The organism is Streptomyces sp. NPDC001093, from assembly GCF_040298985.1.
GTDB lineage: Bacteria > Actinomycetota > Actinomycetes > Streptomycetales > Streptomycetaceae > Streptomyces.
Genome location: NZ_JBEPBF010000084.1, coordinates 1 through 45,235, shown reverse-complemented (window position 1 = coordinate 45,235; position 45,235 = coordinate 1). Strand labels below are relative to the sequence as shown.

Annotated in this window: 34 protein-coding genes and 2 pseudogenes; 15 read left to right on the top strand and 21 right to left on the bottom strand. The window is 70.5% G+C overall.

The features are described 5' to 3' along the window. Positions 1-343: 343 nt before the first annotated feature. On the bottom strand, positions 344-1,597 hold the full coding sequence (locus ABT288_RS32505) for an alkyl sulfatase dimerization domain-containing protein (protein WP_351615392.1): 1,254 nt from the start codon (positions 1,595-1,597) through the stop codon (positions 344-346). A gap of 75 nt (positions 1,598-1,672) precedes the next feature. Here ABT288_RS32505 and ABT288_RS32500 point away from each other — a divergent pair, with 75 nt between their 5' ends. Then, the gene (locus ABT288_RS32500) at positions 1,673-2,833 is read left to right on the top strand and encodes a PucR family transcriptional regulator (RefSeq protein ID WP_351615390.1); all 1,161 of its coding nucleotides are present in this window, start codon (positions 1,673-1,675) and stop codon (positions 2,831-2,833) included. Positions 2,834-2,960: 127 nt separating this feature from the next. Here the strand turns inward: ABT288_RS32500 and ABT288_RS32495 are convergent, their stop codons facing one another. The 8 genes and pseudogenes from ABT288_RS32495 to ABT288_RS32465 all read right to left on the bottom strand — a co-directional run bounded on the left by ABT288_RS32495 (position 2,961) and on the right by ABT288_RS32465 (position 14,941). Further along, positions 2,961-4,085 carry an alpha/beta hydrolase gene (locus ABT288_RS32495; protein ID WP_351615387.1) on the bottom strand — a complete coding sequence of 375 codons (1,125 nt, stop codon included), beginning with the start codon at positions 4,083-4,085 and terminating at the stop codon, positions 2,961-2,963. Between the two features lie 263 nt (positions 4,086-4,348). Beyond that, positions 4,349-5,224, bottom strand: a complete 876-nt coding sequence (locus ABT288_RS32490) for a polysaccharide deacetylase family protein (RefSeq protein ID WP_351615384.1) — start codon at positions 5,222-5,224, stop codon at positions 4,349-4,351. Between the two features lie 183 nt (positions 5,225-5,407). Then, positions 5,408-5,606, bottom strand: a pseudogene (locus ABT288_RS50335) (hypothetical protein); the annotation flags it as partial. Then, positions 5,607-6,446 carry an alpha/beta hydrolase family protein gene (locus tag ABT288_RS32485; protein WP_351615381.1) on the bottom strand — a complete coding sequence of 280 codons (840 nt, stop codon included), beginning with the start codon at positions 6,444-6,446 and terminating at the stop codon, positions 5,607-5,609. A 69-nt stretch (positions 6,447-6,515) separates the two neighbouring features. After that, entirely contained in the window at positions 6,516-8,060 is a 1,545-nt protein-coding gene (locus ABT288_RS32480; RefSeq protein ID WP_351615379.1) for an FMN-binding glutamate synthase family protein, read from the bottom strand. 491 nt (positions 8,061-8,551) lie between these two features. Then, positions 8,552-9,976, bottom strand: a complete 1,425-nt coding sequence (locus ABT288_RS32475) for a M1 family metallopeptidase (RefSeq protein ID WP_351615376.1) — start codon at positions 9,974-9,976, stop codon at positions 8,552-8,554. Next, on the bottom strand, positions 9,973-13,929 hold the full coding sequence (locus tag ABT288_RS32470) for a Pls/PosA family non-ribosomal peptide synthetase (RefSeq protein ID WP_351615373.1): 3,957 nt from the start codon (positions 13,927-13,929) through the stop codon (positions 9,973-9,975). The genes ABT288_RS32475 and ABT288_RS32470 overlap by 4 nt, the downstream gene beginning before the upstream one ends. A gap of 190 nt (positions 13,930-14,119) precedes the next feature. Next, a complete protein-coding gene (locus ABT288_RS32465) occupies positions 14,120-14,941 on the bottom strand; it encodes a polysaccharide deacetylase family protein (RefSeq protein ID WP_351615370.1) in 822 nt (273 codons plus the stop codon). Positions 14,942-15,469: 528 nt separating this feature from the next. On the opposite strand from ABT288_RS32465, the gene ABT288_RS32460 reads away from it, so the two are divergent. Further along, positions 15,470-16,444, top strand: a complete 975-nt coding sequence (locus tag ABT288_RS32460) for a magnesium transporter CorA family protein (RefSeq protein ID WP_351615367.1) — start codon at positions 15,470-15,472, stop codon at positions 16,442-16,444. A 251-nt stretch (positions 16,445-16,695) separates the two neighbouring features. Here ABT288_RS32460 and ABT288_RS32455 read toward each other — a convergent pair whose 3' ends face one another. Together ABT288_RS32455 and ABT288_RS32450 are read right to left on the bottom strand one after the other, a co-directional pair. Then, positions 16,696-17,199 (bottom strand): NUDIX hydrolase, encoded by a 504-nt coding sequence (locus ABT288_RS32455; RefSeq protein ID WP_351615365.1) that lies wholly within the window; start codon positions 17,197-17,199, stop codon positions 16,696-16,698. Between the two features lie 312 nt (positions 17,200-17,511). Then, positions 17,512-17,931, bottom strand: coding sequence for a ribonuclease domain-containing protein (locus tag ABT288_RS32450; RefSeq protein WP_351615362.1), 420 nt, complete (start codon positions 17,929-17,931; stop codon positions 17,512-17,514). A gap of 158 nt (positions 17,932-18,089) precedes the next feature. Between ABT288_RS32450 and ABT288_RS32445 the strand changes: the two genes are divergently transcribed. Beyond that, positions 18,090-18,761, top strand: a complete 672-nt coding sequence (locus ABT288_RS32445) for a Gfo/Idh/MocA family protein (RefSeq protein ID WP_351615358.1) — start codon at positions 18,090-18,092, stop codon at positions 18,759-18,761. Between the two features lie 171 nt (positions 18,762-18,932). Here the strand turns inward: ABT288_RS32445 and ABT288_RS32440 are convergent. Together ABT288_RS32440 and ABT288_RS32435 are read right to left on the bottom strand one after the other, a co-directional pair. Further along, positions 18,933-19,757: pseudogene (locus ABT288_RS32440) on the bottom strand (RNA repair domain-containing protein); the annotation flags it as partial. Positions 19,758-19,932: 175 nt separating this feature from the next. Further along, complete coding sequence (locus ABT288_RS32435; protein ID WP_351615355.1) at positions 19,933-20,820, bottom strand: squalene/phytoene synthase family protein; 888 nt, start codon at positions 20,818-20,820, stop codon at positions 19,933-19,935. Positions 20,821-21,823: 1,003 nt separating this feature from the next. On the opposite strand from ABT288_RS32435, the gene ABT288_RS32430 reads away from it, so the two are divergent. Next, positions 21,824-22,480: a pyridoxamine 5'-phosphate oxidase family protein gene (locus ABT288_RS32430; RefSeq protein ID WP_502972880.1), complete on the top strand. Its 657-nt coding sequence runs from the start codon at positions 21,824-21,826 to the stop codon at positions 22,478-22,480. A gap of 189 nt (positions 22,481-22,669) precedes the next feature. Here the strand turns inward: ABT288_RS32430 and ABT288_RS32425 are convergent, their stop codons facing one another. Next, positions 22,670-23,869, bottom strand: a complete 1,200-nt coding sequence (locus ABT288_RS32425; protein ID WP_351615349.1) for a cytochrome P450 family protein — start codon at positions 23,867-23,869, stop codon at positions 22,670-22,672. Positions 23,870-24,241: 372 nt separating this feature from the next. Here ABT288_RS32425 and ABT288_RS32420 point away from each other — a divergent pair, with 372 nt between their 5' ends. Further along, a complete protein-coding gene (locus ABT288_RS32420; protein ID WP_351615346.1) occupies positions 24,242-25,042 on the top strand; it encodes an SDR family NAD(P)-dependent oxidoreductase in 801 nt (266 codons plus the stop codon). Here the strand turns inward: ABT288_RS32420 and ABT288_RS32415 are convergent. Further along, positions 25,011-25,181, bottom strand: coding sequence for a DUF5825 family protein (locus ABT288_RS32415; RefSeq protein WP_351615343.1), 171 nt, complete (start codon positions 25,179-25,181; stop codon positions 25,011-25,013). The genes ABT288_RS32420 and ABT288_RS32415 overlap by 32 nt on opposite strands. A 362-nt stretch (positions 25,182-25,543) precedes the next feature. Here ABT288_RS32415 and ABT288_RS32410 point away from each other — a divergent pair, with 362 nt between their 5' ends. Next, the gene (locus ABT288_RS32410) at positions 25,544-25,945 is read left to right on the top strand and encodes a hypothetical protein (RefSeq protein WP_351615340.1); all 402 of its coding nucleotides are present in this window, start codon (positions 25,544-25,546) and stop codon (positions 25,943-25,945) included. 78 nt (positions 25,946-26,023) lie between these two features. Here ABT288_RS32410 and ABT288_RS32405 read toward each other — a convergent pair whose 3' ends face one another. Beyond that, positions 26,024-26,878, bottom strand: a complete 855-nt coding sequence (locus ABT288_RS32405; protein WP_351615337.1) for a DUF2127 domain-containing protein — start codon at positions 26,876-26,878, stop codon at positions 26,024-26,026. Between the two features lie 340 nt (positions 26,879-27,218). On the opposite strand from ABT288_RS32405, the gene ABT288_RS32400 reads away from it, so the two are divergent. The 4 genes from ABT288_RS32400 (at position 27,219) to ABT288_RS32385 (ending at position 30,734) form a co-directional block, all read left to right on the top strand. Further along, the gene (locus ABT288_RS32400) at positions 27,219-28,097 is read left to right on the top strand and encodes a YihY/virulence factor BrkB family protein (RefSeq protein WP_351615334.1); all 879 of its coding nucleotides are present in this window, start codon (positions 27,219-27,221) and stop codon (positions 28,095-28,097) included. A gap of 256 nt (positions 28,098-28,353) precedes the next feature. Beyond that, on the top strand, positions 28,354-28,785 hold the full coding sequence (locus tag ABT288_RS32395; RefSeq protein ID WP_351615333.1) for an SHOCT domain-containing protein: 432 nt from the start codon (positions 28,354-28,356) through the stop codon (positions 28,783-28,785). A 67-nt stretch (positions 28,786-28,852) separates the two neighbouring features. After that, positions 28,853-29,281 carry a DUF7144 family membrane protein gene (locus tag ABT288_RS32390; RefSeq protein WP_351615331.1) on the top strand — a complete coding sequence of 143 codons (429 nt, stop codon included), beginning with the start codon at positions 28,853-28,855 and terminating at the stop codon, positions 29,279-29,281. A gap of 124 nt (positions 29,282-29,405) precedes the next feature. Then, positions 29,406-30,734 (top strand): diacylglycerol/lipid kinase family protein, encoded by a 1,329-nt coding sequence (locus ABT288_RS32385; RefSeq protein WP_502972877.1) that lies wholly within the window; start codon positions 29,406-29,408, stop codon positions 30,732-30,734. 34 nt (positions 30,735-30,768) lie between these two features. Here the strand turns inward: ABT288_RS32385 and ABT288_RS32380 are convergent, their stop codons facing one another. The 4 genes from ABT288_RS32380 to ABT288_RS32365 form a co-directional block, all read right to left on the bottom strand. Beyond that, on the bottom strand, positions 30,769-32,529 hold the full coding sequence (locus ABT288_RS32380; protein WP_351615329.1) for a SulP family inorganic anion transporter: 1,761 nt from the start codon (positions 32,527-32,529) through the stop codon (positions 30,769-30,771). Positions 32,530-32,570: 41 nt separating this feature from the next. Continuing rightward, positions 32,571-32,825, bottom strand: a complete 255-nt coding sequence (locus ABT288_RS32375; RefSeq protein WP_351615394.1) for a cation-transporting P-type ATPase — start codon at positions 32,823-32,825, stop codon at positions 32,571-32,573. Positions 32,826-32,844: 19 nt separating this feature from the next. Beyond that, on the bottom strand, positions 32,845-33,675 hold the full coding sequence (locus tag ABT288_RS32370) for a class II glutamine amidotransferase (protein ID WP_351615326.1): 831 nt from the start codon (positions 33,673-33,675) through the stop codon (positions 32,845-32,847). 298 nt (positions 33,676-33,973) lie between these two features. Continuing rightward, on the bottom strand, positions 33,974-34,804 hold the full coding sequence (locus ABT288_RS32365; protein ID WP_351615323.1) for a YhjD/YihY/BrkB family envelope integrity protein: 831 nt from the start codon (positions 34,802-34,804) through the stop codon (positions 33,974-33,976). Between the two features lie 233 nt (positions 34,805-35,037). Between ABT288_RS32365 and ABT288_RS32360 the strand changes: the two genes are divergently transcribed. Both ABT288_RS32360 and ABT288_RS32355 read left to right on the top strand, forming a co-directional pair. Continuing rightward, positions 35,038-36,294: a cytochrome P450 family protein gene (locus tag ABT288_RS32360; RefSeq protein WP_351615320.1), complete on the top strand. Its 1,257-nt coding sequence runs from the start codon at positions 35,038-35,040 to the stop codon at positions 36,292-36,294. A gap of 230 nt (positions 36,295-36,524) precedes the next feature. Then, a complete protein-coding gene (locus tag ABT288_RS32355; RefSeq protein WP_351615317.1) occupies positions 36,525-38,756 on the top strand; it encodes a bifunctional glycosyltransferase/CDP-glycerol:glycerophosphate glycerophosphotransferase in 2,232 nt (743 codons plus the stop codon). 12 nt (positions 38,757-38,768) lie between these two features. Here the strand turns inward: ABT288_RS32355 and ABT288_RS32350 are convergent, their stop codons facing one another. Next, positions 38,769-40,382, bottom strand: coding sequence for a glycosyltransferase (locus ABT288_RS32350; RefSeq protein ID WP_351615314.1), 1,614 nt, complete (start codon positions 40,380-40,382; stop codon positions 38,769-38,771). 237 nt (positions 40,383-40,619) lie between these two features. On the opposite strand from ABT288_RS32350, the gene ABT288_RS32345 reads away from it, so the two are divergent. From ABT288_RS32345 to pntB, 3 genes are all read left to right on the top strand, one after another. After that, entirely contained in the window at positions 40,620-41,873 is a 1,254-nt protein-coding gene (locus tag ABT288_RS32345) for a protein kinase domain-containing protein (protein WP_351615311.1), read from the top strand. A gap of 202 nt (positions 41,874-42,075) precedes the next feature. Then, positions 42,076-43,644: a Re/Si-specific NAD(P)(+) transhydrogenase subunit alpha gene (locus ABT288_RS32340; RefSeq protein WP_351615308.1), complete on the top strand. Its 1,569-nt coding sequence runs from the start codon at positions 42,076-42,078 to the stop codon at positions 43,642-43,644. 6 nt (positions 43,645-43,650) lie between these two features. Next, positions 43,651-45,117 carry a Re/Si-specific NAD(P)(+) transhydrogenase subunit beta gene (gene pntB / locus ABT288_RS32335; RefSeq protein WP_351615305.1) on the top strand — a complete coding sequence of 489 codons (1,467 nt, stop codon included), beginning with the start codon at positions 43,651-43,653 and terminating at the stop codon, positions 45,115-45,117. Positions 45,118-45,235: the final 118 nt, after the last annotated feature.

The window sequence follows — 45,235 nt, the reverse complement described above, 5'->3', positions numbered from 1 at the left end:
CGCCCGAGAGCTACCTCGCCGGCCTCCACCTCCGTGCCTCGATGATCTGGATCAACGACCTCCTGAAGGCAACTACCTGATCACAACATCACACAGGCCCTAACACTGTCGAAGGCCGATGTGTCTGCCGCCGTCTTGACCATGGTGGCGTGACCGGGAGTTGCGGCGGCCCGCGGCGAAGCCAGGCCAAGAAGCGCGGTGGCGGCCAGAGCACAGGCCCTGCGGCGCCATGGACGAGCTTGCCCTCGTGCGGAGGGCATCGGAGCTCCTCAGGTCCGGGGGAGTCGTGCGCGGTGCGATCCGGCACGGAGGTGAGATCGCCTTGCCGTCGGCCGTGCGCCGGTCAGGGCTTGGCACACCGTTCTCGTGACTCCGCGGCGGCCCAGGTGAAGATGCCCTGGGCCATCAGGGAGGCCTCGGACTCCGCACGAGCCTGGTTGACGTCGGCGCGTGCGGCGTGCGCGGTGGCGTCGTCGGGGGCGGCCTGTACGGCGAACTCCGCGAGGTGGCCGGCGATCCTCAGCTCGCCCGCGTCGGCGTAGCGTCGGGCCGCATCCGACAGCACGGCCGCGCCGCCTGCGAGGTCCGCCAAGGCGGTGGCGAGTTGGCCGTCAGGAGCCGGTTTGAGGTGTGCGGGGTTGCCGTCGTACCAGCCGGCATAGCGCCGCCACAGGTTGCGCACGATGAACTCGGGTTCGTCGTACTTGGCTTGCAGGTAGACCCGGTCGGCGAGATGGGCGGGCGGGCGTACGGTGTGGACGAGGTCGTCCAGCCGGGCCCCGGAGTTGAGCCCGTCCAGTGTCTGCTGGACCAGGCTCTCCAGCCATTCCGCGGTCTCGGTGAGCGCCAGGTGGATCCGGTCGGCGCCGAAGACCGGTGCTCCGTGCGAGGGCAGCATGATCTCCGCGCCCAGGGCCGCCATGCGGCGCAGTGCGAGCGCCCACTCGCGCGGGTAGCGCTGCACCTTCTGGGGGTTGCCGCAGTTGGGAGTCACCCAGATGAACATGTCACCGGGGCACAGGAGGCGGTGTTCGGGAATCCAGGCGACGGTCGCGTCGTCGGTCTCGCCCCTTACGTGCAAGAGCTCGAAGGTCAGGTCGCCGCGCTTCAGGGTGAGTGCGTCCCGGTATGTCAGGTCGGGCCTGCGGTACTGAGTCGGCCAGGTCAGATCCGGTGCCTGGAACTGCCGTTGGTTGACGACAGCGTTGTAGCCTCCCGTCAGCAGGTAGCGGTCGAACCTTTCCCCGACATTCTCGTGGGCGAGCACGGTCGGGCGTGGGGCATCCTCCGCATCGAAGGGACCCATCCCGAAGACATGGTCGATGTGCCCGTGGGAGAAGACGGCGGTGGTCACCGGGTTTCGGCTCCAGGCACGAACGGCTCGGTGGAGCCCGCCGGCGGCCAGCGGGTTGCCGGTGTCGAACAGGATGACCTCGCCGTTCGTGCGGAAGGTGATGACATTGCCGAAGCCGGGGTACCAGCCAACGCCGTCGACCACCTCGATGACGCCGGATCCCGCCTGCCCGGCACGGACGATGCTGTCGTCGACGGCGCCCTGCCAGACCTGGTCTGCGTAGTCCGTGAGGGAGAAGCTCATGGTGCCCATGCCACCGTGGACGAGTGCACGCGGCAATCGGCCGCGAGCCCACTGACGGCTGCCTACGGTTGTGACATGTCACAACCAGACGCTGCGCCGGACGGCGCGATTGAGCTGGCCGCACGTCTCGCACCGCGGGTCAACCAGCTGGCCAGGGCCATCGTGGAACGTCAGCGAGCCGAGGTGCCCGGCTTCGATCTCCTGCCCGGAGAGCTGCGGGATGTGGAGATCGCGGCGACGGCCCGCCACGCGATACGTGGGTTCCTCCGTCATGTGCAGGGCCTGCCGGACATCGACATCGGGGTGTTCCGGGAACGCGCCGCCGAGCGCGCCGAGGAAGGGCTTCCTCTGGTGCAGTTGCTCAAGGGGTACCACGTCGGTGCCGAGGTACTGCTGGACGCACTCAGCGAGTTGGCCCGGCCGGGCGAGGAGGCGGCGCTGCAGTCCCTGACCCGGATGGAGCTGAGGGCGCTCCAGGCCACCGTCGAGAACGTCACGGAGGCGTACCTTGCCGGCCTCGCCGACCAGCAGGCGGCGGCACGGGAGCTGGCCCGGGCACTCATCCGTGGTGAGGAGCCCGAGGAGGTGGCCGCCCGTTTCGGGCTGTCCCTGGAATCCGGCTATCTCGTACTCGGCGTGCGGGCCTTCGGGCCCCAGGCGTCTGTGGCGGTACGCAGGCTGCTGCGTCGGGTGCTCGCCCGGCTCGCCCCGCTGGCGGAGGGCCGCGTTCTCAGCCTTCCGGACGAATGCGGTGGCTGGGTCCTGTTGCCCGCGTCGACTGAGCTCGACGCCGTCGCCGACCGACTCTCCTCCTGTCCTCCGACAGCGTCGACCGTGGGCGCGGCGACCGCGGGCACCGCAGAGGAGGTCCCTGCCGCGGCCGTGCGGGCACGCCGGATCGCAGCCGTCGCGGACAGACCAGGCTTGTACCGGCTGCGGGATGTGCTGCTCGAATACCACCTCTCGGGAGCCCCGGACAGCGCACCCGAACTGGGCGCCCTGCTGGAGGCGCTGGACCGGCAACCCGGCCTGACCGCGACCGTGGCCGCCTTCCTCGACTGTGACTTCGACCGGCGCCGTACGGCCCACGCACTCGACGTGCACCCCAACACGGTTGACAACCGCCTGGGCCGTGTCGCGGAGTTGACCGGCGTCGACCCGCACACCGCCCGTGGCGTCCAGCTCTTGGGTGCCGCGCTGACCCTGCGCCGGATCGCAGGACAGGAACACCTGTAGCGTCTCCCACGCTCATGCACGCCTGACCGGGCACGCGACACGCGGGACAGGCGGCCGCCGAGGACCCAGGGCCTCGTAAGGCTGCGCACCGGTACCACGGCGTGCCCGGGGCGTCGGCACCGATGGCTCAGTGTGCGACCAGCCGCGTGCTGATCCACTGCAGCATCGGTGGGATCTCCCGCTTCCAGGTGTTGAAGTTGTGTCCGCCGCTCGGAAGGATGATCGACGAAATCCTGGTCACGTTGGTGTCCTGCACGCTCTTGATGAACTTGAGCGTGTCCTTGTAGTTGTGCTCACCGACCTTGCTCGAGGTGACGAGCAGCGAGGTCTCGGGCGCGGGCAGGTGCTTGAGCGCCCAGAAGAGGTCGGCGCGATTGTGCAGGTTCTTGTTGCCGTGGAAGAGGTCACCGGTGGTGGGGTCGATCGGCGCCCTGTAGTACGGCGAGAGGCCCGCGGCGGCCGCGTACGCCTTCGGGTAGTGCATGGCGATCTTCAGCGCGCAGTAGCCGCCGGTCGAGTCGCCGACGATGCCCCAGCTGGCGGGCGTCTTGTCCACCCGGTAGCGGGCCATCACCGCATCGCGCAGATCCTTGGCGAAGAACGTCTCGGTCTGCGGGCCGCCGGGAACGTCCACGCACTCGGTGTCCCGCGGCGGCGCCACGGTCGGCCGCAGCATCACGAGAATCATCGGCTGCATCTTCCCCGCCTTGGCCAGCTGCTGCGCCGTGCTCGGGTAGTGCAGTTTGTCCACCAGCGCCTGAGCCGTACCGGGGTAACCCGTGAGGACGACGGACACCGGGAACTTGCGCGCATGGTTCTGCGGCTGGAAGTACTCCGGGGGCAGGTACACGAACGCCGGCGTGGTGAGGTGGGTCGTACGGCCGATGATGTCGACCTTCTGGACCTGCCCGGACACCTGCGGCAGCGGGCTGCTCGCACCGAGGACGTGGGACGTGGAGACCACTTGGACGGGGCTGATACCGCCCCCCGCTATGTGGTCGACGACGACGCCCTGGTCGGTCTCCTGGCCGAACAGGTCGGCCCAGCTGGCGTAGAAGCCGAAGGCCTGGTTGGCGGCGAGGCCCATCGAGGCGACGAGCGCCAGCTGGGTACCGAGCAGCAGACCGACCCGCCCGCTGACGGCCCGCCAGTTCTGCCGGGCCATACGCGGCCACAGCCATACCGTGCCGACGAACAGTACGGCGGCGATGACGATCGCCAGCACCAGCACTTTGTTGCTCGTGAGACCCATGGGCTGTTACCTGCCTGCGCTTTCCGCCCGGTCTCTGCCCACGCTTCGTTCGAGGGCGTGCCCGGGGCTTTCCTTGGCCTTGACCCGTCGGGTTCAAGGTCTCTCGCAGAACTACGAGATACGATCTTTGTCAGATAGATGAGCAGATGTCGGGCGAGGTTCCGACCCGACCCGATCCAGTCGGCTCCGGCGCATACCGCGCGGCCCGCACCTCGAGGCCGAAAGAGTGCAACGGCTGCGAAGCGCACTGGTTTCTGCTCGGTTCAGTGTCCGGCCGGTGGCTGGATGTAGTCCTCCAGACGGGCCACCGCGAAGCCCTGTTCCCGGATGCGCTTGAGCAGATTCGCGAACATCTCCGTCATGGTGGCGCCCTTGAGCTCCGCGGGGCCGCGGAAGTGGGCGAGGATGATGTCGCCGGGACGCAGCTTCTTGTCTGGATCTTGGTACTGCATATTGCGTACCTGCATGGACTCGCGCCACCAGACGATCGCGCGCGGCCCGCACTCTCCCACCGCGATCTTGGTGTTGTTGTTGTACGCCCCGTAGGGCGGCCGGAAGAGGAACGGGGCGGTGCCGAACTGCTGGGTGAGGACCTTCTGGTCGCCGCACACCTCTTGCTTCTGGCGGGCCAGCGGGATGGTGTTCATCGCGGGATGGTGCAGGGTGTGGTTCTGGATGTGGTTGCCCATCGCCTGCAGCGGCTTGAAGTACCCGTAGTCCGACTTGATGGCGTCGTTCATCAGGAACATCGTGATCGGGATCTTCAGGTCCCGCATCATCTCGATGAACCTGGGGTCCTTTTCCAGTCCGTCGTCCACGGTGATGAAGACGACCTTCTGGGATGTCGGTACGTGGGCGAAGACCGGGACCGGGCCGGTCGCGGACAGCTTGATGGGTTTGTCCGCCGGGGGCTCGGGAGCCGGGGGCAGCGGTGTCAGGCCCCACTTGTGCCAGGCGGCAGGCTCAGCCGAGGCGTGCGATGCGGTCCCGGGCGTGCCGCCGACGGTGGCGGACGCCGACGAGGTGGCCGCCGGACCAGTCGCGCTGCCACCGCTCGTGCTGCAGCCGCCTACGGACAGGGCCAGGAGCACGCCGGCCAGCGGGGCGTAGAACCTGCCGGCTGTGTTGCGTCGCTTCACTGCACCGGTCTCCTGACTGCAAAGCTGACCTTGACTCTGCTGGAAAGGTAACCGCGGCATGAAAGGCGAAGTTCAGCGGCATGAAAGGCGAAGTTCAGCGAATGGTGAGAATATGACCAAGACCGACACCGCCCCGGCGCATTCAGGCCATCACAGCCGATGCGCGGCAGGAGGCGGCCGGGTCTTGTCCCCGTCCTGCCGCCCCGTGTAGCGGAGCGATGCCCGGATCAGGTGGACGACACGGGTCTGGGTGACCGCCTGGGGCCGGACCGCGGTTCTTGATCTCGGTCAGGACCTGGGGCCGGTATTTCACGTCTTCGCCACCTGCGCCTGTGGCGCACCTCACATGCACATAGTCGATCAAGATCACCGGACGGACCGGTCAACCGGGCCGACGCCGGTCGGCGCGATCTTGGACCGTGCTCCTTCCATGATCGGGAGTTGCACCGCGCGATTTACCGTCCCTGTCGTGGATGTACTGGTCGGCCCAGGCGCTGATGATGTGAGCGGCTCGCTGCGCTTGTCCTCGTGCGGTCAGGAGATGGTCTGCTCCTTCGAGCGAGATGAAGCTTCGCGGGTGTCGTGCCTCGCGGAAGATCTCCCCTGCGTTGGCGATGTCGACGGTGTTGTCGGTGGGCGAATGCATGACGAGCAGCGGCAGGTGCAACCCGCGAATCCGGTCGCGCAGGCGAGCCTGGTGGACGTCGTCGACGAAGGCACGCTTGAGGACCAAGGTCCTCCCGCCGACGAACCACTCGTGCGATCCTTCACTGAGTACGCGTTCCATGACCGCGTCGTACTGTCTCTCGACGTGGCTGGGGTCGGCAGGCGCCCCGATGGTGGCGACCGCGCGTACGCCGGTCGCCTCGGCCGCTGCGGCGATGGCGGCGGCGCCTCCCCACGAGTGCCCCACCAGCAGGTCTGCTGGAGTTCCCCGCTCTGCCATCAAGGTTGCTGCACGGACGGTGTCCTGGACCTTGATGGTGAAGGAGCCGTCCCCCCAGTCGCCGTCGGAGTCTCCGATCCCGAGGTTGTCGTAGCGCAGCATCCCGATTCCCTCGCGTGCCAGTTGCTTGCTGACACGCGAGGCGGCCGGCGAGTTCCTGCCGAGTGTGAATCCGTGGACGAAGATTCCCCAGCCCCGGACCTCGCCTTCCGGCAGGTCGATCGACCCGGCCAGTTCGGGGCCGACGACGCTCTTGAATCTCACTTCTTCCGTCATGTTGTCATCGCCTCGGCACGGACTGGTCGTGGAGTAGGGGCAGTTGGGTGGGTGAGGGCTGTCGGCGCGTCAGACGGTCGGCTTGTGGACGGCGGTCGGCTTGGTGGTGAGCAGTGCCGTGATCTCATCGGCGAGGTGCGGGCCGAGCTCGCCCCAGCCGTCCTTGTAGCCGTAGACGCCGGCCAGAGTGCGGGCCTCGTAGTCGCCGTTCATGATCTCGATGTCGTTGGCGGTGATGAGTCCCGGGTGGGCGACGCCGACGGCCGCCGAGACCTTCATCAGCTCCTTGCGCAGGGTGCGCAGGTAGACAGCGGCCCGGGTGGCCTTCGAGGTCGGGTCGAGGCCGCGGGCCAACCACGGGTTCTGGGTGGCGATGCCGGTGGGACACGTGTCGGTGTGGCACTTCTGCGACTGGATGCAGCCGATGGACAGCATCGCCTCACGGGCTACGTTGATCATGTCGGCACCCAGGGCGAAGGCGACCGCGGCGTTCTCGGGCAGGCCGAGCTTGCCGGAGCCGATGAAGGTCAGGTCGTCGGTCAGCCCCAGCTCGGCGAAGGTGCCGTAGACCCGGGAGAAGCCCATCCGGAACGGCAGCGACACCGAGTCGGCGAAGATCCGCGGCGCCGCCCCGGTGCCGCCCTCACCCCCGTCGATGGTCACGAAGTCGACACCACGGTCACCACGCGCCATCAGCGTGGCCAGCTCCTGCCAGAAGCCCATCTCTCCGACCGCGCTCTTGACCCCGACCGGCAGACCGGTCTCGGTGGCGAGCAACTCCACGAAGTCGAGCATCGAGTCGACGTCGCTGAACGCCGTGTGCCGCGACGGGGAAGCGCAGTCCTTGCCGACCGGGATGCCGCGGATCCCGGCGATCTCCGGGGTCACCTTCGCGCCCGGCAGCATCCCGCCCAGCCCCGGCTTGGCGCCCTGGGAGAGCTTGATCTCTATCGCCTTGACCGGGGCGCCGGCGACCACGTCCTTGAGCTTGTCGAGGTTGAAGCTGCCGTCCTCGTTGCGACAGCCGAAGTACGCCGTACCGATCTGAAGGACCAGGTCACCGCCGTTGCGGTGGTACGGCGAGAGGCCGCCCTCGCCCGTGTTGTGCATCGTGCCCGCCAGCGCCGCCCCCTTGTTGAGCGCCGTGACCGCCGCGCCGGAGAGCGACCCGAAGCTCATCGCCGAGATGTTCACCACGCTCGCCGGCCGGAACGCCTTGGCGCGCCCGCGCGGCCCGCCCAGCACCTTGGCCGAGGGCAGGGGGGCCTGCGGGTCGTGCGCGTCGGGCACAGCGCCGGCGAACGTGCGCTGCTTCAGGTAGGCGTGCCCCTGCACGTGCTCGACGTCGACTTCGGTTCCGAACCCGAAGTAGTTGTTCTCCTCCTTCGCCGACGCGTAGATCCAGGTGCGCTGGTCCCGGCTGAACGGGCGCTCCTCCTCGTTGGACGTCACGATGTACTGCCGCAGCTCCGGCCCGATCGTCTCCAACAGGTACCGGGCGTGCCCGATCACCGGGAAGTTTCGGAGCAGTGCGTGCCTCTTCTGGATGAGGTCGCGGGCAGCCAGAAGCGCCACTGCCGTTGCGGCGGCCGCGCCGATCCTCCGGGCGTGCATGTACGTTCCTCCTCGATGCACGACTCCATCACCGTGCGGGGGAGTCGTTGTGTCGCGTTGGGCGTTGGGCGTTGGACGGCGATACGGACAACGGGCATCAGCGTCCGTCGAAGAACGCGAAATGATATTAGGAGGCCGCTCGCACAGGCCTGTCGTCAGGGGGCCGGTCCGGGCTCGGCCTCGCGCCGACGGGAGGGGAACGGGACAGGGAAGCGTGCTGGGACCCCCGTCCCCTCGTGGCGGCAACAGCCGGCCTTGGCATCACAAGCATGGCGGCCACCCTGCCCTCCGGCTCTGGCGTCTTTCGGCGGTGGCATCGCCACCCGGACAGCGGCATGGGCTGGTGTCGCTCGCCCTGTGTCTGCCACGCCGCGGCACCGCGGGGTGACCTTCGACGGCCGCCGGTGAAGTGGCGCGGCCCCCGACTGCGGCTGGAGCGCCGCCCGCCGGAGGCGCCCTGACGGCCGGGGCGGCCCTCGCTCCGGCGGGTTTCAGCTCCGCCCGTCTCCCGGATCCGGCGGGGGGAGGGGCGGCAGGCGGGTGTCGTAGAGCCAGGCACGCAGCAGGGGTTCCACCGCCCTCGGCATGGTCCGGCCGGCGTGGGCGACGAAGGCCGCGGTGTCGGCGCTTTCGCCGCGGTGGGCGTGGTGCCAGCCGCGCAGCATGGCGAAGAAGCGGTCGTCGCCCATCGTCAGTCGCAGCGCGTGCAGCGTGCACGCCCCCCGGTTGTACACCCGGTCGTCGAAGATGCGGTCGGGGCCGGGGTCGGCGATCCGCAGCCCCTTGCCCTGCCGGGCGAGGGTGTGCCAGGCCGCGCGGGCGATGGTGTCGGCGGAGTCCTCGCCGAGGTGTTCCGACCACAGCCATTCCCCATAGGTGGCGAAACCCTCGTTGAGCCAGATGTCCCGCCAGTCGCGCAGGCTGACGCTGTTGCCGTACCACTGGTGGACGAGTTCGTGGGCGACCAGCGTCTCCCAGGTGCGCTCGCCGTCGATGTGGTTGCGGCCGAAGACGGACGCCGTCTGGTTCTCCACCGGCTGGTCCAGGTCGGCGTCCACGACGACGGCGCCGTACGTCTCGAAGGGGTACGGCCCGAACCAGGTGGTGAACGCCTCGAACATCTCGGGCTGGCGGCCCAGATCATGCCGGGCCCGGCCGGACAGGTGGACGGGGTAGACGTTGCGGCCGGTGATCGGGCGGCCGGTCGCACTGTCCGTGGCCTTCCACGTCTCGTGCGCGAAGCGGCCGGTGTACAGCGCGGCGAGGTAGGGGGCCATGGGACCCCGATGGTGGTACGTCCAGCACTCCGTGGTGTCCGAGTTGCGCCGCTCCAGCAGGGCTCCGTTGGCGAGCGCCTGGTGACCGCGGGGCACGGTCACCCGGAAGGTGAACTCGGCCTTGTCGTCCGGGCGGTCGTTGCACGGGAACCATGACGGGGCGCCCAGCGGCTGGGCGGCCACCAGGGTGCCGCCGTGTGCGTCGCCCGTGCGGTCCCAGCCGATCTGCCCGAACGGCGTGCGTACCGGGCCGGGCCGGCCGCCGTAGCCGATCTCCAGGGTGAAGGGCGTGCCCGCCGGGATCGGGCGCGGCGCGGGCAGCAGCAGTTTGTGCCCCTTCCGGCCGGGCCGTACGGCGGCCCCGTCGACCAGCGCCTCGTGCACGGAGAGCCTCGCCAGGTCGAGGCGGACCTGACGCAGCGACCGCTCGGCCACCGCGCGGATGTGCGCCCGGCCCTCCAGCCTGCCCGCGGCCGGGTCGTAGGCCAGGTGGAGGTCGTAGGCGAGCGTGCGGTGGTCGTAGCTGCCATGGCCGGCGAAGTAGCGTTCGGCCGGCTTCGGGAGGGCGTCCGCGGCCATCGCCGCCAGCGGGGCGAGCGCCGCGCCCCGGACCAGCGCGCGCCGGCTGCACCAGGTCATGCCGTCTCCTCTTCGGGGAGCCGGGCGGCGGGGCCGGCCGCGGGGACGCCGGCGATGGGGTTGCCGGCCCAACGGGTCCCGTCGGGCACCGTCTCCCCGCGCATCACGAGAGAGGCCGCGGCGATGGACGCGCCGGTGCCGATCCTGGTGCCGGGCAGGGCGATGCTGTGCGGGCCCAAGGAGGCGCCGGCGGCCAGGCACACGGTGTCCATCCGCATGATCCGGTCGTGGAAGAGGTGGGTCTGCAGCACGCAGCCACGGTTGACGGTGGCGCCGTCGCCGATGCTGACCAGATCCGTCTCCGGCAGCCAGTACGTGTCGCACCACACCCCGCGTCCGATGCGCGCACCGAGGCTGCGCAGCCACCAGTTCACCACGGGGGTACCCAGGTGCGCGCCGATACCCCAGGGCACTGCCAACACCTCCACGAACGTGTCGAACAACTCGTTGCGCCACACGAACGACGACCACAGGGGCCGCTCGACCGGCCGGAACCGGCCCACGAGCAGCCACTTGGCGGCGGTCGTGGTCAGGCAGGCCGCCAGGGACGCGGCAAGGAGCAGCGGGACGCCCGCGAGGGCCGCCAGGGTCAGGCCGCCCAGGTCCAGGGCCTCCTGCTGGGCCAGCAGCAGCCCCTCGGCCAGCAGCGTGCCGAGGATCACCGGCAGCACGCGGCACGCCTCGACGGCCGCGCGGGCCGCCACCAGCCGCCGGGGCGGGGCGAACGTCCGCGTCGCGTCGCCGGTCTCGGCCACGCGGGGCAGCGGCATCGACGGCCGTCCGATCCAGGACGTCCCGGGTTCCCCCTGCGCCGGTGCGTCGGACAGCACACCCACCAGGGTGTGGTCGGCGACCTCACGGCCGGGGCCGACGATGCCGGAGTTGCCGATGAAGGCCCGCTTGCCGATCCGCACGGTTCCCAACCGCATCCAGCCGCCGCGCAGTTCGAACGGCGCCATGAGCGTGTCGTCGGCGAGGAACGCCCCGTCCTCGACCTCGAGCAGCGACGGCAGCGGCAGCACGGTCGAGATCTCGGCGCCGCGGCCGACCCGGGCGCCGAGGAGGCGCAGCCAGGCCGGTGTGGCGAGGCTCGCGTAGAGCGGGAACAGGGTGCCGCGAGCGCCGTCGAGCAGCCGCGTCACCAGCCACGCCCGCCAGGCCACGCCCCCGTCGGCGCGGTGCAGGCCGGGCGTGATCCCGCGGCCCAGCAGGCGCACGGTGAGCGCGGTGAGGAGCATGCCGCACACGGTGGTCAGCACGGCGAACAGGGGTGCGGCGGCGAGCAGCCGCCAGGCCGCCCCGGACAGCGTGGCCGTACCGCGCACCAGCAGCCAGGTGACGGCCAGCGCCGGGGCGGCGGCCAGCAGCGACAGCAGCGGCATCAGGGTGAGGGACAGCGCGTAGGCGAGATGCCAGCGGCGCCGGCGGTCCGTCGGCGGGGCGGGCCGGCCCGGGTCCGCGAGGTGTTCGGTGGCTGCGGCCGGCCGGGCGGGGGAGCCGGTCCACACCTGGCCGTCGGGGATCCGGCCGTCCAGGCAGCCACCGGCGGCGAGTTCCGCACCGTGCCCGAGGACCGCGCCCGGCAGCAGGGTGCTGCGGTGTCCCACCCGGGCGTCCGCGCCGACGACGACCCTGCCGACCCGCAGCGTGTCGCCGTCGAGCCACCAGCCCGCGATGTCCGCCTCCGGTTCGACGCTGCATCCGTCGCCCAGCTCGGCCAGGCCCGTCACCGGGGGCATGGCGTGCAGCCGTATGTCCCGCCCGGTGCGGCAGCCGAGGATCCGGGCGTACAGCGCGGCCCACGGGGTGCCGAGCAGGGACGGCACGCCGAACGCCGCGACCGCACGTTCCGCGCTCCACAGGCGCAGGTGAACGGCGCCGCCACGCGGGTGGGTGCCCGGAGTGATCGAGCCGGCCAGCGCGCGGGCGAGGGCCGCCCCGAGCAGGCAGCGTACGGGCGCGCTGAACAGCAGCACCCACCCGGCCAGGACCAGCCACCACGAGGTGTGCGGCGCCCACTGGTGCGGGGCGACCCAGCCGAGGACGTCGTCCGCCGCGGCCAGCCCGATCAGGCCCCGCAGCCCGGTGACGCCGTAACCGGCCAGGGAGACGAGGAACTGCACCACGGCGGTCCGCCGGGGCACCGGCCGGACGGGGCGCACCGGCTCGGCGGCGCCGGCCAGGGAGTCGAGATGGTCGGCCATGCTCTGCAGCACCGGGTGCCGGTAGAGGTCGGCGACCGACAGGCCCGGATGGTCCGGGCGCAGCATCGAGGCCATCCGGGCGGCGGTCAGACTGGTGCCGCCCAGCTGGACGAAGTCGCTGTCCGGGCCGGGCCGCAGGCCCAGCAACTCCTCCCAGACGTCCGCCAGCCGGGCGGCGGTGCCCTGCAGCCGGTGGGCCGCCTCGCCGCTCGGTCCGCCGCCGGCCAGCGGCACCGGCCAGGGCAGCGCCTTGCGGTCCACCTTCCCGGACACCCGCGTGGGCAGGTCCGCCACCTCGGCCAGCACCGGAACCAGCGGTGCGGGCAGCCGCTCGCCCAGCAGGGCCCTGGCCTTGTCGGCGTCGAAGGCCGAGCAGCCGTCGACGGTCTCCTGCGCGACGATGTAGCCGACCAGCACCTGGGCGCCGGCCGCGGTGGACTGCACGGCCGCCGCCGCGCCGCGCACCCCGGGCAGGGCGAGCAGGGCCGTGTCGATCTCGCCGAGTTCGACACGGCGTCCGCCGAGCTTGACCTGGTCGTCGGCGCGACCGAGGAACACCAGTCCCTCGGCGTCGGCGCGCACCAGGTCGCCCGAGCGGTAGGCGCGCGGGGAGTTCAGCGCCGGGCACGGCCGGAAGCGTTCGGCGTCCTTGACGGGGTCGAGGTAGCGGGCGGTTCCGGCGCCGGCGATGACCAGTTCGCCCTGCTCGCCGTACGCGACCGGCTCACCGGCCTCGTCCACCACCGCCAACTCCCAGCCGGCGAGCGGCAGTCCGATGCGCACCGGCTGTCCGGGCTCCAACAGGGCGGCGCAGGCCACGACGGTGGTCTCCGTGGGGCCGTAGGTGTTCCACATCTCCCGGCCGGGGCGGGCGAACCGTTCGACGAGGCCGGGCGGGCAGGCCTCGCCGCCCAGGATCAGCAGCCGTACCCGCCGCAGCGCCTCCTCCGGCCACATCGCCAGCAGGGTGGGCACGGTGGAGACGGCGGTGATGCCGCGGGCGTCCAGCCACGGGCCGAGTTCGTGCCCGGCGCGCACCAGGGCCCGTTCGGCCGGCACCAGGCAGGCGCCGGAGCGCCAGGCCAGCCACATCTCCTCGCAGGAGGCGTCGAAGGCGACCGACAGGCCCGCCAGGACGCGGTCGCCGGGGCCGAGCGGTCGGTCGGCGAGGAACAGCGCGGCCTCGGCGTCGACGAAGGCCGCGGCGGAGCGGTGGGTGACGGCCACGCCCTTGGGCGCACCGGTCGAGCCGGAGGTGAAGATGATCCAGGCGTCGTCGGCGGGGGCGGGCGCGGTGCCCGCGGCCCCGGACGCCGGTACCAGGTCGGCGGGTTGCGGATGCGGCCCGAGAACGTGGCAGACGCCCGCCTCGCGGAAGACGGTCGCGGCACGTTCCTCGGGGTCGTCGGCGTCGACCGGGACGTACGCCGCGCCGCAGTGCAGGACCGCGAGGATCGACAGGTACAGCTCCGCGGTGCCCGACGGCACCCGTACGCCCACCCGGTCGCCGGGGCCGATGCCCCGCTCGGTGAGCCGCAGCGCGCGGGTGCGGGCCTCGGCGCACAGCTCCCGGTAGGACAGCACCTCGCCGCCCGTGTCCAGGGCGGGTGCGTCCGGGTGCCGGGCGGCGGTCGCCGCCAGGACGTCGACGAGGGTGCGGGGCGGCGCGGCCGCCGCGGAGCGGAAGAGGGCCCCGTTTTCCGGGGTTCCGGGGGAGGGGGGTGACGTATCGAGTGCGGTCGAGGTCAAGGTCAAGGTCGTGCCTCTGAGCTTCCCATGTGCGACGGGCCGGTAGGCCCTTTACGGCCTGTCAGACATCCTTCGCCGCATGGCGCGTTCACCAACTCGGTGCAATTGATTCACAACCTGCCCATGGGGGGAAATTGGCGAATCAAATACCAGAATTCACCCTGCCGTACTCCGGCGTGGTCCGGCCGCCTCACCGCACCGGGAAGCCGAAGACGTAGCCCTGCTCCTTCAGCCGGGGCAGGAGCGCGGCGAGCGCGGCCACGGTCTGCGACCGGTCCCCGCCGCCGTCGTGGAAGAGGATCGTCGGGCCGTTGCGCAGTTCCCGTTCCACGGTGCTGAGGATCGTCCGCACCCCGGGCCGCCGGTAGTCCTCCGTATCTATGTTCCAGCCGAGCGGGCGCATCCCCAGTGATGCGGCGATCTGGCGGCTGTACGGGGTGAAGGCGCCACCGGGCGCGCGGTAGTACAACGGCTTCACCCCGCCGGACGCGTGCTCGATCATGCGCTCCGCGTCGACGACTTCGCCGTGCTGGTAGGAGGCCGGCTTGCGGTCCATCGCCGTGTCGTGGTGGACGCTGTGGTCGCACAGCCGGTGCCCGTCGGCGACGATCTGCCGCACCACGTCGGGATGCATGGCCGCGTTCGGCCCGATCATGCAGAAGACCGCCTTGACGCCGTTGTCGCGGAGCACCTTCAGCACACGCGGTGTCCATACCGGATCGGGGCCGTCGTCGATGGTGATGTTGACGGCGTGCGCCCCCCGGTCCGAGGCGTGGGCGATGTCCATGCTCACCACCGGGGCGGGCAGGTGCGGATCGGGCACGGACTTCTGGTCCGCCGGCGGCTGCTCGGAGGTGTAGAGCGGCGGCGACGGCGAGACGGTCGCCCGCCCCCGGCCGTCCGGCCGGTCGTCCGCCGTACTGCCCGTGTGACCGCCCCATATCGGGCCCAGTACCGCGGCGACGACCACCGTGGTGGCCGCCACGAGCACCGCCCGGGTTCCTTCCCGCACCTCGTGCCGCCCCCTGTTCGTGTCCTGAGTGTTCCTGCGTTCCTGTCCCCCCGGCACCGGATGGGAGGGCGGGATCCATTGCGGCCCGCTCGGCTCGGTGCGGCGCTCATCCGGCAGGGACCTGTCGTCAGTTCACGGACGAGCATAGCTTGCCAGGTTGCGCAACTATGCAACCAGGGGGGGGCACAGAACCTCGGCAGTGCCTGTGGCGGACTGGGCATCAACTTACCGCCCGATCGGGAGGAGCAGCCCTCGGTGCCGGGCGGGTCGCTGGGCGTGGCGTGCGGGACACGACGGAGGGTGAAGCGGAATGGCCCGCTTGCGCACGGAGGGTTTTGGCCACTTCGCGCCCGGCGATCCCGCCGCCGTCCTGTTACCGCATTGATGTCGCGGATCCGGCGGGGCGACCGGCAGGTGAAGTCTCACTGACGGCTCCGTCACCTGGGTATCCCGACGCCGCGGGATCACCCGTGGGCGGAAAGAGGCGCAGACGGGGCTTCTTACCGAGGTGGCTTACGGTGCGTCGCCATGACTCGTACACGGCTCTACCGCAACGGCTCCCTGATCCTGGAGGACTTTCCGACCGCTGACATCTCGGAATACGTGAACGATCCGGACGTGGCGGTCTGGCTCGACCTGTGCGATCCGTGCTCCGCCGACTTCGCGATGATCAGCGAGGAGTTCGGTCTGCACGAACTCGCGGTGGAGGACGCGCGTCACGAGCATCAGCGGCCAAAGCTGGACCGCTACCGCACCCATGCCTTCCTCAGCGCCTACGCCATCAGCACGGACGAGACCGGCGGGCAGCTCACCGTAAGTGAACTGTCGGTATTCATAACGCCCACAGCATTGATCACCATCCGCCCCGACCACCGGTTCGACATCGAGAAGGTCGTCGAACGCTGGGACAACAACGGCGATCTCGCCAAGTACGGAGTGGGATTCCTGCTGCACGGACTGCTGGACCACATCGTCGACGGGCATTTCGCCGCCGTACAGGACCTCGACGAACGTATCGAAGCGGTGGAGGATCTGCTCTTCGACGAGGGGCGCCAGCAGATGGACTCCGTCCAGCGGGACTCCTACGCGCTGCGCAAGAACCTCACCAGGCTGCGCCGCGTGGTGTTGCCGATGCGGGAGGTCGTCAATAGCCTCCTCCGGCGTGACCTGCACATCGTCGCCGAGCCCTTGCTTCCCTATTACCAGGACGTGTACGACCACGTCCTCAGGGCCACCGAGTGGACCGAGTCACTGCGGGACATGATCACGTCCATCATGGAGACCAATCTGACCGTTCAGGGCAATCGCATGAACCTGATCATGAAGAAGGTCACCAGCTGGGCGTCGATAGTGGCCGTGCCCACAGCCGTCACCGGTTTCTACGGACAGAACGTTCCGTATCCGGGCGTCAACACCCACGTCGGCTTCCTCACTTCCACCGGTGTCATAGTCGTCGCGTCCGTGCTGCTCTACTGGGTCTTCAAACGTAAAGACTGGATATGACCCCGTGCCTGTCCGGCGTGAACTGCACGCGCGCGCGGCAGGAGCGCGGCCGAGGCCCTGCTCGACGGCCGGATGGCACGTGGTCGACCTGCGCTCGCCGCCCGGTGCGGGCCATGGCGGGGACGCTGCGAGGGGCGCGGTGCCGTTGACGCGTGCGTCGTAGGCGGGCGCCGTCGCCGGCGCGCTGAAGTCTCGCTCGCCGGTGGTCCAGTTGTAGATCGTGTCCTTCATGGAGTGGCCACTGTCTGGCCTCACCACCGGGCGACGAGTGTCTCCTCCTTGCCCCGGTTGCGGTACAGCCAGGTGGTCCCCGGCGCGATGGTCCCGGTCAGATAGCCGACGATCGGCTCCCGCTGCGTCGCGCTGTCCAGCTCGCCGAGCAGCCTCATGGCGTCGGGCAAGGGGAAGAAGGCGGCCTGTTCGATGTCGTCATCCTGCGGCGCGAGGTCCCCTGACCACTCGTCGATCTCGAAGGCAGCGGCCAACGCCGAAGGGTGCCGCTCGGAGTCGATGTGCATGAGGAATGCGGTCCGCACCGGGTCGCCCACCAGCAGTCCGGTCTCCTCCTGCAGCTCGCGCCGGAGAGCTTCGTGCATGAGCTCGCCGTCCTTGACCCCGCCACCGGGGAGGGACCAGAGCATGTCGCCGGCGGTGCCGAGACTCTCTCGCACGAGCAGGATCTCGTTGCCTCTGCGGATGATGCCGATGACCAACTGCATCCGGGGTGCTGGGGCTTTCGAATCCTCCGCCGTCATGCCGCAGATCGTACGTGCACCACCATTGATCATCGTGAGGTGGGTGGACGGGCGTTGCGCTTCGGGCGATCGCCGGCGTCCGTTTCGCCACGGTCGGGTAAGCCAGTCGCAGGAGCACGATGGGCCACCGTGCCGGGTTGATCGCCAGGTGTGCGCGTACCGATTCGAGCGTCCGTGCTCGAGGTCCTGTCAGGGGGACGCCTGCCCATGAGCGAGGGGCGGCCCCAGGAGGGACCGCCCCTGATGGAACCTCAGCTCACCACACTCGCCCGCACATTCGGGCAGGCCGGTGGTTGACGTCCTGTGGCAGTGTCAGAGCTGGTAGAAGTCGGTGTAGTGGTTGGGCGAGTACCAGACCACGCCGGTGTTGGAGTCGACGACGATCCGGTAGGCGTCCCGATGGGCGCCGCAGGCGCGGGGGTAGACGTCGTACTCGTAGAAGGTGTCCCCGGAAGGCAACTGCCCGTCGTTGTTGTAGAACTCGCCGCCCGCGTAGCTGCACTCGCCGTCCGGCCAGTCGTACCAGCCCCGAGCGGTCGGGTAGCCGAGGTCGGACCAGGTCGAGTTCGCCGAGGCTGCGTCGGAGCATCCGCCGATGCTGCAGGAACTGTAGACCGCCGCGTTCGCGGCAGGGCTGTTGACGGCGGACACACTGAGCACGGACGCGATGGCGGCGATCAGCACCGCGAACCGCTTGGCCCAGGACAGCTGGGGACGTCGCAGAGTCAGCAAGGAACCCTCCAAGTGAAAGCATGCATGGACATGACACTCTGGGGGCCTTGTGTGACGACCGGGTGTATCGCCGGTTGCGGGGGAGAGGCAATTGCCTTTGAAGCGGGCGACCGCCATCGGGTGGACCGCATTGCGCGTCGTCGCTGATCCTGGGCCTGGTGAGCAGCCCGGCATGGGTGTCGACCACCGCCGAATCAAGTGGTGCTCGGCCAGTCGATTTCACGGGGTGCGGCCGCGCCGCCGCCGACACGAGCCGGCCGTACGGCTGCCGGCCGGTCAGCGGCTACGCCGAACTGCTCGCTCTGGCCGAGGTGGACGCGGTCTGCATAGTGCTGCCCGCCGCGCTGCATGCCGAGTGGGTGGCCGCGGCGTTGCGCGCGGGGGAGCGTGTGCCGGCCGAGAAGCCGCTCACCACCGAGGCCGGCCGGACCCGGGAGCTGGTCGAGTCGGCCGAGCGGCGCGGCCCGGTGCTGACGGAGAACGTGACGTTCGTCCATCATCCCCGGCACGAGTCGGTCCGGCGGCTGGTGGCCGACGGTGCCATCGGCGAACCGCGCTCCTTCCGCGCGGTGTTCACCATCGCGGCACTGCCGGCCGGCGACATCCGGCACCGTCCCGAACTCCGCGGCGGTGCGCTGTCGGATGTCGGTGTCCACCCGCTGCGGGCGGCCCTGCACTTTCTGGGGGACCGGCTTCGGGTGGTGGGGGCCGCCCTGGAGACCGTTGTCGGGCCGGCAGGTGGAGACCGGGGGCGCGGTGCTGCTGTGCACACCCGAAGGCGCCGTCGCACAGCTCGAGTTCGGCATGGAACACGCCTACCGGTCCCGTGATGAGCTGGTCGGCAGCACCGGCCGGATCAGCGTGGAACGCGCTTCACCCTGGCCCTGATGGTGTCCCGCCCCTTGCGCCCCATCGTTATGGCCTCACCTGTCGCTGATCGCGGAGAGCCATGCCCTGTCCTCCGGGCCAGGTGCTTCGAGGCCGAGTGCGGTCAGCCGGCGGACCTCGCCCGTGCGCAGGGCGACCGTGGCCCGTGGCCGCATCGGCCCGTGACCCCTGCGTGAGAGCAGGACGAGTTCCCAGACCGTCGCCGTCATGGCCTCGAGCCGGGCGGCGCAATCGGCGCTGACTCGCCGCGGATCCCGGGTCCGGCCCAGGGGCATATGGGGGGTGAAGTTCTCGGCGAGCCCATGACAGCGCGGGAACCGCTGCCGCAGTTCGCGGTGCAGGTCCGCCCACGGCGCCTCCCCGGCCGCCGCCGGGTCGAGCCACACGGTGCAGTACGCCCCCTGCTGGAAGGTCCGCACCCCGTCCAGCCGGGCGGTGAAGACCGGCGTCCGGGCCGTCGCCGCGGCGAGCAGCGGGACGGCCCGCTCGAAGTCGGACTCCGGCACGAAGCCGAAGAGGACATCGACGTGCGGCGGCCAGCGCTGGAACTGCGGATCGTAATCCCGGCGGATGTCCTGGATCGCCGGCCACAGCTCCGCCGGCGGGATCCAGGCCACCGCCGTACGGGCCGTCGGGGACAAGCCGAGGACGCCGACGCGTTCTCCCCTGCCGAAGCGCGGGTCCGCTTGCGGGTTCCGCACCCGGCCGGCACCCGACGCGTCGATACGGTCCACCCCCGTGGCCCGGTCCCAGACCACCTCACCGTCCGCCTCGATGAACATCACCCGGTGCCACGGGATGTCGCCCCCGGGTACGAAGGAAGGCAGCGCGAGGCGTTTGCAGGCACCCCCGCGCTGGCTGATCCCCAGCACGAACCGGGCCGGGTCGAACCGCCGGTCCCAGCGGACCCGGTGATAGATCTCGTCGCTGGTGCGCATCACGCCTCCTCTCCCTCCGTCACAACCCCCTCCTCCAGGGTGCGCCCACCCTGTCCTCAACGATGACTCCTCGCTTACCGCGACCTGTCGGGTACGGACTGTGAGCGAGCAGGCGTGTGCCGAGGCGGGTCGTCTCGTCGAGGTCGGCCCGGCACGTTCACCGGGGCCGATCCGGTCAGTACGGGCGCGCGAGAACGCGTAGCGTCCTGCCCAGCGGCGGGTTCGCGGAACCGCGCAGTACCCCGGCGCCGCGTGCGAGCACGGCTTCCGCGGTGAGCAGTTCGATCTCCACCAGCGCTCCTGCGAGCCTTCGGGCGTCCGGCGCGGTCACCGCCGGGAGCTCCCGTGCGGTCAGCAAGGCGGCGCGTGCGGTGGTGACCTGATCGGCTATCAGCTCGTCCAGGGCCGAACCGCCGGCACCGGCGGCCATGCCGTCCAGGGTGACCCCGAACCGTTCCATCGTGTCGACCGGAATGCCCACGCGTCCTTCCCGCGCGTCCTCGGCGAGGTCGTTGACGAAGTCGAGCCGCTGACTGCCCTCGATGAAAGTCCGGCATGCGGTCCGGTACCGCAGATCGTCGCCTTCCGGCGCGAGCAGTCCCGCGACGAGCATGAAGGCGGGGTACGAGTAGGCGTCCACATATGCCTGGTAGTCGGCCTCGGTGGCGAAGCCCGAGAAATACAGTTCGGCCGTGGCGGTGTCCAGGTACGTCTCCACGATCTCGCGCAGCTGCGGATGGGCGGCCACGGTGTGCACGAGTGCACGGAGCAGCGGGTTGTCACCGGTCCCCGTCCGCAACGCCTCACGCACCTGCCGCTCCCAGGCCGCCCACGCCGTCTCGCGCTGCGGCAGGGGCCCGGTGTCCAGGAGGTTGTCCCCGTGGTGCATCACGGCGGTTGCCGCCACCACATGCGGCAGCAACGGCGGTGGCAGCAGCAGCCTGGCCGCCAGGTACGCGGCGCGCCGGAAGCGTCGTACCAGCTGCCGCTGACGGTTGTAGTCCACACGCAACCCCGGCTCCCGGACACCGGCCGCGTCCAGGCTCTTCGTCCACCCTCGCATGGGCCGATCGTAGGGCGTGTACGCGTCACCTCGGCACCGTCCGAAGACCGCCTCGGAGAAGGTTGCCGGGCGGGTCGTAGCTCGCTGCGCAGAGGACCAGGTTCACGGCGTTGGCGCGGGCGGGGTCGAGTGCACGGTGTCGTGGGGGCGCGGACCCGGCGGCACCCGAGCAGTCCGCCCCGACCTCCGGTACGGCGATTACGGCGATTCGTGACCGACCGCAGGGAACCGTGATCTTCCCGGCTGCGGACAGTGCCGTATGAATCGGGGGTTTGCGGATGCGCCGGGGGCGGCCCCTTGTGCATCCATCGCCGCCGGGTATGGTCTGAGACCGGCTCGGCCAGGCGGTCGCGCGCTGTTGAACCGTGAGGATGTGTCAGCCCGGGGCGGAAACTCGGCCCGTGTGGCTCGGACTTCCGGCTGTCTGTCCGCGGAGGTGGCATGGAGCGACAGGCTGCTCACCGGGTGAACCGGGGCCTCCGCTTCCATACCGGCCGACGCCGGCGGCTACGGCGGAGTCGGGGCCTGATCCACAGCGGGGTCGGCAGCCTTGCGCGGGTAGGCATCCCTCCCTGCGGTCACGGCACGACTCCGTCGTAGGACTGGCCGCGGTCACGCCCGGCCACGGCACCAGCGCCCGAAGGAGACACAGAGGAACGTGGACGGTCACCTGAACCTGGACGGGCACCCCGGCCGGGACCGGAACGAAGACCCGGGCCGAGAGCCTGTCCCGGACCCTGCCCCGGAGCGGCGTGGTGGGACGGCGTCGGACCCCGAAGGGAGGGCTGCGGCGCGCCCCGGAGTGGACACCGGGCCGGCGCAGGCCGGGCGGGACGGCGAAGGGGCGGCCGCGTCCGGGGCCGAAGGCGGCGGCTCGGTCCGTGACGGTGACGGCGCTCCGATCCAGCACCAGCGGGTCCACGTACCGGAGGCTCGCCGCGTCCGGCCCTCCTCCCACCGCGACCGCCCGGGCAGTGACGGTGAGCACGGGCTCCAGGAGCGCATGGGCACCACGGACCGTGCCGCCAAGTTCTACGACGAGCAGGTGCTCGACCGGCTCAACCCCCGGATGCGGGAGTTCGTGGCGCGGCAGGAGATGTTCTTCCTCGCCACCTCCGACCGCCACGGGGAGTGCGACAACACCTTCCGGGCCGGCCCTGCCGGCTTCGTCCAGGTCTTCGACGACAGGACGCTGGCCTACCCCGAGTACCGCGGCAACGGCGTCCTCGCCAGCCTCGGCAACATCCAGGAGAATCCGCACGTCGGCATTCTCATGATCGACTTCCTTCGGGACCGGATCGGCCTCCACGTCAACGGCCGGGCCCGTGTCCTCTCCGACGAAGAGATGCGCCGCGAACGCCCGGACCTGCCGGTCGACCCCGCGCCCGGCCGCCGGGCCCGGCTGTGGGTGGAGGTCACGGTGGAGGAGGCGTACATCCACTGCGCCAAGCACATCCCGCACCTTCGGAAGGTGCCGGCACGCGGGGACCGCGCGTGGGGCACGGACGACTCCAAGCGCAAGGGCGGTGACTTCTTCGGCGCGGCGGCCGAGGCAGCCGACCGCGCTCCGGACGAGCGCCCGCGCCGTGAGGCCGGCGACCCCCCGTCAGGGGCATCGGCCCCGCCGCACGTCGCCCGGCCGGCCGGAAGGGCCTGGTGACCGGAGTCGCCCGTGCGCGATCACGACCGTGTCGTCGGATCCCCTCGGACACGGGGTTGCCCCACGGCGCCCCGCTTCTCAGGCGTTGGGGGGTGCGGCCGGGTTCGGGGTGGGCGGCGCTGGTGTGGCCGCCGCGGCTCCGTCAGCCGGACGGTGGCAGGTTCTCCTGGCGGGTACGCACGTGCGAGGTCAGGGCTTCCACCGCACCGGCAGCTGACGCGGGCCCCGGATGAGCATGCCGTGGCGCCAGGTCAGGGCGGCCGGGTGGGCGTCGAGCGCGAGGTCGGGGCAGCGCTCCAGCAGGGCACGGATCGCGATGCGAGCCTCCAGGCGGGCGAGCGGCGCGCCGAGGCAGTAGTGGATGCCGTGACCGAAGGCGACATGGCCACCCGCGGGCCGCCGGATGTCGAAGCGGCCGGGGTCGGGGAAGCGCGCCGGGTCATGGTTTGCGTCGGCCAGGGCCACGAGGACCAGCTCACCACCGCCGGGGATGACCGTGGTGCCGATCTCGAGCGGTTCGGTGGTGAACCTGAACGTCGGCGTCTCCACCGGCCCGTCGTAGCGCAGCATCTCCTCCACCGCGTTGTCGATGAGCGTCATGTCCTCGCGCAGTGCGGCGAGTTGGTCCGGATGGGTCAGCAGGGCCAATACGCCGTTGGAGATCAGGTTGACCGTGGTCTCATGCCCCGCGACCAGCAGAAGCCAGGCGGTACCGCGCAGTTCGTCCACGGACAGCCGGTCGCCGTCCTCGTCCGTGGTGCGGATCAGGGCGCTCATCAGGTCCTGGCCCGGGGCCCGGCGCTTGCGCTCCAACAAGTCGACGAGATACGCGGCCGCCGCATTCGTCGCCGCCAGCCGCGCCCCCGGGTCGGGGTCGGTGAGGATCGTGCAGGTCCAGGCGCGGAACGCGGCCCGGTCGAGCATCGGCACACCGAGCAGCTCGCAGATCACCGAGATCGGAAGCGGGAACGAGAGTGCCTCGACGAGATCGCCCCGCCCTTCCGGAAGCGTCACCATCTCGTCGAGCAACTCGTCGGTGATCTGCCGTACCCGCGGCGAGAGCTGCTCGATCCGGCGCGGAGTGAACTCGCGGACGACCAGCTTGCGGAGCCGCTCATGGTCAGGCGGATCGGAGTTGAGCATGTGGGGGCCCGCAGATGGACTGGGGATCGGAAAGGAGGGCGAGGCGTTCTCCCACCGCTTGGACAAGCGCGGATCCACCAGCGCGGCCCGGCCGGCCTCGTACCCGACTACGAGCCAGGCCTCCGTACCCTCCGGAATCCGCACCTTGTGCACGGGGCCGCGCTCCCGCAGCGCTGCGTACACCGGATATGGGTCGCGGACGAAGTCCTCGCCCATCGCGACCAGATCGATCACCTCGGCTGCCATCGCCTGCCCCCGTCCGCCGGTTCGCCCGACGCTAGCAGCGGGCGGTGCCTCGGCGAAGGGTGCATTCAGCCGAATCGGGCGGCGCCCTGGTGAGCGAACACGCCGAACCGCGACGGCACATGCGCCATCAGCCCCACCATCAGCCGAAGACGGGCACATGGCGGATGCCCCGTTCGAGGCGGCCGGTGAGACCCGTCGGAGGAATGTGCGGAGGCGGTCCTGGACTACGTGGTGCAAGCTTCGAAGAGCGGGCGGCACCTCACAGGTGGGCTGTGGTGTGAGGTCCGCGGCGCCTCAGCCTGCCCTGGGCGGGATGACCTGTGAAGGGTGATCATGAGTGTGAGGGATCCGGACGCCGGGCACGCGGAAGCCGTGGATCAGGACGTTACGGCGGCAGGCGTCGGCGTCGCCGACGGCGACGGCGATGCGCCATTGGCGGGATGTGCGGCGCTGGTGACGGGCGCGTCCAGCGGCATCGGTGCGGCCACCGCCTTGTCGCTTGCGCGGCAGGGCGCCGCTGTGGCCGTGGTCGCCCGCCGTACGGGGCGGCTGGAGGACCTGGCCACGGTGATCCGTGATCGGGGCGGCGCGTGCAGCGTTCTCACCGCCGACCTCGGCGACGCGGCGCAGGCGCGTCGGGCCGTCGAGGACGCCGTGGAGTGCTTCACGCGGTTGGACGTGCTCGTGAACAACGCCGGTTACGTGGCCATGGGCACCATCGGGGAGGGCGACCCCGCAGAGTGGGAGCGGATGGTCGATCTCAACTTCAAGGCTGTCCTGCACCTGTCGCAGGCAGCGTTGCCCCATCTGCTCCGCGCGGCGGCGAACGGCCCGCGCGGGGTCGCTGATCTCGTGAACGTCAGCTCGGTCGGGGGCCGGGTGGTGCGAAGGAACAACGGTGTCTATTCGGCGACCAAGCACGCGGTGGGCGCGTTCAGCGAAGCCCTGCGTCAGGAGGTGACGGGACGGGGCGTCCGGGTGGGTCTGATCGAGCCGGGCATGACGGTGACGGAGATGGCGACCGGCCCCGGGGCCGCCGCCGCCCGTGGCATGCCGCAGAACGTGTGGCTGGAAGCCGAAGACATCGCCCGTGCCATCACCTTCATGACCACTCAGCCCCCGCATGTCGCAGTCAACGAGATCATGGTCCGCCCCACGGCCCAGGAACACTGACCGTCGGCCCACTGGGGACGCCCCACGACGATGTGTCGCCCCAGCGCCGGTCGCGGATCTGCCGGAAACCCGGCCCCTGGAGCCAGAGCAGTTCGTGCAGGTCGTGCTCGCAGCGCGGTTGAGGCTGGTGGGGGTACATCGGGGCACGCGCGCCAGGTCTGCAGGTACGACCGTCACGCTCGGTCTGGACCAGGCAGTCCACGCCCCGACCATCGTGGCGGTGACGACACCTCCGCCTTCGAGATCGCGCTGTCCGCCCGCGCGCCTCGACCGGGTTCCACGGCTCGACCAGCAGGGTGATGAGGCGTCAAGCTTTGCGGCTGCCTTCGCCTGGCGGGCGATAATTCTGGATGGGGCAGGTATGTCGTAAATCCGCAACAGCGTCGGCTGGGCGCAACCTGGCGGTCGGCCGGCTCATCTGGCTGAGCAGCGAGGCGCACCCGGCGCCTTGGGTGGAGACCCACGGGAGGGAAGCCCATGACCAGGACGAGAGGGACCGGGATGAAGAGGCGTGGCGGCCGCCTGGCCCTGGCCGGTGCGCTGGGGGCGGCGTCGTTGGCTCTGGCCGCCGTTCCTGCGTACGCCAAGGGCGAAGTGGATGTCACGGCGCCGCACACGGCGCATGTCGGCAAGACCTTCACGGTCACGGCGCACGGGGACGACGATGCCGTCCGCTACTTGCGGATATGCCTGCAACAGCGCAGCGGCGGGCACACATGGCGCCAGGTGGCCTGCGGTGCCGTAGTCGCCAGTGGCACGGAGGCGCGGGCCGCCGCGCACGTGAAGGATGCGGGGCGCGGTCCGGTGGATTTCCGCGCGGTGATGTACGGCCTGACCGGCCCGCGTGATCACCACCCGGTGCGCCAGCGTACGTCTGACCCGGTGACGGTGCACGTTCGCTGAGCCGTCGGCGCGGCCGCGGACAGTCGGCACCACGCGTCCGCGGCCGCCTCGTCGGCTCGGGCCAGGAAGGCCGTGCGGTCACCGTGACGGTCCCGGCAGAACCCGCTCCAGGGCTTCCCAACTGGTGTCGCGGGCCTTTTGTGCCGCTTCGGCTCTTCCACCGCCACGCAGGCCGAACAGGCGTTTGGCGATGAGGAGATAGACACTGATCGCCACATTGATGGCCAGGGTGAGAATCTTGGCCGGCGTGATGCGCCCTTCGGCCAGCTCGTAGATCTCTGGAACGAGCAGTACGGTCGTGGCCACGAACGTCAGGTACTCCGCCCAGCGCTTGGTCAGCCACAGTCCGATCGCCTCGATGCCTTCGAGTACCGCGTAGGCGCCGAGGACGAGCCCCACTGCCCACAAGGTCGACGAACGGGCGGCGAAAGCCTTGTCGAGCTCGCCCAGCAGCCCTCGCCCGGACCTTCCGGTGGGCCCGCCGACGCCGTTCTGCAGCACGTCCATCGTCCGGTAGAACGCCCCGCTGAGCCGTCGGCGTTCGTGGGCGAAGCCCAGTACGGCGGTCGAGAGCACGCCGAGTACCAGAAAGTGAACCACACGGTCGAGCGCGATCAGCCGCAGCACGTAACGGTCACGCAGAGGCCTGCCACGCAGCGGAATCTCCACCTCCGCACGCCCGGGTGGAAACTCCCGGTCCGGGTGATCCGCCGGCCGTACCGGGAGCCAGGCGTCACAGCGCAGACACCGGTGCCAGTGAAGTCCGTCCCCGAAGTCCCTGACCAGGACTCCGTCCTCGGGACGCACCTGGGCCGCGTTCGTGCCCTCCAGGTGATGGCCGCGCCGCGCGCACCCAAGAAGCTCGTACCAGAACAGCCGGCGTCGCTTGGAGCCGATGCCCGGGGGCGGATCCATACCGATGTCTTCGGTCATGGTCCGTATCGTCATGCCGCCGGAGGCGTCTGCGCAGCCCACGTGGCCGTGACCCACCCTCCTTTTTTCGACAGCACGGCCAACCGCTCGGCTGCGAGTGGGCACGGCACATCACTCCATGCAGGGCGGGTAAACGGGCTGAGGGCGCGTCAATCACGGATATGGAAGGACGGGCCCACGAATATGTCGGACAGGACCGCCGACGCGGATTGACTCCCCCGAGCGGCATCCGGACGAAGGCAGGCGGCAGGGAGCCGGACATCCGGCCGCCGTTCTGCGGACCCCGGCCATCAACTGGTGGAGGGCGGCGTGGACAGTGGGTAGCGAGAGCATCCGCGCCATGCGCGAGACCGGCAGCCGGATGGGCCGGTGGTGGGTTGCGCTGCGCCGGACACCCGTGGCGATCTGGAACGACGACGTGACGGACTGGGCCGCCGCTTTGACCTACTACGCGGTCCTGGCCCTGTTCCCCGTGCTGCTGGTGCTTCTCTCGGTGCTGGGGCTCACCATGCCCACGGCGAAACCGGAGGTGATCGACCGGCTCACCCGCGTGGCGCCCGCCGCGTCCCGCAGCTTGCTGCGCAGCGCCCTGGAGCAGATGGCCGGCCAGTCCTCGGCGGCCTGGCTGCTGGTCTTCTTCGGCGCGGCCGGGGCCCTGTGGTCGAGCTCCAGCTATCTGAGTGTCTTTCGCCGGGCCCTGCACGCCATGTATCACGTCAGCTCGCACCGGCCGGTGTGGCGGACGGCCCCACGCATCATCGTCACGGCCGTCGTGCTGATCGCCCTCCTCCTGACCACGACGCTCGCTCTGCTGCTGAGCGGCAGCCTGGTACGTCGGCTGGGCCGAGCACTGGAGATGGGCAGCCTTCCCCAGACCGCATGGGACACCCTGCGCTGGCCCGTTCTGGCAGTGGTGGCCATCGCCCTGGTCCTGGTGCTCTACCGCTCCGGTCCCGCACCGTCGCGTCCGCTGCGAAAGATGGCGCCGGGTGGCGGCCTGGCGATACTGCTCCTGCTGTCGACCTCCCTCGGTTTCACCGTCTATGCCTCTCATGTGAGCACATACCACCGCCTGTACGGCTCCCTGGCCGGTGTCGTGGTCTTCCTCGTCTGGCTGTGGCTGTCCAACCTGGCACTCCTGGCAGGTGCCCAGTTCAACGTCGAGCTCGCGCGGCAGGCCGCCGACGCTCATGCGCGCGGACATCGACAACCCCGATAGCCGGTGCAGGCTGCGCCCGGCGCCGTACGTGGCTGCCCGGCTGTGCCGCGACACAGCTTTCACCGCCCCCCGATGGGTGAAATGACATCCACCGCGCCGCCGAAACCCAGGAGGGTGGCTGATCGCACTGGGTTGTCCCCCGAGTCTGCCGACCCCATGCCACCTCACCCGCTCCGGGTGAGGTGGCATGGCCCTTGACGTGCGCAAGCTGAACGTGGCGGATCCGATGTCAAAGGACCGTAGAGGTGAAACGACCATGAACACGCACATGTACCTGGCGTACGACTACCCGCTGCTGAGTGCCTTCTGGACGGTCTTCTGGATCGGCCTGTGGGTCTTGTGGTTCTTCGTGCTGTTCAGGATCGTCCTCGACATCTTCCGCGATGACGGTCTGGGGGGCTGGGGGAAGGCCGGCTGGCTCACCTTCGTGATCGTGCTGCCGTTCCTGGGCGTCTTCGTCTATGCCCTCGCTCGTGGCAAGGGCATGGGTCAACGCGAGGTGGCGTACGCGCAGGCGCGGCAGAAGGAGTTCGACACCTACGTCCGCGAGACGGCGGGCGGTGCCCGGTCCAGCAGCGCCGACGAACTGGCGAAGCTGTCCCAGATGCGGGCACACGGTGACATCACGGAGGAGGAGTTCGTCCGAGCGAAGGAGCTTGTCCTGAGCGGTGGCCGTGGTGGTGTCTGACCGCGACACGGTCCCTTTGACACCGTCGGGTCGCGATGGTCCGGCGAACCACACAAGGAGGCAGGTCATGAGTGCGACACATGCAGCCCGCCCGGAATCGGCGAAACAGCAGTGGGCCGGCGGTCTGATGGTGTTCGGCGCCGTCATGCTGATGATCTGCGGAGTACTCGACATCTTCCGCGGCATCATGGGCATCGCCCAGGACAACGTGTTCATCACCACGCACGGATACGTCTTCCAGTACGACCTCACCGGCTGGGGCTGGATCCACGTCGTTCTCGGGGCGGTCGCCGTCGTGGTCAGCCTGGGCCTGTTCCAGTCAGCGACGTGGGCTCGGGTCACCGGCGTGGTCATCGCCGGATTCCTCATCCTCGCCAACTTTCTCTCCCTGCCGTACTACCCGCTGTGGTCGATCGTGTCGATCGCGATCTCCGGATTTGTGATCTGGGCGCTGTGCGTCGTGCGGACCGAAAAACCCCCGGCCGGTTTCCGATAGGGCGACGCGCCCGTTGCGCGGCACACGTCTCGCGGCGTGAGAGGACGGGGAGGCGCTCGACGTGCGACAGGTACGGTGCCGGGACTCGCATGCCGCCGGATCGGCAGCCGGCCGCGGAACGCCCGTGGCGTGGGCCCGGCTGGCCCTCCTCGCCCTCATGGGCAGCGTGCTCGTGCTGCTCGTCACCGCTGGGCTGAAAGGCCTGCTCTGGGTGCTCGCAGCCGTTGCGGGTGCGGCCCTGACGGCCGTCGGCCTGTGGTGGGTACTCGCCCACTCCGGAGCCGTCCGGGCAGCAGGAGCCGTCGTTGCCGTGCTGGTTCCCCTCGCGACGCTCGTCCTGTTCGCCACGCACGGCATGCTGTGGCCTGCCTGCCTGTCCTGGGGCCTGTGGATCCTGGCACTCGTGGCCGCCCGGATCGCGATCACTCCGACGGGACCCTCCGCCGGACGCGGCGACGAGCCCGGGCCGGTGCCGGCGGCGCTGCATCCGTGGGTCGTGATGAACCCGCGCTCCGGCGGGGGCAAGGTGGACCGCTTCCACCTGGTGGAGAAGGCGAGGGCCGCGGGTGCGCGCATCGTCGTGCTGGATCCGGTGCGACACCAGGACGTGGCGGACCTGGCGCGGCGTGCGGTGAGCGAGGGGGCCGATCTGCTGGCGGTGGCCGGCGGGGACGGCACCCAGGCTCTGGTCGCGGAGGTCGCGGCCCGGCATGACGTGCCCTTCATGGTGATCCCGGCCGGAACGCGCAATCACTTCGCCCTCGATCTCGGTCTCGACCGCGACGATCCGGCGGCAGCCCTGGAGGCGTTCACCGATGCCGTCGAGTTCCGCGTCGACCTGGGATTCGCCGCCGACCGGGTGTTCGTCAACAACGCGTCCTTCGGAACGTACGCGGCCGTGGTACGCGAACCCTCCTACCGGGACGCCAAGCTGCGCACGGCACTGGAGGCCCTGCCCGTTCTCCTCACCGGCCCTCAGGCACCACGGCTGCGCATGCGTGCCGGGCACACGCGGATCGAGGGACTGCAGGCCCTGCTCGTCAGCAACAGCCCCTACCGACCCGTCGTCGTCGACTCGGCGCATCCCGGGCTCCGGGAGAGCCTGGACTCCGGACGACTGGGGGTGCTGTGCGTGCGCGTCGACACCCCGAGGCGGGCGGCCCGGCTGTCGACCCGGCTCCTGGGTGGCCGGCGGTCATCGGGCGTGACCCGGCTGACGGCCTCCGAAGTGGTCGTCGAGGCCGACACGGACACCGTGCCGGCCGGCATCGACGGCGAGTCCGTCGTACTGCCCGCTCCGGTGGTCTGCCGGGTGGCACATGGGGCCCTGCGGGTGCGTGTCCCACGTCACCGTCCGGGAACGCCGCCGAACAGGCCCCTGGCCGACTGGCGCCGAGTGCTCCGCCTGGCCCTGGCCCGTTCGACGCGGCGGCACGTCCCGGCAGCCGCGTGACCGGCGGCCGGGGCAAGGCGCCCGGGCCGGCTGCCTACCGGTCGTCAGCCGCGGAGGGCGGGGGAGCGGTCCACCGGGCACCGGTGCGCAGGCGGAACGCGCTGACGGCGGCCTCGAGCGTGGAGAAGAAGTGGCTCGGGTCCACCGTCCGGGTGAGTTCGTAAGCCTCGATCTTCCGCCGGACCGGGTCCTTGAGCTCGGCGAACACCAGGTGGACGTGTTCCGCGTTGAGAGTTTCGTCGAGTTCTTCGAGGACATCGGAGGCGGTGGTGTCCACGTCGGTGATCGGCTCGGCCGCTATCACGATCCAGCTCGGCGCGGGGTCGGTCCGGGCCAGCCGCAGTACCTCGTCCCGGAACGTCTTGGCGTTGGCGAAGAACAGCGGTGCGTCGAACCGGTAGATGACCAGGCCGGGCAGTTTCTCGGCGTGCGGGTAGGAGCGGATGTCGTGGAAGCCGTCGAGGTCCGGTACCCGGCCGAGCACCGTGTCGTACGGCCACCAGGCGCGCCGGAAGACGTTCAGCACCGACAGCGCGACGGCGATCGCGATGCCCGGCAGGACGCCGAGCAGCGCCACGCCGAGGAAGGCCGTCATGGACAGCAGGAACTCGGTGCGGCGCTGCCGCCACAGCCGTACGCTCCCGGGCACATCGGCCAGGGACAGGGACGCGGTGATGACCACGGCGGCAAGAGCGGGCTGGGGCAGGTTACGGAACAGGCCCGGGAGCAGTACCAGCATCAAGGTGATGAGTGCGGCGCCGATCAGCCCGGTGAGCTGGCTTTTCGCGCCGGCTCGCTCGGCAACCGCGGTGCGGGAGCCGCTCGTGCTGACGGGGAAGCCCTGGAAGAGCCCCGCCGCGAGGTTGGCGACACCGATTCCCGCCATCTCCTGATTGCCGCGCACCTCCTGTCCGGTCCGGGCGGCGAAGACCGACGCGTTGGAGATCGTGTCGGCCAGGGACACGAGGGCGATACCCAGGGCTCCGCCGGCCAGCGGCGCCAGATCTTCGAGCCGGACGTGCGGGACGGTGAGCGGCGGGAAACCTTCCGGCAGCACACCCACGAGGCTCACTCCGCGCGTGCCGAGGTCGAAGGCGGTGGCGGCACCGATGGCCAGCACCACCATGACCAGGACCGCCGGCACCTTCGGCAGCAGACGCTGCAGTACCAGGATGACCGCGATGCCCGCGACTCCGACGGTGGCCGCGGCCGGTACCACGGCACCTTCGGACAGCTTCTCGACCAGCCCGACGCACTGCCCCACCACAGTGTCCGCCTCGACCTTGAAGCCGAGCAGTTTGGGCAGCTGACCGATCAGGATGGTCAGTGCCAGGCCGTTCATGTAGCCGATCATCGTGGGCTTGGAGAGCAGATCGGCGACGAAGCCGAGCCGTGCCACCGAGGCCAGCAGCATCACGGCGGCCACCATGATCGCGAGCATGGAGGCCAGGCCGACAGCCCGGCTCGGATCTCCGCCCGACGCGACCAGCGGCAGCACGGTGGCCGCGATCATGGGGCCGAGCGAGGAGTCGGGGCCCAGGACCAGGATCCTCGAAGGGCCGAACACCGCATAACCGAGCAGACACAGAATCGAGGTGTAAAGGCCGGTGATCGGCGGCAGGCCCGCGAGTTCCGCGTACGCCATGCCCTGCGGGACCAGCAGTGTCGTCAGGACGACTCCGGCGATCACGTCTTTCGGCAGCCACTCGCGCCGATACGAGGACAGCGCACGGAGTCCGGGAACGGCCCGCAGCCAAAGCGCCGCTCCGTGCGTACGGGCAGGACCGCTCTTCATGGCCGTTGTTCCCCTCTGACCGGTCGGCTCGCCGGATGGCGTCACCTCTGGCCCCCGTTCATCTGTTTGCTGTCGAAGCCGGTTTGCAGGTGACTGCGGCACTGGGCCGGACAGCGCTGCCGGCCCGGTACGGGGTTCTCCTCCGGCAGCGAGTTCGGCCCGTCCGTGCGGAGCAGCTCCGCAGCCCGGGCCGTGGACGGTCCCCTGGCCGGATCCACATCGAAGGCGGCGGCGACATGATCCGGGGAAAGGACGGACCACGAGGTGCACGTGCCATGGCCTGTGACCGGCGGCAGGTCGTGTGTTGCACGCGGTTCAGGAGCGCGGCTTGAAGGCGTGGAGCGCGTCCCGGCCTGGCTGGACGATGGCGTAGCTGCTCTCCGGAACTGCGTTCCAGGCCCCTGAAAGGTCGCCCAGCGGCTCGGAGGCGACGAGGCGTGTCTCGTCCGAGATCTCCTGCAGGAACGCGGTGTCCGGGTGCAGCGATCGCAAAGCGTCCACCCTGGTACTGAAGTACAACGACCGTGAGACGCTCTCGCTGGAATAGCGGAAGGCCCACAATTTCTCACCGTCGGCCACGGCGACCGTCATCTGCAGAGGGTGTTCCACGCCGTACCGGTGACCCGTGCCCTCGATCAGACCGGCCATGTGTGCGACGGCATCCGGCGGATCGTCCGCCAGGCCGAACGTCAGGGCCAGGTGGAACATGAGCTCGGAGTCCGTGGACCCTTCGATGTCGGCGAAGAGGGCGGGGTCGACGGCCAACGCGAGGTCACGCCTGAGCCGGTGGAACTCGTTGATCATGCCGTTGTGCATCCACAGCCAGCGGTCCTTGCGGAAGGGATGGCAGTTGGTCTGCTGAACGGCTGTTCCGGTCGTGGCCCGGATATGGGCGAAGAACAGACCCGAGCGGACGTGGTGGGCGACCTCCTGGAGATTGCGGTTGTTCCACGCCGGGCCGACGTCGCGCAGAACCGCGGGCGTAGCCAGGTCCTGGCTGTACCAGCCGACCCCGAAGCCGTCACCGTTGGTGGTCTCCACCCCCAGGCGGGAGTGCAGGCTCTGATCGATCAGGCTGTGTTCCGGCTGGAACAGGACCTGGCTGAGCAGGACCGGGGTGCCCGAGTAGACGATCCAGCGGCACATGTCCGAACCCCACCTCTCTCTGGCGGTGGACGGGGACCCCGTTGTGTTCTGCGCGGCACGGTGGATGCTGGTCTCGGAAGGAGGGTGCTGCCGCCTGTGGAGTGCGGACGGGAGCATGGTTTCCGCCGTCGCGCCGCCGACCGGTCCCGGGATGCCGGGCGGCTCCACCGGACACGAGGGACCACTGCCGCCGTGCAGCCGGGTCACCACAAGTATGAGCCGTCCGGGCGGTTGCGGCATGCCCGGGTTGCTCCTCCACACCGCGCGGAGCGCATCGAGAGGACTCGGGAGCTCGATGTCAGTGCTGTGAGCGAAGAGCGCGGTGCTCGGCGAACTCATGTCCGACGACGGCGCCGAGGTGGATGACCACGCCCACCGCGACCAGCCAGGACAGGATGACCATGACGACGCCCACCGGGCCGTATTTCTCATTGTTGGCCACGATCGTTTCGGAGAAGAAGCGGGAGGAGAACCACCCGAGGCCGGTCCAGGCGACCCCGGTGGCCACGGCCGCAGGCAGGACGAAGCGCCAGGTGACCGCTCCGGTGAGCAGCAGCCTCATGGTCCCCCACCAGAAGAACAGCGCCAGGACGAACCCGGACAGGGTGCTCAGTCGCGGTCCGAGTGCTGCGCCGATCCCGGCCCGGGCCGCGCTGTAGGTGACCAGCGCGGCCAGCCACACGAGCTGAGCCCCCAGATCCCGCCACCAACGTGGTGGCACGCCGAAGAGGAACTGGTACCAGCCCTGCAGAGTGCCGGCCACGGCGACTGCCCCCGCGATCAACAACAGGGAGCTCACCAGGTTGAGGGTGCCCGACCCAGGATTGGGTTTGAAGAGACCGGCCACGGCCTGGGCCGCCTGCTCGTTCAGTCCGAGCCATCCCGCCATGACCTTCGCTGCGTCCTGGCCGAACGCGGCCGTGACAAGGATCAGAAACGGGAAGAAGCAGAGGAACGCAAGCGACGCCAGCTGAAACGAATGGCCGAAGAAGTCCGCCGCGCTGAGGCGTCCCCACAAACGTCCCGCCGCACTTGCCTCCAGGCGCCCGCCCGCCGCCTGCCACGCGCGGTACAGCCGAGTCCAGCATGAGGCCGTGCAGCGGCCTTCATCCGGCGATCTCCTCCACATACGCACATCAGGCAGTACACCGTGCTGCGCGGCCGGTGTCCCGCAGGCTCGAGAGGCGTCGGCGTACCGAAAGCGGAACGCGAGGCTGGAGCTGCCGCGCCCCGGCTTCGGAAGTCAGCCGGGCCGGACGGGCCGGGCCCCCGGCCGAAGCGTCCCGGGGGACGGACTTGTACAACCGGCCTTCGACACCGCACTGTTGGCCGGTATTCGATCACACGGTCAGGAGTCCCGGTTTGTCCTCCCGCACCCCCTCGCCCGCCCACGTCGTCGACCCCGTCGGCGGCTGCCCGCACGCCCTGAACGCCGACCTGCGGTCCCGGGGGCCCGTTGCGGACATCGTCCTGCCCGGCGGCGTACCCGCAGCGGTCGTCCTGGGGCACGACGCGCTCAAGGAGTTCCTCTCCCACCCCGACGTGGCCAAGGACGCCCGCCACTGCCCGGCCCTGAACGACGGCACGATCCCCGCGGACTGGCCGCTGCGGGTCTTCGCCAACGCCCAGGGCATGCACACCGCCGACGGCGCCGACCACCGCCGGCTGCGTTCCCTCGTCGGCAACGCCTTCACCGCCCGCCAGGTGGAGCGGCTGCGGCCGCGCATCGAAGAGCTGACCGCCGGCCTCCTCGGCGACCTGGGCCGGGCCGCCGACGAGGACCCGGACGGCATCGCGGATCTGCGCACCCACTTCGCGCTCCCGCTCCCGATGAGCGTCATCTGCGAGCTGCTCGGCGTGGACCCCGAGCACCGCGGCCGGCTGCACGACCTCACCTACACGGTGGTCATCGCCACCGACACCACCCCGGCGGAGGTGATGGCCGCCGTACGCGAACTCGTCGAACTGCTCGGCACGATCGCGGCCGCCCGCCGGGCCGCCCCCGGCGACGACCTGACCAGCGCCCTGATAGCCGCCCGCGAGGACGGCGGCGACCGGCTCAGCGAGGCCGAACTCATCGGCACGATGCGCCTGATGCTGGTCGCCGGCCACGAGACCACCCTCAACCTGATCAGCAATGCCGTACGGGCACTGTGCACCCACCGTGACCAGCTGGCGCTGGTCCTGGACGGCAAGGCCACCTGGTCGGACGTGGTGGACGAGACGCTGCGCTGGGACGGCCCGGTCAGCTGGTTCCCCTTCCGCTACCCCACCCGCGACCTGGTCCTCGGCGGCACCGTGATCCCGCAGGGCACCCCGGTCCTCGCCGGCTACACCGCCGCCGGGCGCGACGAGGCCTTCCACGGCCCGGACGCCGACCGCTTCGACGTCACCCGGCCCGGCGCGGCCCGGCATCTCTCCTTCGGCCAGGGCGTGCACTACTGCGTGGGCGCTCCGCTCGCCCGCCTCGAGGCCACGATCGCCCTGGAACGGCTCTTCACCCGCTTCCCGGACCTCGACCTCGCCGTCCCCGAGGCAGAACTGCCCCGCCAGCGCAGCTTCATCGGCAACAGCGTCGAAGCGCTCCCGGTCCGCCTGGTCCGCCCGGTCCGGCGCTGAGGCGCGTATCGCTTTCCGGTATGTCCGATTCGCCTGCTTACCTCGCCCTGGACGACCGCACTGGTAGTCCTACATCACGTAGGGCTACTGTGTGCTCGAGGAGCTGCCGCGTTCCCCTGTGAAGGGGCGCCTCGGTGTGTCGCCAGGCAGGATGGTCATCGGATCGGTGCCGCATATACGTCTTCGGCACAGCGAGCCGCAGCGCACAAGTGCACTTGTCTGGAGACCATGTGGCAACGACCGACACCCCGGCCATGCAACCGTCCGAAGAGGTACTCATCAGTATCGTCCTGCCCGTCTACCAGGTGCAGGAGTATCTGCCGGAGTGCCTCGACTCGGTCCTCGGGGCGTCTCAGTCCTTCCAGGGTGTTGAGGTCGTGGCCGTGGACGACTGTTCCCCTGACGCCAGCGGTGCCCTTCTCGACGAGTACGCGGCCCGGGACCAGCGGCTGCGCGTGGTCCACCTGCCGCAGAACGTCGGCCTCGGCCGAGCGCGCGGCGAGGGACTGGCGCGGGCCCGTGGCGACTACGTGTGGTTCGTCGACAGCGACGACCGGCTGGCCGACGGGGCACTCGCAGCGGTCGCAGAGCGGCTGAAGCGGACCGAGCCGGACGTGCTTCTCGTGGACCACGCCCTCCTCGACCCGGAGGGAGGCCTGGAGCGCAATGTCCGTGCGCATCTGTTCCGGGACGCCCCCGAGACGTTCACGCTCGCGGAGCGCCCGGGCACCATGGACCTCGTCATGACCGCGTGGAGCAGGGTGCTGCGCCGTGACTTCCTGCTGGGCCTGGACGTGGAGTTCGGGCACGGGTACTACGAGGACATCTCCGTCACCTACCCCACCCTGCTCGCCGCGCGCCGGCTCAGCATGCTCGACCGTGTCTGCTACCACTACCGGCGCGGGCGTCAGGGAGCGATCACCAACACCTCCAGCCCGAAACACTTCGATCTCTTCGGCCAGTACGAGCGGATCTTCGACTTCGTCGACCGCGAGGCCGAGACCGCCGAGCCCTTCCGCAGGGCGGTGTTCGACCGGACCGTACGACATGCGACGACGGTGCTCGCCACCCCCGGACTCGTGCCGGAGACGATGCGGCGCGAGTTCTTCCGGCAGACGTCGGAACACTTCCGGAGGTTCCGGCCACGCGACTACTCCCACCCGTCCGGGCTGCGGGGCCTGCAGTACCGGCTGGTGGAGCGGGGCGCCTACTCCGCGTACGCGGCCCTGGAACCGGTGAACCGGCTTCGTCTCACCCTTCGTACCACCCTCGGCCGGGCCCGCCGTACGGCACGGCGGGCACCCCGGCTCGGGGCGACGGCGCTACGGCGGGCCTACTACCGCGCCTGCCTGCAGCTTCCCGTCGACGACCGCCTTGCCGTCTACGCCGCCTACTGGAACCGCGGTTACGCCTGCAACCCCGCGGCCGTCTACGAGAAGGCCCGCGAGCTCGCGCCCGGCATCCGCGGGGTGTGGGTGGTCGCCAAGGACAGGACGGGATCCATCCCGCCGGGGGTCGAGTACGTGGTGGACGGATCGGCACGATGCCTGCGCACCATGGCCCGGGCCAAGTATCTGGTCAACAACGTCAACTTCCCTTATGACCTGCCCAAGCGGCGCGGCGCGGTGCTGGTGCAGACACAGCACGGCACCCCCCTGAAGAAGATGGGCACCGACCTGCGGGACCACCCCGCAGCCGCACGCGGCATGAACTTCGACCGGCTGGTGGAGCAGTGCGGGCGATGGGACTTCCTGGTCTCGCCGAACCCGCACACCACCGAGGTGTTCACCAGGGTCTACCCCGGCGGCTACGAGGTGCTGGAGACGGGCTATCCGCGCGTCGACCGGCTGGTCAACGCCTCGCTCGACGAGGTGAACCGGGTGCGGGACGCACTGGGCATCGCCCCTGGACAGACCGCGGTCCTCTACGCGCCCACCCACCGCGACCACCAGGACCAGGCGGCGCCCCTGCTCGACGTGCGGCGGTTCGCCGACCAGCTCGGTGACGACCATGTCCTGCTGGTGCGTGCGCACTACTTCGACGCCCCCGGGACCGTCCCGTCCCGGGGCGTCGTGGACGTCTCCTCCCACCCGTCGATCGAAGACCTGTGCATCGCCGCCGACGTGCTGATCACCGACTACTCCTCGGTGATGTTCGACTACGCCGCCCTGGACCGGCCGATCGTGATCTACGCGCCCGACTGGGAGACGTACCGCCGCGCACGAGGCGTCTACTTCGACCTCCTCGCCGAGGCGCCCGGAGCGGTCGCCACCACGCAGGAGCAACTCGCCAAGGTCTTCCTCGGCGGCGAGTACGCGGGGCCGCACATGGCCGAGCGGCGCTCCGGGTTCCGGGCACGCTTCTGCCCCTACGACGACGGGCACGCGGCCGAACGCGTGGTGCGCCGTGTCTTCCTGGGAGAGCCGGCCAACGAGAACGGGCCGGCACAGGCGGGCAGTTGACCTCGTCGCCGCTCAGCTGCGCACGCGGCGGGCGAACCGTCCCGCGACCACGCGGCGGATCCCGGAAAGGCCGTCCGCGACGCGCACGGCGAGGCAGCCACTGTTGGTGGCGTACGGCTGGAGCAGCAGCACCCGTCCCCGACGGCCCATCCGTACCAGCCGCCTGAGGCCGGATCCCGCACGAAGCGGCCGCGTGGCCGACTCGCCGTCCCGGAAGGTCAGAGTCACCCAGGCATCCCAGGTGGTGATCGTGCCGCCTTCACAGAGCGCCGCCACGTCCGCCGTGACGACGGCACGCCAGCCATGCCCGCCCGGCTCGGCTGCCCACTCGGCCTCGTACCGGTGTGCCGCGCCCGTGACCCGGTGCCGCAACTCGACGGTCGCCCGCTCCGGGCCGGCCTGCGCGGTCCTGCCGTAGAGGTCGGACAGCCGCAGTTCGAGCACGAGCCGGCGACCCGCACCCACGTTCCCGAGGACGTGGAAGGGCAGCAGCGAGACAGGAGCGTCGTCGAGACCGTCGAGCACGATCTCGCCCGTTCCCCCGGGGGCGGAATCCGCCTCGTCCCACAGCGGTCGCCCCGCGTCACCGGCGTACGGCGGCGTCAGCCGCGGCGGGTCGGCCGCCAGCTCGGCCAGCCGCCGGATGTCCACGGCAGTACGCTCGCGCCCGAGCAGCACCTCGGTGCGCCAACGGGCGGCGGGAGTGGCCCGGCGCACGGCCTCCGCCTCGAAGGCGCCCACGTGCTCGCGGGCGATCCGCCACCAGTGGTCCTGGTACTCCGGCGTGCGCTGCGGCAGTTCGCGCAGGTAAACGGCGAGATCGAACTCGAGGAATTTCGTCTGCGCGGCGATCAGCAGATCCTGGTCGCCGCTGTCCCGCATGATCTCCATCACCTGCTGATGGGCGGTGACCCGGTCCTGCCAGTTCTGGATCCGGTCCCGGCGCAGCGAGATCGAAGCCTGGCCGGTGCCATAGCGCACATGCCAGATGTAGACGGTTTCGGGAGTGACGGCGAAGCGCGGCCCGGCCGCGTAGACACGCGCGGTGAACACGAAGTCCTCGTAGTGCGCCGCGCCGTCGGGGAAACGGATCCGGTGGGACAGCAGGAAGTCACGGCGGTAGATCTTGTTCACCGACAGCGTGTCCCACAGCGTCCGCGGGCGCGCGGCCACCCCGTCGTGCACCGACTCCGTCGTGAACAGCTGTTCCTGCCAGGGGATCTCACGTCCGCCGGGCAGCTCGCGCCGGACGCACAGTCCTGCCGCCACATCGGCGTCGTGCCGGAGTGCGACGGCGAGGAGCGTGTCCACGGCCTTCGGCGGAAGCACGTCGTCGCTGTCGAGGAAGACGAGCCACGGGTGGCGGGCCGCGTCGATACCGTCGTTGCGCGGTGTGCCGCAGCCGCCGCTGTTGACCGCACGGCGTACGACGCGCACGCGCGGCTCGGCGGCCGCGAGCTGTCCCAGTACGCGAGGGGTGTCGTCGGTGGAAGCGTCGTCCACGACGACGACCTCGCCGACCGCGTCGCCCTGTGCCAGAGCCGAGGCCACCGCCTCCGCGACGTGCTCCACGTCGTTGTAGGCGATGACCACCACCGTCACCGTCCCGTCGTTCGCGCTGGACAACTCTGCTCCTGATCGTGCGGTCGTGACAGGCACCCTGCTCCGTTGACGGAGCGGAGGACCCGGTGGGCGGCACCCGATGACTCCTACATTATGTAGGACTGGGCTGATGGGCCTCCGGCACCGGGTGCGGCACGGTGCCGGACACGCCTGCCGATGAGGAGGTTCCCGGCTCACAGAGATCCCACAAGAACCGCCCCTACGGTGCCTCGGCGGAAGTCGGCAACGAGGGGGAGCACCGTGGATCGTTCACGTCGTCTGGGCGGACGCTACCGTCTGGAACAGGTCCTGGGCCAAGGGGGGATGGCCGAGGTATGGCTGGCGTACGACGTGCTGCTGTTCCGCCAGGTCGCCGTGAAGACGCTCCGGCCGGAACTGGCGGCCGATGCCGAACACTGGGCGCGTTTCCGCCGTGAGGTCGTCTCGGCTGCCCTGTTGGGCCACCCGTCCGTCGTCGCCGTCTACGACGCGGGCGAGGACACGATCGGCGGCCACCTCGTCCCGTACCTCGTGATGGAGTACGTCAAGGGCGCCACGCTGCTCCAATTCGTGCGCGAGGCACGGATCACCGGACCCGAGCACGCCCTGGAACTCACCGCCGGCGTACTGGAGGCGCTCGATCACGCCCACCGCCACGGCATCGTCCACCGGGACATCAAACCGGCGAACGTCATGCTCTCCCACGAGGGCGCAGTGAAGGTGACGGACTTCGGCATCGCCCGCTCGGTGGATCGGGCGGGTACGACCCTCACCCGCACCTCGGTGGTGGTGGGCACGGCCGAGTACCTCTCGCCGGAGCAGGCCCGGGGCGAGCAGGTGGACGTCCGCACCGACCTGTACTCGACCGGCTGCCTGCTGTACGAGCTGCTCACCCGCCGCCCCCCGTTCACCGGTGACACCCCGCTGGCCGTGGCCATGAAGCACCTCTCGGAACCACCGGTGCCGCCCTCCGCCCACGCCCCGCAGCTGCCCGCCGCCTACGACACCCTGGTGCTGCGCGCGCTGGCCAAGGACCGTGCGGACCGGTACCAGACCGCCGAGGAGATGCGCGACGCCATCGGGACGGTGCTGGCAGGCCGTGCCCCGACGGTCACCTCGCCGCTGCCGGCCCCACCTGCGACGGTTCGGCACACCCAGCTGCCGCCGCCCCGGGATGCCCGGAAGGAGCCGCCCGTGCGCCGACGGCGCATCCGCCGGTCACTGCAGGCGGCGGCGGTGCTGCTGGCGGCCGCCGTGGGCACCTGCGTGATCATCGGACCCCGCGCCGCTGCTCGCCCCCGGGTCGCGGCACCCTCGCTCATCGGCGAGACGATGACCGAAGCCCGATCGAGCGCCCAGGCACTCGGCGTACGCGTCCAGCCCCTCCGGCACCGAGCGTGCCCTCACCCCGGCACGCCCGCCGGCCGGGTATGCGAGCAGACACCCTCGCCCGGCAGCCACGTGCCGCGTCACGCCATCCTGCGGGTCACCCTGTCTCCCGGCGCACCTCAGTAGAGGTAGAGCGTCACCTCCTGCAGAGGGCGGGCGAACGGCGGCACAGCGACCGCCGAGTGAAACACACCACGGCCATGACCGTAGGCACGGGCGACCCCGACGGGTAGGTTCCCACGGCCGGCGTCCACGAGGACGAGCCCTGTGGACGCCCTCTGACCGCGGATAACCCGTCAAGCCCTCCTCCCAGGAGAGAACACGAGAAATGTCTGCACAAGAACCTGCGCACCGCCCACCCCAGCGCGTCGGCGTGGTGGCCGAGTCCGTCTCCGGTGAGACGCGTGTTGCGGCGACCCCGGCGACCGTACGTCAGCTGCTGGGTCTCGGCTACGAGGTCGTGGTGGAGTCCGAAGCCGGCGCGGCGTCCGGCTTCAGTGACCAGGCCTACCTCGATACCGGCGCGGAGATCGGCGAGGCCTGGGACGCGGATGTCGTCCTGAAGGTGAACTCACCCTCCGACGCGGAGATCACCCGGCTGCGGCCCGGCACGACCGTGGTCGCCCTGCTGGCGCCGGCACAAAGGCCCGAACTGCTTCAGACCCTCGCCGCTGCCGGGGTGACCGCTCTGGCGCTGGACGCGGTGCCGCGCATCTCGCGCGCCCAGTCGATGGACGTGCTGTCGTCGATGGCGAACATCGCCGGGTACCGTGCGGTGATCGAGGCCGCGCACGTCTTCGGCCGGTTCTTCACCGGCCAGGTCACCGCGGCGGGCAAGGTGCCACCGGCGAAGGTGCTGGTCGCCGGCGCGGGCGTGGCCGGTCTGGCGGCGATCGGCGCGGCGTCCAGCCTCGGCGCGATCGTGCGGGCGACCGACCCGCGGCCCGAGGTCGCGGACCAGGTGAAGTCGCTGGGCGGCGAGTACCTCCCGGTGCGGGCCGCCCAGGAGACGAGCACCGACGGCTACGCCAAGGCGACCTCCGCCGACTACGACCGTGCCGCCGCCGAGCTCTACCACGAGCAGGCAGCGGACGTGGACATCGTGATCACCACCGCGCTGATCCCGGGCCGGCCGGCGCCGCGCCTGCTGACGGCCCGGGACGTGGCGGCCATGAAGCCCGGCAGCGTCGTCGTCGACATGGCCGCCGCCCAGGGCGGCAACGTCGAGGGCACTGTGCCCGGGCGCGCGGTCGTCACCGACAACGGCGTCACCGTCATCGGCTACACCGACCTCGCCTCCCGGCTGCCCGCCCAGGCCTCGCAGCTGTTCGGCACCAACCTGGTGAACCTGCTGAAGCTGCTCACCCCCGGCAAGGACGGGCGGCTGGCGATCGACTTCGACGACGTCGTCCAGCGGGCCGTGACCGTGGTGCGCGACGGCGACATCACCTGGCCGCCCCCGCCCGTGGCGGTCTCGGCCGCGCCCGCCGCACAGCCGGAGACCACGCTTGCCGAGCCCGAGCCCGAGCCCGAACCGAAGCGGCCGAGGCTGACGCCCGCGGGACGCTTCGGCCTGATCGGGCTCGGCATGCTCGCCATGTTCCTGCTGACGGCCTTCGCCCCCGCCCAACTCGCAGGGAACTTCACGGTGTTCGCCCTGGCGGTGGTGATCGGCTACTACGTCATCGGCAAGGTGCACCACGCGCTGCACACGCCACTGATGTCGGTGACCAACGCGATCTCCGGGATCGTCGTGATCGGCGCCCTGCTGCAGATCGGGCACGAGAACCGGATCGTCACCGCGTTGTCCTTCGTGGCGATCCTGCTGACGAGCGTGAACATCTTCGGAGGTTTCGCCGTCACCCGCCGCATGCTGTCCATGTTCTCGAAAGGCTGAGCCGAGATGACCTCACTGACGGCCTCCCACGCTGCCGACCTGGTCGCCGCCCTGTTGTTCATCCTCAGCCTGGCCGGCCTGTCCCAGCACCGCACCTCCCGCGCCGGCGTCGTCTACGGCATCGCCGGGATGGTCCTCGCCCTGGTCGCCACGGTCGTGGTGGCCGCGCAGAGCATCACCGCCGGGGCGGTGACCCTCATCGTGCTGGCCATGGCGCTCGGCGCGGCGATCGGCCTGTGGCGGGCCCGCCGCGTCGAGATGACGCAGATGCCGGAACTGATCGCGGTGCTGCACAGCTTCGTCGGCCTCGCCGCGGTGCTGGTGGGCTGGAACAGCTACCTGGAGGTGGAGTCGCACGGCACGGCGCAGACCCGGATCGGCGCCGACCTGCTGGGCATCCACCATGCCGAGGTGTTCATCGGCATCTTCATCGGCGCAGTCACCTTCACCGGCTCGATCGTCGCGTTCCTGAAGCTCTCGGCGCGCATCAAGTCCCGTCCGCTGATGCTGCCGGGCAAGAACGCGCTGAACCTCGGCGCGCTCGGCGCCTTCGCCGTACTGACCGTCTGGTTCACGATCAGCCCGGACCTGCCGTTGATGATCGCGGTCACCGCGCTGGCGCTGGCCCTCGGCTGGCACCTGGTCGCCTCGATCGGCGGCGGTGACATGCCCGTCGTCGTGTCCATGCTGAACAGCTACTCGGGCTGGGCGGCGGCCGCGGCCGGCTTCCTGCTCGACAACAACCTGCTCATCGTCACGGGCGCGCTGGTGGGCTCCTCCGGCGCCTACCTGTCCTACATCATGTGCAAGGCGATGAACCGGTCCTTCCTCTCCGTCATCGCGGGCGGTTTCGGCATCGAAGCCCCCACGGGCGGGGGCGAGGAGCAGGGCGAGCACCGCGAGGTGCGGGCCGCGGAGGTGGCAGAGCTGCTCGCGCGGGCTCGCTCGGTGATCATCACCCCCGGCTACGGCATGGCCGTGGCCCAGGCCCAGCACCCGGTCGCGGAGCTGACGCGACAGCTGCGCGAGCGGGGCGTCGAGGTCCGCTTCGGCGTCCACCCCGTCGCCGGTCGCCTGCCCGGGCACATGAACGTGCTGCTGGCCGAGGCGAAGGTGCCGTACGACATCGTCCTGGAGATGGACGAGATCAACGACGACTTCGCCGACACGTCCGTCGTGCTGGTCATCGGCGCGAACGACACCGTCAACCCGGCCGCGACCGAGGACCCGGGCAGCCCGATCGCCGGCATGCCGGTGCTGCGGGTCTGGGAGGCCGAGCAGGTCATCGTCTTCAAGCGCTCCATGGCCTCCGGCTACGCGGGCGTGCAGAACCCGCTCTTCTTCCGCGAGAACAGCGGCATGCTCTTCGGCGACGCCAAGCAGAGCGTCGAGGAGATCCTGCGCGCGCTCAGCACCGACGGCGGCCATTGGGCGGCCCCGGCCGCGCGTCAGGCCACGGTGGCCGGCCGGTGAGCCGGTGCTGATCAGCTGGTGGGGCGCCCTGACGACGCGGGCGGGGGGGGGCCCGGGGGGGGGGCGCCCCCCCCGGGGGGGGTGGGGGGTACAGGGGTGGGGTGTGGGGGGGGGGGAC

Excerpts from the sequence above, each read along its gene's own strand:
- ABT288_RS32460 (WP_351615367.1), top strand. The coding sequence starts at position 15,470 with ATGACTCGTACACGGCTCTACCGCAACGGCTCCCTGATCCTGGAGGAC.
- ABT288_RS32480 (WP_351615379.1), bottom strand. The coding sequence starts at position 8,060 with ATGCACGCCCGGAGGATCGGCGCGGCCGCCGCAACGGCAGTGGCGCTT.
- ABT288_RS32410 (WP_351615340.1), top strand. The coding sequence starts at position 25,544 with ATGAAGAGGCGTGGCGGCCGCCTGGCCCTGGCCGGTGCGCTGGGGGCG.
- ABT288_RS32435 (WP_351615355.1), bottom strand. The coding sequence starts at position 20,820 with ATGCGAGGGTGGACGAAGAGCCTGGACGCGGCCGGTGTCCGGGAGCCG.
- ABT288_RS32405 (WP_351615337.1), bottom strand. The coding sequence starts at position 26,878 with ATGACCGAAGACATCGGTATGGATCCGCCCCCGGGCATCGGCTCCAAG.
- ABT288_RS32485 (WP_351615381.1), bottom strand. The coding sequence starts at position 6,446 with ATGACGGAAGAAGTGAGATTCAAGAGCGTCGTCGGCCCCGAACTGGCC.
- ABT288_RS32340 (WP_351615308.1), top strand. The coding sequence starts at position 42,076 with ATGTCTGCACAAGAACCTGCGCACCGCCCACCCCAGCGCGTCGGCGTG.
- pntB (WP_351615305.1), top strand. The coding sequence starts at position 43,651 with ATGACCTCACTGACGGCCTCCCACGCTGCCGACCTGGTCGCCGCCCTG.
- ABT288_RS32400 (WP_351615334.1), top strand. The coding sequence starts at position 27,219 with ATGCGCGAGACCGGCAGCCGGATGGGCCGGTGGTGGGTTGCGCTGCGC.
- ABT288_RS32395 (WP_351615333.1), top strand. The coding sequence starts at position 28,354 with ATGAACACGCACATGTACCTGGCGTACGACTACCCGCTGCTGAGTGCC.
- ABT288_RS32380 (WP_351615329.1), bottom strand. The coding sequence starts at position 32,529 with ATGAAGAGCGGTCCTGCCCGTACGCACGGAGCGGCGCTTTGGCTGCGG.
- ABT288_RS32415 (WP_351615343.1), bottom strand. The coding sequence starts at position 25,181 with ATGTACCCCCACCAGCCTCAACCGCGCTGCGAGCACGACCTGCACGAA.
- ABT288_RS32475 (WP_351615376.1), bottom strand. The coding sequence starts at position 9,976 with ATGACCTGGTGCAGCCGGCGCGCGCTGGTCCGGGGCGCGGCGCTCGCC.
- ABT288_RS32455 (WP_351615365.1), bottom strand. The coding sequence starts at position 17,199 with ATGACGGCGGAGGATTCGAAAGCCCCAGCACCCCGGATGCAGTTGGTC.
- ABT288_RS32370 (WP_351615326.1), bottom strand. The coding sequence starts at position 33,675 with ATGTGCCGCTGGATCGTCTACTCGGGCACCCCGGTCCTGCTCAGCCAG.
- ABT288_RS32500 (WP_351615390.1), top strand. The coding sequence starts at position 1,673 with ATGTCACAACCAGACGCTGCGCCGGACGGCGCGATTGAGCTGGCCGCA.
- ABT288_RS32495 (WP_351615387.1), bottom strand. The coding sequence starts at position 4,085 with ATGGGTCTCACGAGCAACAAAGTGCTGGTGCTGGCGATCGTCATCGCC.
- ABT288_RS32365 (WP_351615323.1), bottom strand. The coding sequence starts at position 34,804 with ATGTGGAGGAGATCGCCGGATGAAGGCCGCTGCACGGCCTCATGCTGG.
- ABT288_RS32425 (WP_351615349.1), bottom strand. The coding sequence starts at position 23,869 with ATGGCAGCCGAGGTGATCGATCTGGTCGCGATGGGCGAGGACTTCGTC.
- ABT288_RS32390 (WP_351615331.1), top strand. The coding sequence starts at position 28,853 with ATGAGTGCGACACATGCAGCCCGCCCGGAATCGGCGAAACAGCAGTGG.
- ABT288_RS32505 (WP_351615392.1), bottom strand. The coding sequence starts at position 1,597 with ATGAGCTTCTCCCTCACGGACTACGCAGACCAGGTCTGGCAGGGCGCC.
- ABT288_RS32430 (WP_502972880.1), top strand. The coding sequence starts at position 21,824 with ATGGGCACCACGGACCGTGCCGCCAAGTTCTACGACGAGCAGGTGCTC.